The 57,671-nt window shown below is 58.5% G+C and carries 46 protein-coding genes (2 of these 46 only partly in view); 9 read left to right on the top strand and 37 right to left on the bottom strand.

Features of this window, described 5'->3' with window-relative positions; genetic code table 11:
* The 7 genes from glmS to Q1A74_RS15480 form a co-directional block, all read right to left on the bottom strand.
* Window positions 1-1,393, bottom strand: the 5' portion of a protein-coding gene (gene glmS, locus Q1A74_RS15510) for a glutamine--fructose-6-phosphate transaminase (isomerizing) (RefSeq protein WP_299598218.1). 437 nt of this gene lie to the left of the window's left edge; the window shows 1,393 of its 1,830 coding nt (coding positions 1-1,393); its start codon is at window positions 1,391-1,393; its stop codon lies off the left edge, out of view.
* 209 nt (window positions 1,394-1,602) lie between these two features.
* Window positions 1,603-2,364 carry a DeoR/GlpR family DNA-binding transcription regulator gene (locus Q1A74_RS15505; RefSeq protein ID WP_299598215.1) on the bottom strand — a complete coding sequence of 254 codons (762 nt, stop codon included), beginning with the start codon at window positions 2,362-2,364 and terminating at the stop codon, window positions 1,603-1,605.
* A 79-nt stretch (window positions 2,365-2,443) separates the two neighbouring features.
* On the bottom strand, window positions 2,444-3,637 hold the full coding sequence (locus Q1A74_RS15500; RefSeq protein WP_299598212.1) for a dihydrolipoamide acetyltransferase family protein: 1,194 nt from the start codon (window positions 3,635-3,637) through the stop codon (window positions 2,444-2,446).
* Window positions 3,634-4,671, bottom strand: a complete 1,038-nt coding sequence (locus Q1A74_RS15495; RefSeq protein WP_299598209.1) for an alpha-ketoacid dehydrogenase subunit beta — start codon at window positions 4,669-4,671, stop codon at window positions 3,634-3,636. The genes Q1A74_RS15500 and Q1A74_RS15495 overlap by 4 nt, the downstream gene beginning before the upstream one ends.
* Before the next feature lie 4 nt (window positions 4,672-4,675).
* The gene (gene pdhA, locus Q1A74_RS15490; RefSeq protein ID WP_299598206.1) at window positions 4,676-5,779 is read right to left on the bottom strand and encodes a pyruvate dehydrogenase (acetyl-transferring) E1 component subunit alpha; all 1,104 of its coding nucleotides are present in this window, start codon (window positions 5,777-5,779) and stop codon (window positions 4,676-4,678) included.
* A 416-nt stretch (window positions 5,780-6,195) separates the two neighbouring features.
* Entirely contained in the window at window positions 6,196-7,557 is a 1,362-nt protein-coding gene (glmU, locus tag Q1A74_RS15485) for a bifunctional UDP-N-acetylglucosamine diphosphorylase/glucosamine-1-phosphate N-acetyltransferase GlmU (protein ID WP_299598203.1), read from the bottom strand.
* 97 nt (window positions 7,558-7,654) lie between these two features.
* Window positions 7,655-8,452: a formate/nitrite transporter family protein gene (locus Q1A74_RS15480; RefSeq protein WP_299598200.1), complete on the bottom strand. Its 798-nt coding sequence runs from the start codon at window positions 8,450-8,452 to the stop codon at window positions 7,655-7,657.
* Between the two features lie 278 nt (window positions 8,453-8,730).
* On the opposite strand from Q1A74_RS15480, the gene Q1A74_RS15475 reads away from it, so the two are divergent.
* Window positions 8,731-12,057: an amidohydrolase family protein gene (locus Q1A74_RS15475; RefSeq protein WP_299598197.1), complete on the top strand. Its 3,327-nt coding sequence runs from the start codon at window positions 8,731-8,733 to the stop codon at window positions 12,055-12,057.
* Window positions 12,058-12,112: 55 nt separating this feature from the next.
* On the opposite strand, the gene Q1A74_RS15470 is transcribed toward Q1A74_RS15475, so the two are convergent.
* The 16 genes from Q1A74_RS15470 to mnmG all read right to left on the bottom strand — a co-directional run bounded on the left by Q1A74_RS15470 (window position 12,113) and on the right by mnmG (window position 26,956).
* A complete protein-coding gene (locus Q1A74_RS15470) occupies window positions 12,113-13,579 on the bottom strand; it encodes a hypothetical protein (RefSeq protein ID WP_299598194.1) in 1,467 nt (488 codons plus the stop codon).
* Between the two features lie 35 nt (window positions 13,580-13,614).
* The gene (locus tag Q1A74_RS15465; RefSeq protein WP_299598191.1) at window positions 13,615-14,649 is read right to left on the bottom strand and encodes a patatin-like phospholipase family protein; all 1,035 of its coding nucleotides are present in this window, start codon (window positions 14,647-14,649) and stop codon (window positions 13,615-13,617) included.
* Complete coding sequence (locus Q1A74_RS15460; RefSeq protein WP_299598188.1) at window positions 14,646-14,786, bottom strand: hypothetical protein; 141 nt, start codon at window positions 14,784-14,786, stop codon at window positions 14,646-14,648. Before Q1A74_RS15460 ends, Q1A74_RS15465 begins: the two co-directional genes overlap by 4 nt.
* Before the next feature lie 40 nt (window positions 14,787-14,826).
* Window positions 14,827-15,246 (bottom strand): F0F1 ATP synthase subunit epsilon, encoded by a 420-nt coding sequence (locus tag Q1A74_RS15455; protein WP_299598186.1) that lies wholly within the window; start codon window positions 15,244-15,246, stop codon window positions 14,827-14,829.
* Window positions 15,247-15,314: 68 nt separating this feature from the next.
* Entirely contained in the window at window positions 15,315-16,709 is a 1,395-nt protein-coding gene (gene atpD / locus Q1A74_RS15450) for a F0F1 ATP synthase subunit beta (protein WP_299598183.1), read from the bottom strand.
* A 47-nt stretch (window positions 16,710-16,756) separates the two neighbouring features.
* Complete coding sequence (atpG, locus tag Q1A74_RS15445) at window positions 16,757-17,617, bottom strand: F0F1 ATP synthase subunit gamma (protein ID WP_299598180.1); 861 nt, start codon at window positions 17,615-17,617, stop codon at window positions 16,757-16,759.
* Between the two features lie 90 nt (window positions 17,618-17,707).
* Window positions 17,708-19,252, bottom strand: a complete 1,545-nt coding sequence (atpA, locus tag Q1A74_RS15440; protein ID WP_299598177.1) for a F0F1 ATP synthase subunit alpha — start codon at window positions 19,250-19,252, stop codon at window positions 17,708-17,710.
* Between the two features lie 53 nt (window positions 19,253-19,305).
* Window positions 19,306-19,839 (bottom strand): F0F1 ATP synthase subunit delta, encoded by a 534-nt coding sequence (locus Q1A74_RS15435; protein WP_299598175.1) that lies wholly within the window; start codon window positions 19,837-19,839, stop codon window positions 19,306-19,308.
* 11 nt (window positions 19,840-19,850) lie between these two features.
* A complete protein-coding gene (locus Q1A74_RS15430; protein WP_299598172.1) occupies window positions 19,851-20,321 on the bottom strand; it encodes a F0F1 ATP synthase subunit B in 471 nt (156 codons plus the stop codon).
* A gap of 55 nt (window positions 20,322-20,376) precedes the next feature.
* A complete protein-coding gene (atpE, locus tag Q1A74_RS15425) occupies window positions 20,377-20,625 on the bottom strand; it encodes a F0F1 ATP synthase subunit C (protein ID WP_010131056.1) in 249 nt (82 codons plus the stop codon).
* Between the two features lie 101 nt (window positions 20,626-20,726).
* Window positions 20,727-21,668, bottom strand: coding sequence for a F0F1 ATP synthase subunit A (gene atpB, locus Q1A74_RS15420; protein WP_299598169.1), 942 nt, complete (start codon window positions 21,666-21,668; stop codon window positions 20,727-20,729).
* A 119-nt stretch (window positions 21,669-21,787) separates the two neighbouring features.
* On the bottom strand, window positions 21,788-22,201 hold the full coding sequence (locus Q1A74_RS15415; RefSeq protein ID WP_299598166.1) for an ATP synthase subunit I: 414 nt from the start codon (window positions 22,199-22,201) through the stop codon (window positions 21,788-21,790).
* Window positions 22,202-22,458: 257 nt separating this feature from the next.
* Window positions 22,459-23,367, bottom strand: coding sequence for a ParB/RepB/Spo0J family partition protein (locus tag Q1A74_RS15410; protein ID WP_299598164.1), 909 nt, complete (start codon window positions 23,365-23,367; stop codon window positions 22,459-22,461).
* 18 nt (window positions 23,368-23,385) lie between these two features.
* Complete coding sequence (locus Q1A74_RS15405; RefSeq protein WP_299598161.1) at window positions 23,386-24,207, bottom strand: ParA family protein; 822 nt, start codon at window positions 24,205-24,207, stop codon at window positions 23,386-23,388.
* A gap of 210 nt (window positions 24,208-24,417) precedes the next feature.
* On the bottom strand, window positions 24,418-25,062 hold the full coding sequence (gene rsmG, locus Q1A74_RS15400; RefSeq protein WP_299598158.1) for a 16S rRNA (guanine(527)-N(7))-methyltransferase RsmG: 645 nt from the start codon (window positions 25,060-25,062) through the stop codon (window positions 24,418-24,420).
* A 4-nt stretch (window positions 25,063-25,066) separates the two neighbouring features.
* Window positions 25,067-26,956, bottom strand: a complete 1,890-nt coding sequence (mnmG, locus tag Q1A74_RS15395) for a tRNA uridine-5-carboxymethylaminomethyl(34) synthesis enzyme MnmG (RefSeq protein WP_299598156.1) — start codon at window positions 26,954-26,956, stop codon at window positions 25,067-25,069.
* Between the two features lie 800 nt (window positions 26,957-27,756).
* Between mnmG and Q1A74_RS15390 the strand changes: the two genes are divergently transcribed.
* The gene (locus Q1A74_RS15390; protein WP_299598153.1) at window positions 27,757-28,932 is read left to right on the top strand and encodes an MFS transporter; all 1,176 of its coding nucleotides are present in this window, start codon (window positions 27,757-27,759) and stop codon (window positions 28,930-28,932) included.
* A 58-nt stretch (window positions 28,933-28,990) separates the two neighbouring features.
* Here Q1A74_RS15390 and mnmE read toward each other — a convergent pair whose 3' ends face one another.
* The 5 genes from mnmE to rpmH form a co-directional block, all read right to left on the bottom strand.
* Entirely contained in the window at window positions 28,991-30,364 is a 1,374-nt protein-coding gene (gene mnmE / locus Q1A74_RS15385) for a tRNA uridine-5-carboxymethylaminomethyl(34) synthesis GTPase MnmE (protein ID WP_299598149.1), read from the bottom strand.
* 83 nt (window positions 30,365-30,447) lie between these two features.
* Window positions 30,448-32,130, bottom strand: coding sequence for a membrane protein insertase YidC (yidC, locus tag Q1A74_RS15380; RefSeq protein WP_299598146.1), 1,683 nt, complete (start codon window positions 32,128-32,130; stop codon window positions 30,448-30,450).
* 13 nt (window positions 32,131-32,143) lie between these two features.
* On the bottom strand, window positions 32,144-32,407 hold the full coding sequence (gene yidD, locus Q1A74_RS15375; protein ID WP_299598143.1) for a membrane protein insertion efficiency factor YidD: 264 nt from the start codon (window positions 32,405-32,407) through the stop codon (window positions 32,144-32,146).
* Complete coding sequence (gene rnpA, locus Q1A74_RS15370) at window positions 32,404-32,886, bottom strand: ribonuclease P protein component (RefSeq protein WP_299598140.1); 483 nt, start codon at window positions 32,884-32,886, stop codon at window positions 32,404-32,406. The genes yidD and rnpA overlap by 4 nt, the downstream gene beginning before the upstream one ends.
* A gap of 44 nt (window positions 32,887-32,930) precedes the next feature.
* Window positions 32,931-33,065, bottom strand: a complete 135-nt coding sequence (rpmH, locus tag Q1A74_RS15365; protein WP_066959759.1) for a 50S ribosomal protein L34 — start codon at window positions 33,063-33,065, stop codon at window positions 32,931-32,933.
* A gap of 632 nt (window positions 33,066-33,697) precedes the next feature.
* Here rpmH and dnaA point away from each other — a divergent pair.
* The 4 genes from dnaA (at window position 33,698) to gyrB (ending at window position 40,397) form a co-directional block, all read left to right on the top strand.
* Window positions 33,698-35,407 carry a chromosomal replication initiator protein DnaA gene (dnaA, locus tag Q1A74_RS15360; protein WP_299598133.1) on the top strand — a complete coding sequence of 570 codons (1,710 nt, stop codon included), beginning with the start codon at window positions 33,698-33,700 and terminating at the stop codon, window positions 35,405-35,407.
* A 102-nt stretch (window positions 35,408-35,509) separates the two neighbouring features.
* Window positions 35,510-36,619 (top strand): DNA polymerase III subunit beta, encoded by a 1,110-nt coding sequence (dnaN, locus tag Q1A74_RS15355; RefSeq protein WP_299598130.1) that lies wholly within the window; start codon window positions 35,510-35,512, stop codon window positions 36,617-36,619.
* 146 nt (window positions 36,620-36,765) lie between these two features.
* The gene (recF, locus tag Q1A74_RS15350) at window positions 36,766-37,872 is read left to right on the top strand and encodes a DNA replication/repair protein RecF (protein ID WP_299598127.1); all 1,107 of its coding nucleotides are present in this window, start codon (window positions 36,766-36,768) and stop codon (window positions 37,870-37,872) included.
* Window positions 37,873-37,976: 104 nt separating this feature from the next.
* A complete protein-coding gene (gyrB, locus tag Q1A74_RS15345) occupies window positions 37,977-40,397 on the top strand; it encodes a DNA topoisomerase (ATP-hydrolyzing) subunit B (protein ID WP_299598124.1) in 2,421 nt (806 codons plus the stop codon).
* A gap of 127 nt (window positions 40,398-40,524) precedes the next feature.
* Here gyrB and Q1A74_RS15340 read toward each other — a convergent pair whose 3' ends face one another.
* Entirely contained in the window at window positions 40,525-40,992 is a 468-nt protein-coding gene (locus tag Q1A74_RS15340) for a GNAT family N-acetyltransferase (RefSeq protein ID WP_299598122.1), read from the bottom strand.
* 254 nt (window positions 40,993-41,246) lie between these two features.
* Between Q1A74_RS15340 and Q1A74_RS15335 the strand changes: the two genes are divergently transcribed.
* A complete protein-coding gene (locus tag Q1A74_RS15335; protein WP_299598120.1) occupies window positions 41,247-43,430 on the top strand; it encodes a TonB-dependent receptor in 2,184 nt (727 codons plus the stop codon).
* Between the two features lie 46 nt (window positions 43,431-43,476).
* Here the strand turns inward: Q1A74_RS15335 and Q1A74_RS15330 are convergent, their stop codons facing one another.
* From Q1A74_RS15330 to glyQ, 5 genes are all read right to left on the bottom strand, one after another.
* A complete protein-coding gene (locus Q1A74_RS15330; RefSeq protein WP_299598117.1) occupies window positions 43,477-44,655 on the bottom strand; it encodes a class I SAM-dependent rRNA methyltransferase in 1,179 nt (392 codons plus the stop codon).
* Window positions 44,656-44,855: 200 nt separating this feature from the next.
* Window positions 44,856-47,783: a S8 family serine peptidase gene (locus Q1A74_RS15325; RefSeq protein WP_299598114.1), complete on the bottom strand. Its 2,928-nt coding sequence runs from the start codon at window positions 47,781-47,783 to the stop codon at window positions 44,856-44,858.
* A gap of 518 nt (window positions 47,784-48,301) precedes the next feature.
* Window positions 48,302-48,850: a D-glycero-beta-D-manno-heptose 1,7-bisphosphate 7-phosphatase gene (gene gmhB, locus Q1A74_RS15320; protein WP_299598111.1), complete on the bottom strand. Its 549-nt coding sequence runs from the start codon at window positions 48,848-48,850 to the stop codon at window positions 48,302-48,304.
* 13 nt (window positions 48,851-48,863) lie between these two features.
* Window positions 48,864-50,945, bottom strand: coding sequence for a glycine--tRNA ligase subunit beta (gene glyS, locus Q1A74_RS15315; protein ID WP_299598108.1), 2,082 nt, complete (start codon window positions 50,943-50,945; stop codon window positions 48,864-48,866).
* Complete coding sequence (gene glyQ / locus Q1A74_RS15310) at window positions 50,945-51,946, bottom strand: glycine--tRNA ligase subunit alpha (protein ID WP_299598105.1); 1,002 nt, start codon at window positions 51,944-51,946, stop codon at window positions 50,945-50,947. Before glyQ ends, glyS begins: the two co-directional genes overlap by 1 nt.
* A 206-nt stretch (window positions 51,947-52,152) precedes the next feature.
* Here glyQ and Q1A74_RS15305 point away from each other — a divergent pair, with 206 nt between their 5' ends.
* Complete coding sequence (locus tag Q1A74_RS15305; protein WP_299598102.1) at window positions 52,153-53,046, top strand: lysophospholipid acyltransferase family protein; 894 nt, start codon at window positions 52,153-52,155, stop codon at window positions 53,044-53,046.
* Window positions 53,047-53,166: 120 nt separating this feature from the next.
* On the top strand, window positions 53,167-53,808 hold the full coding sequence (locus tag Q1A74_RS15300; protein WP_299598099.1) for a CDP-alcohol phosphatidyltransferase family protein: 642 nt from the start codon (window positions 53,167-53,169) through the stop codon (window positions 53,806-53,808).
* 5 nt (window positions 53,809-53,813) lie between these two features.
* Here Q1A74_RS15300 and Q1A74_RS15295 read toward each other — a convergent pair whose 3' ends face one another.
* From Q1A74_RS15295 to rsmB, 3 genes are all read right to left on the bottom strand, one after another.
* Complete coding sequence (locus Q1A74_RS15295; RefSeq protein ID WP_299598096.1) at window positions 53,814-55,265, bottom strand: TrkH family potassium uptake protein; 1,452 nt, start codon at window positions 55,263-55,265, stop codon at window positions 53,814-53,816.
* 17 nt (window positions 55,266-55,282) lie between these two features.
* Entirely contained in the window at window positions 55,283-56,668 is a 1,386-nt protein-coding gene (gene trkA / locus Q1A74_RS15290) for a Trk system potassium transporter TrkA (RefSeq protein WP_299598093.1), read from the bottom strand.
* Between the two features lie 150 nt (window positions 56,669-56,818).
* Window positions 56,819-57,671, bottom strand: partial view of a 16S rRNA (cytosine(967)-C(5))-methyltransferase RsmB gene (gene rsmB, locus Q1A74_RS15285; RefSeq protein ID WP_299598091.1) — the 3' portion only. 509 nt of this gene lie beyond the right edge of the window; the window shows 853 of its 1,362 coding nt (coding positions 510-1,362); its start codon lies beyond the right edge, outside the window; the stop codon is at window positions 56,819-56,821.

Below are 57,671 nucleotides of genomic sequence, written 5' to 3'. Positions count from 1 at the left end.
TCTCTGCGAAGGCTTCACTGGTGGCTTTTACCAGGGCGTCGAGGCCGGTGAATTTTTCCATCAGTTTGGGTAACTGGTGCAGGGCGTCGATGAGTTCCGCTTCGCGCTCGCCGCTCATGCCGTTGGCTTTGGCCAGCGCGATACAGAATATCTGCAGGGCGACCAGCTGGGTGGTGAAGGCTTTGGTGGAGGCGACGCCGATTTCCGGGCCGGCTTCGGTCATCAGGTGCAGTTCAGACTCGCGCACCAGGGAGCTGTTGGGCACGTTGCAGATGGTCATGGAGGCGAGGTAGCCGAGCTCTTTGGCCTGGCGCAATGCGGCGAGGGTGTCAGCGGTTTCGCCGGATTGAGAGATGGTGACAAACAGGGTGCCCGGGCGCACAGCGGTTTTTCGGTAGCGGATTTCGCTGGCGACTTCGACGGAGCAGGGCACGCCGGCCCAGTCTTCGATCCAGTAGCGGGCGACGAGGCCGGCGTGATAGCTGGTACCGCAGGCGACGATCTGTACCTGTTTTACCTTGGGCAGGATTTCGTTGGCAGCGGTGCCGAGGGCTTGGGACAGCACCGAGTGTTCGCCGATGCGGCCGGCCATGGTGGCTTCGACTACTTTGGGTTGCTCGAAGATTTCCTTCTGCATGTAGTGGCGGTAGCGGCCTTTGTCGGCGGCGTCGTGACCGCCCTGCAGTTTGTTGACCGGGCGGCTGACTTCTTCGCCGGTTTTATCCCAGATGGCGATACCGTCGCGGGTGACTTCGGCAATGTCACCTTCCTCTAAAAAGATGAAACGGTCGGTGACCTGTTGCAGGGCCATGGGGTCGGAGGCGATGAAGTTTTCTTCGATGCCGACGCCGATGACCAGGGGGCTGCCGAGGCGTGCACAGACCAGCCGCTCGGGTTCGGTGGAGCAGACAACGCCGAGGGCGTAGGCGCCGTGGAGTTTTTCGGTGGCGGCGGAGACCGCTTGCAGCAAATCGCGGTTTTCTTTGGCGAGGTCGTGGATCAGGTGGACGACGACTTCGGTGTCGGTTTCGGACTGGAATTCGTAGCCTTTTTCGATCAGCTCATCGCGCAGTGCCTGGTAGTTTTCGATGATGCCGTTGTGCACCAGGGCGAAGTTGCCGGAGGCGTGCGGGTGGGAGTTTTTGTCCGACGGGACGCCGTGGGTGGCCCAGCGGGTGTGGGCGATGCCGAGCTGGCCGGCGGTGGGGCTGTCGTCGAGGGCGGATTCGAGATCGGCAACTTTGCCCTGGGTTTTGCGCAGCTGCAGTTTGCCGTCGCCATTGACGAGGCATACACCGGCGGAGTCATAGCCGCGGTATTCCAGTCGGCGCAGGCCTTCAAGCAGGATTTCGGTTACGTTTCTTTGGCCCAGGGCGCCTACGATTCCACACATTTTTCTTACCTCGGTATTTTGGTCTTGTGCCACTTTTCAGGTTTAGTGGCGGTGCCGCTACCGGGTACACCTTTGTGAGACACGCCGTGAACCCATCCATGGGGGCTCGTCTGCGGCCGTCCTGGCCGCAGACGGTCTCACAAAGGTGTACCCGGTATCGACACCTGCTCGTCATGGTTCAGGGTGTTTGTTGCACTCTGTTTCGTTCTTTAATTCACTTCTGCGCAGATAACGCGCAGGCCTCTGCTTTCCAGTTGCGCGCAAACTTTGTCTTCGATGCAGCTATCGGTCACCAAGGTGCCGAATTTTTCCCAGCTCAATTCAAGATTCGGAATTCTTCTGCCCACCTTGCTCGATTCCGCCATTACTACCACTTCGCGGGCGACGTCGGCCATGACGCGAGACAGACCGATCTGCTCATTGAAGGTGCAGGTGCCGCGCTCGAGGTCGATGCCGTCGGCGCCGATAAACGCCTGGTCGAAGTCGTAGCCGCGCAGGACCTGTTCGGCGACCTGACCCTGGAAGGCTTCGAAGTGAGGGTCCCAGGTGCCACCGGTCATCAGCAGCGTGGGTTCGTTTTCCAGTTCCCGCAGCTGGTTGGCAACGTGCAGGGAGTTGGTCATGACGACGAGGCCGCGCTTGTGGTTGAGCTCGGGGATGAGGCCGGTGGTGGTGCGGCCGTAGTCGATGACGATGCGGTTGTGGTCGCGGATGAGTTCGGCGGCGGCGCGGCCGATGGCGCGCTTAGTCTGGGACAGGGGGTCTTCGGCCACCAGTTCCCGGGGCAGGGGGATGGCGCCGCCGTGGCGGCGCAGCAGCAGGCCGTTTTCTTCCATGGCTGCCAGATCCTTTCGGATCGTAACTTCGGAAGTTTCGAACTGGCGCGCCAGTTCTTCGACACTGGCTTCGCCGACTTCGTTGATCTGGCTAAGGATCAGGTGGCGGCGCTGTTGTGTATTACGTTTGGACATGGACGCTTGGACATGCTGCAATAACTTTCGATTCGTAAGTTAAGCATAGCAAACCGAAACATAAGATCACACCCAAGAATCAGGCCAGATGTTCTTTCAGGGCTTTGAGGAAGCGGGCCAGTTCACCGCCGGTGACGGCGCGGTGGTCGGCGGTAATGGACAGGGGCAGCAGTTTGCGCACCCGCGCTTTACCTTTGTGGGGCAATACGGCCTTGTGGGCGCGGCCGGCGCCGACGATACACACCAGCGGTGGCACCACCACCGGGGTGGCGAAGCGGCCGGCGAGGCTGCCGAAATTGGAAAGATGAATGGTGGCACCCTGCAGGTCTTTCTGCGGGATGACGCCCTCGCTGGTCTGTTGTTTGAAGCGGGCGATAGTTTCCAGCAGCGCTTCCTCGGACTGGGCGCCGACGTCTTGCAGCACCGGCACGAACAGGCCTTTGGGGGCGTCCACGGCCAGGCCCACGTTTACCGGGGTTTTCGGTTCCAGCACTTCGTTGTCGAAATGGGCGTTGATGTTAGGTTCCTCGGCGGCGGCCCGAGCGATGGCCTTGAGCAGACGCAGGGTGGCGGAGGTGCCTTTGGGCCAGTCCGAGATATCCACCTCGTCAAACAGGGTCATGGGGCAGACCTGATCGCGGGCGCGGTTCATGGCGGCCGCCATGGCGCGGCGCGCGGGGTTCGCTTCAACCGAATGGGACGCCGATGATTCGCTTTTTTGTTGTTTTTGCTGAATTTCAGTGCTTTTAGCGGGTTTATCGGTCCACCTTGGGATAGCTTCGCCACGGGCAGCGGCGCGCACCTCCGCTTCGGTAAAGCGTGCGCCGGACGGGTGCAGACTTTGCAAGTCGACATCCAGGTGGCGGGCAAGGGCCCGGACGGCGGGTGTGGCATTGCGGGGGCGATTGGTCACCGGGCGCTGCTCTACGGCCAGGGCCTCGCTACCCTGTTCGATCTTGCCGACCACGGTGCCGGAATCCGCACTGGATGCTGCGCGCTCCGTTTGTTTCGGTTCGGGCATCGGCTCGCTGTGGGCATCATCGCCGACAAACCCGATTAACGGCTGCCCGGTTTGCAGGGTCTCGCCCTCATCTGCGAAACACTTTTCCACCGTGCCGGTGAAAGGCGAGGGCACTTCCACCAGGGCTTTCGCGGTTTCCACGGTGACGATCACCTGATCGGCATTAACACTATCTCCCTCATCGATATGCCATTCGCGAATCACCGCGTCCGGCAATCCTTCACCCAGATCCGGCAGTTTGAAGACCTTCACCGTCCGCCCTCCCGTTCCGGTTTGCGGGAATAGTCCAGCGCAGCATGGGCGCCGGCGAGTATCCGCTCGACATCCGGCAAATAGGTATTTTCCAGCTGGTAGTAGGGCATCACTGTGTCGTAACCGGTGACCCGCTGCACCGGGGCATCGAGCAGGTCGAAGGCATACTCCTGAATCTGTGCGGCAATTTCCGCACCCAAGCCACCGAAGCGCGCGGCCTCGTGTACCACGACGCAGCGGCGTGTTTTCTCCAGGGAGTCGATCACGCTGTGGATATCCAGCGGCTTGAGCGTGGCGGGGTCAATGACCTCCGCCTCGATGCCTTGCCGGGACAGCTGTTCGGCGGCGGCGAGGGTTTCTTTTACGCTGGCACCCCAGGCGATCAGTGTCAGGTCACTGCCTTCGCGCAGCACAAACGCGCTGTCCAGGGGTAGCGCTTCGCCATTGTCCGGTACCGGCTGCTTGGCGGCGCGATAGATGCGTTTGGGCTCGAGGAACAATACCGGATCGGGGTCGCGGATGGCGGCCAGCAGCAGTCCATAGGCACGGGCCGGGGAAGACGGAACTACCACGCGCAGCCCGGGAATATGCGCGAACATCGCCTCAGTGCTTTCACTATGGTGTTCCGGGGCGTGAATACCGCCACCATAGGGGGCGCGGTAGACGATAGGGCAACCGAGGCGACCGCGGGTACGATTGCGCATACGCGCGGCGTGGCTGAGGATGTGGTCGAGGCCGGGATAGATAAACCCCATAAACTGGAACTCCGCTACCGGGCGAAGCCCCTGGGTGGCCATGCCCACGGCAATACCCGCGATCATGGTTTCTGCCAACGGCGTGTCCAGCACCCGGTCAGTGCCGAAACGTTGCTGTAACCCGTCCGTTGCCCGAAATACGCCGCCATTCGCACCTATATCCTGCCCAAATACCACCACTTCCGGATTGTTTTCCAGCTCGTAGCTGAGGGCCTGGGTCACCGCTTCCACCAGGGTGATCGGCTGGGTTTCCGCCGCTTTTTGCTTGTCATCTGCCATCTATTTATCCGCCTCCACCCTGTTCGTCCCGCAACTGGTCGTACTGCTCGTAAAATGCCGCCGGCAGCTGCGCGTAGAGGTGATCGAAGATGGCGGTGGCGGGTTCCGGTGCGCGGGACTCCCAGTTGTTCAATGCGGCCTCCATGGTCTGTGCCAATTCCCGGTCCAGATCCTGTTGCTTGGCATCGCTCCACAAGCCCTGTTCGCGCAGGTAGACGTCCAGCCGTTGGATCGGCTCCCACTGCCAGGCCTGCTGCAGATCTTCGGCACTTCGGTAGCGGCTGGCATCGTCGGCGGTGGTGTGGTCGCACAGGCGATAGCTGATGGCCTCGATCAGTGCGGGGCCCTCGCCGCGCCGCGCCCGGGCCATGGCATCGCGCACCGCCCAGGCCACCGCGACGATATCGTTTCCATCGACCTGCAGCGCAGGAATACCGGCGGCGATGGCTTTCTGGGCAATGGTCTGGGTGGCGGTCTGCGCACTTCTTGGCACGGAGATAGCCCATTGGTTGTTGTTCACCACAAATACCATGGGCAGTTTCCACACGCCGGCGAGATTCATGGCTTCGTAAAAGTCACCCTTGGATGTGGCGCCTTCACCAGAGCTGGCGACACTGACCTGCAGCGGTTGATTACTCTGTTGGTGACGGTACTTGAGCGCGAAGGCAACCCCGGCGGCGTGCAGCATCTGGGTAGCGATGGGGACGCAGATGGGCAAATCTTTGGGGGCACGCTGGAAGTTCTGCCCGCGCTCGTCGCCGCCCCAGATGGCGAGAATTTCTTCAATTTCGACACCGCGCTCGAGCAGGGCGCCGGTTTCCCGGTAGTAGGGGCAGTAGACGTCTTCGGCCATAAGGGCGTTGCCGGTGGCGATGCCGATGGCTTCCTGACCGAGGGTAGAGGGGTAGGTACCGAGGCGGCCGGTGCGCTGCAGTTTGACCGCGCGATCGTCCACCAGCCGGGCCAGTTGCATCTGACGATGGCAGTGGCTGAGCCAGTCCGGGGTGGCGAAGTCGGGCAGGGGCTGGGTGGCCTGACCCTGTTTGTCCAGATACTGGAGGTAGGCGATATCGAAGGAAGCCTGGAGCTGCAGGCGGGGTTTGTGCATCGGCTGGGTTCCTTGGATTCCGATGCTTTTAGTGTAGTTGGGGGTTCTTTTGCTGACGGGAGGTTATGGGGTTCGTTTTATTTTCGTTCTGTGGCGGTGGACTGCTGGGGTGGGGGTTTCAGGACCGCTGTGAACCCATCCCTGGGCGCTGCGGCGCAAACATCCTGTTTGCGACGCTCCTGAAACCCCCACCCCAGCATTCCACCTTCGCATCACAAAACCTACTTCGATCAAACGTCGCTAACGAAGTAAACGAGTCAAATGCGAAGGCAAAGTGCCGGGTGTCAGTTTTCGAAAGCGTCGGCGACAGGGACGTCGCCGACGCAGCGTACATGGATGTATTCACAGCGGTTTCGAAAACTGACACCCGGTGCTTTGCCGCCACTGAAAGTAGGAAAAGTGAATACCACCGGTGGTTAGGATTTCTTGGTAGGCCGCTGCCAGCCACTGATATTGCGCTGCTTACCGCGGGCCACGGCCAGTTCGTCAGCGCTCACTTCGCGGGTGATGGTTGAGCCCGCGCCAATGGTGGCACCGGCGCCGATTTCTACCGGGGCGACCAGCGCGGAGTTGGAGCCGATAAAGGCGCCGTCGCCGATCACGGTTTTGGATTTATTCACGCCGTCGTAGTTACAGGTGATGGTGCCAGCGCCAATGTTCACGCCTTCGCCCACTTCCGCATCACCGATATAGGACAGGTGGTTTACCTTGCTGCCGAGGCCGATCCTGGCCTTTTTGGTTTCGACGAAATTTCCCACCTTGGCACCGTTGGCCAGCTCCGTACCCGGTCGCAGACGCGCAAACGGACCGATAGTGCAGGCTTCGCCGACGGTGGCGTCTTCGATAATCGAGTTGGCTTCCACCACGGTACCCGCCGCCAGCTGGCAGTTTTTCAGCAGGCAGTTGGGGCCGATCTGGACCCGGTCGCCGAGGGTGACGTTGCCGTCAAACACACAGTTGATATCGATAGTGACATCATTACCGCAGGTAAGGGCGCCGCGCACGTCGGTGCGGGACGGGTCCAGCAGGGTGACACCGGCGGCCATCAGGGCTTCGGCCTGGTCACGCTGCAGGGCGCGCTCCAGTTCCGCCTGTTGCGCGCGGCTGTTTACGCCGGCGACTTCATAGGGATCGTCGGCAATCACGCCGGTAACGGCAATCTTCTCGCTGACTGAACGCGCGATCACATCAGTGAGGTAATACTCGCCCTGGGCGTTGTCGTTGGAGAGTTCCGGAAGCCACTGGGCCAGCAGTTTGCCCGGGGCGGCGAGAATGCCGGAATTGATTTCGGTGATCTTCAGCGTCTCGGCATCGGCGTCTTTCTGTTCGACGATGGACTGTACCTGTTGATTACCATCGCGCACGATACGGCCGTAGCCGGAGGGGTCGTCCATGATCACGGACAGCAGGGCAGGGCCAATTTCCGAGGCTTTCAGCAGGTCCTGCAGGGTGGCGGTTTTTACCAACGGCACATCGCCGTACAGCACCAGCACCGTGGCGCCTTCACGGAAATTGGGGATGGCCTGGGCCACTGCGTGGCCGGTACCCAGCTGCTCGGTCTGCTCCACAAACTGCACGCCGCTATCGGCAAAGCGCTCGCGCACCAGCTCCGCACCGTGGCCGACTACCACGGTGATCGCCACATCCCCCAGCCGCTTGGCACTGTCGATCACCCGTCCCAACATCGGCACGCCGCCGATAGGGTGCAAAACTTTGGGCAGATCGGAGCGCATGCGGGTGCCTTTGCCGGCGGCGAGGATAACGACATCGATGGTCATGGGAATACCTGGTGAGCTGACAGTTCTTTTGATCGGGGGGCGGATTGTCCCGAGTTGCACTGCTTATCGCAACCCGCAAGGGGTCTGGCCTGTCAGCTCAATGGCTATGGCGGATGGAGCTGTATTTAACCCGCCCGACAAATATTGAGCCGCCGATGATATTGCCCGCGGTGGCAATGGCGAGGAACTGCAGTACATCCAAGAGCCCGACGGTGGTGTTCTTCGCAAACCAGGCACAGAACATCCCCACGGCGCCGGCAATACAGTGCGGCAGGCCACCGAGGCCGATCACAAAGGTGATGATCGCGACCACGGTAATACGGCTGATGGTTTCGGCGGACGAGGTCACCATCCACGCCAACTGGCCCATCAGCCACCCGGCGAAAATGGCGCCCAGGAACTGCCCACCGATACCATCAGCGAGCATTTTCTCTCCGTAGTAGGCGAATACATTTTCGTCGAAACGATCGGTCATGCCCACGAACTGCACGAACAGCGCGCTGAATACCATGGCGCCGAGCATGTTGCCGGCATAGATGAGCCCCCATACCCGCAGCAACTGTGCAAAGGACTTTCGACCATCCAGCACCGGCAGGATCGCCAGGGTGGTGTGCTCGGTAAACAGGTCGGAGCGGCCAATAATCACCAGCAGAAACCCCACCGGATAGCTGAGCGCCACCAGAAAGTACATCAGCTGGTGAGAGATACTGCTGCTGAAATGGCTGTAGAAGGCGGCGATCAGGAATACGCTGAAGCCGATTTCCAACCCCGCGGCCACAGACGACAGCAACAGCGAACGGTTATTGCGGTTGTACTCTCTCAGGCTCTCATCCATCTGCTCCGAGAGGATCTGGCGATCACTCTTGGGCTTGTCGTGTTCCTTGCTGTGACTCATTGAGGGCTCCGCCGCTGGCAACTTGTGCCGAAAGGGCACCAATTCTTCCAGTCTAGCCAGAGCCTGCGGCGGTGCCTTGCCACGCCGATGCACCCGTCCACAGACAATAATCCGGTGATCACTGTATATCCCGAGTTTTCTCCCGTTCGGCGCAGTTTTATTGCCAATCGGCCATATTTCGGTAATTTGAGTGGCAGCTTTTGATCGGCACCGCTCTACCCGGGCGGCGACCGACATTTACCTCCACTCCAGTAACTCCAATTACCCCGGGAGCCCACATGATAAAAACGAGAATGCGCAAACTTGCGCGCCTGATCGGCGGCGCCAGCCTTGCACTGAGCCTGCCCCTGGCCGCTGCGGCAGAAGAGGCCAAAAAAGAGGCGGACAAATGGGAGGTGAACAAGCCGCCGTTCGAATTCAAATCCATCCCCCTGGACACCCGCGAAACCACCTGGAGTAACCTGGACATCAGCCCGGACGGCGGGACCATCGTCTTCGATATGCTGGGTGACATCTATGAAATGTCGGTCAACGGCGGCGAAGCCAAGGCGATCACCAGCGAAATTGCGTGGAATATCCAGCCGCGCTTCAGCCCCGACGGCAAGTCCATCGTGTTCGTCAGCGACCGCGACGGCGCCGACAATATCTGGATCATGGACCGCAACGGCGGCAACCTGCGCCAGCTCACCACCGAGAAAGAAAACCTGGTACACGCCCCCAGTTTCAGCCCCGACGGCCAGCACCTGGTGGCGCGCAAAGGTTTCATGAGTGGTCGCAGTATCCCCGCCGGGGAAATCTGGATGTACCACCACGGCGGCGGTGAAGGGCGCCAGATCAAGGCGCGCATCGGCGGCGACATCGCGCAGAAGAATATTTCCGATGCGGTTTTCTCCCCGGATGGCCGCTACATCTATTACGCCATCGACACCACCCCGGGCACCGTGTGGGAGTACAACAAAAACTCCACCCAACAGATCTTCGCCATCAACCGCTACGACCTGCAGGACGGCAAAGAAGAAACCTTTGTTTCCGGGCCTGGCGGCTCCATCGCCCCGATGCCGTCTCCGGACGGTGAAAAACTCGCGTTTATCCGCCGCCAGGACGACCAGACCTCTCTGTTTGTGAAAGACCTGGACAGCGGCCTGGAGAAACCGATTTTCAGCGGTCTGGAGCGCGACCTGCAGGAGACCTTTGGTTCCCACGGCAATTATGTGCACTACGACTGGATGCCCGATGGCGAGTCCCTGATCGTCTGGACTGGCGGTAAATTCCTGCGTATCAATGCCGACGGCAGCAGCCTGGAAGACGGCGCGCGGGAAATCGTCGCGCATATCAAAACCGAAAAGCAGGTTGCCGATGCGGTGCGCTTCCCGGTGGATGTAGCTCCTGAACAGTTCGACGTGAAGATGATCCGCTGGGCGCAAAAGTCTCCGGACGGCAAACAGATCGCCTTCCAGGCCCTGGGTAAAATCTACGTTCAGGACGTGAATAGCGGTGAACGTCGTCGATTGACCCGTCAGGATGAATACTTTGAGTTCTATCCCAGCTGGTCCCGCGACGGCAAGCAGATCACCTATGTAACCTGGGACGATGAGAAACTCGGGCAGGTACGCGTGGTATCGGCGCGCAATGGCCGGGGCAAGACCATCACCCGCGAACCAGGCTTGTATGTAGAGCCGAGCTTTTCCCCAGACGGCGAACAAGTCGCCTTCCGCCGCTTTACCGGTGGTTACCTGCTGTCTCCTGAATACTCCCTTGAGCCCGGTATCTATCTGGCGGACGCCGATGGTGACTGGCAACGCCGCATCGCCAAGTCCGGCTACGAGCCGCACTTTGGTGCAGACGGTGAGCGTATCTATTTCTCTGAGTACATCTACGGCGACGGTGGCAAGCGAGTATTCAAGAGCGTGGACACCAACGGCAAGGACGAGCGCGAGCACTTGCACGGTGCCGAGATCACCTCCTTCCGCTTGTCTCCGGATGGTCGCTGGGTAGCCTTCACTCAAGACTTCAAAGCCTTCGCTGCGCCGTTCATGCACACCGGCAAATCCGAATCCATCGGCCCCAACGCCACTGCCGTGAAAGTCACCCAGGTGTCCAAGCGCGCCGGCGAACACCTGCACTGGTCCGGCGACAGCCAGACCCTGGGCTGGGCCCACGGCCCGAAGCTGTATGAGCGCGAATTGAAAGATGCGTTTGATTTTGTTGCCGGCGCCCCGGAACAACTGCCGGAGCCTGTCAGCGAGGGCATCGACCTCAGCTTCAAACAGCAATTCAACAATAGCGACAAACTGGTGGCGCTCACCGGCGGCACCGTGGTGACCATGCGCGATGCGGAATTGGCGCAGGAAGTGATCGAAAATGGTGTGGTGGTATTTCGCGGCAATCGTATCGTTGCCGTCGGTAGCCAAGGCGAGGTGGAAATCCCCGCAGGCGCCCAGCGCATCGACGTAACCGGCAAGACCGTGCTGCCGGGTCTGGTAGATGCCCACGCCCACGGCGCCCAGGGCCGTGAGGAGATCATCCCGCAGCAGAACTGGAACCTCTATTCCAGCCTGGCGTTCGGCGTGACCACGATCCACGACCCGTCCAATGACAGCAGCGAGATCTTCTCCGCGGCGGAAATGCAGAAGGCCGGCATCATCAATGGCCCGCGCATCTTCTCCACCGGCACCATCCTGTACGGCGCCAAGGGCCCCGGCTACAAGGCGAAGATCAACAGCCTGGACGACGCGGAGTTCCATGTGGGCCGCCTGAAAGAAATGGGCGCTATCTCGGTAAAAAGCTACAACCAGCCCCGCCGCGAACAGCGCCAACAGGTACTGGAAGCCGGCCGCAAGCACGGCATCATGGTGGTGCCCGAGGGTGGCGGTAAGTACCAGCACAATATGAATATGATTGTGGATGGACACACCGGAGTTGAACACTCACTGCCGATCGCAAATATCTATTCCGACGTGGAGCAACTGTGGGGCCAGACCAGCGTGGGTTATACACCGACGTTTGTTGTGGCCTACGGCGGCCTGTCCGGTGAGACATACTGGTACGACCGCACCGAGGTGTGGAACCACGAGCGTCTGACCCGCTTTACACCGGACTTTATCGTCAATCCGCGCTCCATCCGTCGCCCCACCGCGCCGGACCATCACTACAACCACGTGAATGTGGCTCACCATGCGAAACAGTTGCGCGAGAAGGGGGTGACGGTACACATCGGTGCCCACGGGCAGCGCGAAGGGCTGGGTGCCCACTGGGAGCTGTGGATGATGGGGCAGGGCGGTTTTACCCCATGGGAAGCCTTCCGCGCCGGCACCATCGATGGCGCCCGCTATCTGGGTATGGATAACGACATCGGCAGCCTGGAGCCGGGCAAGCTGGCGGACATCATTGTGGTGGACGGCAACCCGCTGGAAGACCTGCGACTGTCGGAGAAAGTGAAGTACACCGTGATCAACGGCAAGGTGTTTGACGCGGCCACCATGAACGAGGTGGAAGGGGATGAACGTCTGGCCTTCTTCCACGAGCGTCTGCCGGTCAGCGCTATGCCGACACCGACAGCGGAAGCGATTCAGGAGAAACAGCAGCGGCACCACTGGGTGCACTGATTTTTCTGATCGGTTTTTCGAACAAAAAGCCCGCCGCTAAAACGGCGGGCTTTTTTTATTTTCGCCCCTCAAGCAATACCTCCGCACGCGCGCGAAGAGCTTCCGAATGGCTCCACGCCACCACCCGCTCCAGATATTCGCGAGCCAGTGCATCCTCCCCCAGGTGCGCGAGATAAAAACCCACAGTGGCATTCAGGTTTAAATGGTTGGGTTCCTGGTGGTAGGCGCTCCGCATGATCTGCAGCGCTTCTTCACTTTTGCCTTTCAATTGATAGGCGGTCCATAAACTTCGGTAGCCGGGCAGGTAATCGGGGCCGGTCTGCACGGCGATTTTTCCGTACTTTACCGCCGCTTCATAGAAATCATCATCCCACTCTCGGGTGAGCGTCAGGGCCTGCAAACGCAGCAGATAGTAGCGGGCGAGATTGGCGGCGGTAAGGTGGCTGATCTGGCCGTACTCACCGATTTCCTCAACCACTTTTTTACCCAGTTTGTAATTCTCTTTCTCCGCTTCAATCACGGCCATCGCGGTCAGGTTTTCCTGCCAGCCGAGGCCTTGCTGCTCACTGCGTTTCAGGTACGCCATCGCAAGATCAGGCTTATCGAAATCCATCGCCTCACTGGCGAGCAGGAACAGATGTTCGTTTTCGCTGAGTTCGCGACGGGGAATGGAGTAGGTGTATTCGGGAATATCTAGTTTATATCGGTGAATATCGTCGCGCATATAAGCGCGCATTTCTCGCTGGATTTCTTCGATCGTTTTCCCGAAATGCTCTTCAAATACCTCGAACGGGTTTTCGCCCGCGGCCACCGATTTCAGATAGTTTGTGGTGGCAGCACGGTAGTCCGGGTGCCCGGCATGGTGCCCAAATTGCAGGTAGTGGGTAAGCAACCAGGCGCTGGCATAGTAATTGTTCCAGTAGCGGTTGTTGTCTTCGCCACTCTGCGAAACAAGCGCGGGCGGGCTCAGTAGTTGCTCGATGGTAAGCGGCTCATCTTCGGCCCAGGCGCTCAATCGCCACTCGGGCAGGCCACCGACAAGCACCGATTTTTTACCCAGTTCGGCGCTGGCGAGCAGTTCGGCAAAGCCCTCGGAGTACCAGCGCGGGTAGGTCATACCGCTGCGCTCGCGCATCAGGTGGTGGACGTATTCGTGGAAGATCAGCGCGGAGCCGGTAATACCGTGGTCGCCATCGCGGGAGAAGATAATTGGGCCTTCCCAGGTTTCGCGATACAGCCCGGCGATCTTGCGGTCGCCGGTAAATTTTTCGAACTCTCGGGAATTGCGGAAATGAAAAACCCGCAACTTTTTGTTTTCCGGGATTTCTTCCTGGCCGGTGAAGGACAGGGCAGTGCGGCGAAAGCGTTCCAGATCGCGCATCAATGCATTGACGCGGCGCTCGGGGACATCGGTGTACACAGTGAAGTTTTCCGACTGGTATTCATACCACTCGGCAGCGGCACTACTGATGCTCCCGAGCATCAACCATGCGGTAAGCAATATCAGCCATGTACGGAGCATACTGGAACCTCTATCGCCATCAGCCAAACCCTTCGTTATTTCTGTGCCACCATATCTTCGATCCAGGTGCGCAGACGGCGGGTTTCCTTTTCGCCAAGCTCGATGGCTTCTGCTGCACGGGCGTATTCATTGCCGCCGATATCGCCCACCTTGGGGAGAATCAGCACATCCGGGGGGGCGCCCATCATGCGGACGCGCTTGTGGCGGCGCTCCAGAATTTCCATGGCCTGACGCATGGTGTCGAACATGCCGGGGGGAGTGGCGCGCGCTTCACGATTTTTGCGCAGGTGATTCAGGTGTTCACGGCCCTGTTCCATCAGTCGGGAAAAACCGGCAGCGACGCCATTCTCTGCGGCTTTGTCCGTCGCTTCAGGTTCGGCATCGTGGTCCTCGATTTGCTCCTTTTCGGCTGCCAGTATTGGCTGGTCCACCGGCGAAGACTTTTCGCTGATAACGCTGCGCACCTCGCCGTGCTCGCGATCGAGTAAAGGGGGAGCATCTTCGGTCACATCTACGGCAATGACGGTGGTAGCACCCATGGCGCGGCACACATCCACCGGTACCGGATTGACCACGGCGCCATCCACCAGCCAGCGGCCGGAGAGCGATTTCGGCGAGAGCAGGCCGGGAATCGAGCAGGAGGCGCTGACCGCATCCTGCAGGTTTCCTTGTTGCAGCCAGATTTCCTGGCCGCTGTGCAGGTCGGTGGCAACAGCGGTGAAGGGCAATGGCAGATCCTCGATGTTTTCGTACTCGAAGCCGTCAAAGAATTCTCGAAACGGTTTGATGCCACCGATCACACCGCCGCTCAGGGACCAGTTGATATCCAGTAGCGAGAACACCTTCCAGTTGTCCAGCAGGCGCACCCACTCCTCGAGCCTGTCGAGTTTTCCTGCCGCATAGGCGGCGCCGACGAAGGCGCCCATGGAAGTGCCGACGATGACGTCCGGGCGTACGCCCATTTCGTCCAGCGCTTTCAACACACCAATGTGCGCAAAGCCCTTGGCAGCGCCGCTGCCGAGCGCCAGGCCAATGCGGGGTTTTCCGTTGGTGCCGATCTGCCTGTTCATAGTTTGCCGTACTGCATCAAGGTTTGTACCAATAATGGGCCGTTGCGATGAAAATTTAAATCGCGGGCACAAAAAAAGCAGCCGAAGCTGCTTTTTTTGGTTCGCCGGGCAGATTTTTGCTCCTGCAAAATCTGCATTTCCGCCATCCATGGCGGTCACCGGCTCCTACAAAGTAGGTTACTTGCCAGCGGCTCTGCGAATCGCCTGCATGGTGCGCAGACGGGCTTCGGCTTCGGCAAGTTGTGCGGAGATACGGGCGTAGTCGATATCTGCCGGGGCACTGCGCAGGGCGTGTTCCGCCTCTTCGCGGGCCTTCTTGGCGGCATCTTCGTCGATCTCGCGCTCGGCGAGGTCGGCAAGGATGGTCACCATATTCGGCTGGATTTCGGCGTAGCCGCCGCTCAGGAACAGCACCTCTTCATCACCATTGTCTTTGATGATGCGTACCGGGCCGGGTTTGAGCGCGGTGAGCAGCTGCGCGTGACCGTAGGAGACTCCAATCTCCCCTTCGACGCCGCTGACAATCACCATCTTCACCAGACCCGAGAAGAGGGATTCCTCTGCGCTAACAATGTCGCAATGTACTGTCATAGCCATAAGGCTACCTCATTCTCAGCTGTTTGCCTCGTAGCGCCCGAAATTTTCAGGCGCTACACGCGTGCCTTTTACTTGTTGGCTTTCTCGACCGCTTCGTCGATGGTGCCGACCATGTAGAAGGCCTGCTCCGGCAGCTGGTCATAGTCGCCATTCAGAATACCCTGGAAACCGCGGATGGTTTCTTTCAGGGAAACGTATTTGCCCGGTGCACCGGTAAATACTTCGGCAACGTGGAACGGCTGAGACAGGAAACGTTCGATCTTACGCGCGCGGGCTACGATCTGCTTGTCTTCTTCAGACAGCTCGTCCATACCCAGAATCGCGATGATGTCCTTCAGTTCCTTGTAGCGCTGCAGTACAGACTGCACGCCGCGAGCACAGTCGTAATGCTCCTGACCGATCACCAGCGGATCCAGCTGACGGGAGGTGGAGTCCAGCGGATCAACGGCCGGGTAGATACCCTTGGACGCGATATCACGGCTCAGTACAACAGTGGAGTCCAGGTGCGCGAAGGTGGTCGCGGGAGACGGGTCGGTCAAGTCATCCGCCGGTACGTATACCGCCTGGATAGAAGTGATGGAGCCGGTCTTGGTGGAGGTAATACGCTCCTGCAGAACGCCCATCTCTTCCGCCAGGGTCGGCTGGTAACCTACCGCAGACGGCATACGGCCGAGCAGTGCGGATACTTCGGTACCGGCCAGGGTGTAACGGTAGATGTTGTCGACGAACAACAGTACGTCACGACCTTCGTCACGGAATTTCTCGGCCATGGTCAGGCCGGTCAGTGCTACACGCAGACGGTTGCCGGGCGGCTCATTCATCTGGCCGTAAACCATCGCCACTTTCGACTTGGCGAACTCTTCAACGTTTACAACGCCGGCTTCCTGCATCTCGTGGTAGAAGTCGTTACCTTCACGAGTACGCTCACCCACACCCGCGAACACGGACAGACCACTGTGCTCGGTAGCGATGTTGTTGATGAGCTCCATCATGTTTACGGTTTTACCAACACCGGCACCACCGAACAGGCCCACTTTACCACCCTTGGCGAACGGACATACCAGGTCGATAACCTTGATGCCGGTCTCCAGCAGGTCGGTGGAGTTTGCCTGCTCTTCATAGGTCGGAGCGGCACGGTGAATAGAGGCGCGCTCTTTCTCACCGATAGGGCCACACTCGTCGATGGGGTTGCCCAGAACATCCATGATGCGACCCAGGGTCTCGGTGCCAACCGGTACAGAAACCGGCGCGCCGGTGTTCTTTACTGGCAGACCGCGGGAGATACCCTCGGAAGAACCCATTGCGATGGCACGCACAATGCCGTCGCCCAGCTGCTGCTGCACTTCCATGGTGAGGTTCTTGTCCTCAACCACCAGTGCATCGTATACATTCGGTACGGCGTCGCGCGGGAATTCCACGTCGATGACCGCGCCGATAACTTGCACAATTTGCCCGTTACTCATTTCCCGATCCTCAAAGTTCAAATCTTTCTGCGGGTTGCTGACAGTTGTCAGACCGCCGCGGCGCCGCCACAAATCTCAGACAGCTCTTGGGTAATTGCTGCCTGGCGCGCCTTGTTGTAAACCAGCTGCAGTGCGTCGATCAGCTCACCGGCGTTGTCGGTGGCGCTCTTCATCGCAATCATACGTGCCGCTTGTTCACAGGCCTTGTTTTCAACTACCGCTTGATACACCTGGGATTCGATGTAACGGGTCAGCAGACCGTCGAGTAGCTCGACCGGCTCTGGCTCGTACAGATAATCCCACTCGTGCTGCAGTTGCTCGTCTTCGTCTTTTTTCAACGGAAGCAGCTGCTCAACCTTCGGCTTCTGGGTCATGGTGTTCACAAATTCGTTGGACACCAGGAACAGACGATCGATGTCGCCATCGGCGAAACGATCGAGCATCACTTTGACCGAGCCGATCAGTTGCTTGGCCTGAGGCTGGTCGCCCAGGTCGCGCACTGCAGCAACGACGTTGCCGCCGACGTTATTGAAAAAGCTGGCCGCCTTGTTGCCGACTGCACAGATATCCACGCCCACGCCCTGTTGATCCCAGGACTGCATATCGCGGATAGCCGCCTTGAACACGTTGATGTTCAGGCCACCGCAGAGACCGCGATCGGTGGATACCAGAATGTAACCCACACGCTTGGCTTCGCGCTCCTGCATGTAGGTGTGCTGATATTCCGCCGAGGCGTTGGCGACGTGGCCAATCACCGCGCGAATGCGGCTTGCGTAAGGGCGCCCCAGTGCCATGCGATCTTGAGCTTTACGCATCTTGCTCGCCGCAACCATTTCCATGGCTGAAGTGATCTTCTGCGTGCTCTTGATGCTGGCAATTTTTGTGCGTACTTCTTTTCCGCCTGCCATAGTCAGTTACCTTTTTGCCGGAAGTTAACTTGTAGGAGCGAGCCTGCTCGCGAACGTTTCGCCTGCAAGCAGGCTCCTACAGCGGGTTACTTACCAGCTACCGGTAGCAACGAACTTCTCGACCGCGGCCTTAAAGGCGCTGTCGATTTCGTCGTTGTAATTACCGGTGCTGTTTACTTGCGCCATCAGCTCTGCGTGTTCGCTATTCATGTAAGCGAGCAGGGCGGATTCGAAGTCCAGCACTTTGTTAACTTCTACGTCGTTCAGGTAACCCTTGTCGGCGGCGTAAACGGAAACAGCCATATCCGCGATAGACAGCGGAGAGTACTGCTTCTGCTTCATCAGCTCGGTTACGCGCTCACCGTGGTCCAGCTGGGCTTTGGTGGCTTCGTCCAGATCGGAAGCGAACTGGGAGAAAGCCGCAAGCTCGCGATACTGGGCCAAAGCGGTACGGATACCACCAGACAGTTTCTTGATGATCTTGGTCTGGGCGGAACCACCAACACGGGATACGGAGATACCCGGGTTGATCGCCGGACGCACACCGGAGTTGAACAGGTCGGTTTCCAGGAAGATCTGACCATCGGTAATGGAGATTACGTTGGTCGGTACGAACGCAGAAACGTCACCCGCCTGAGTCTCAATGATCGGCAGTGCGGTCAGAGAGCCGGTCTTGCCTTTCACTTCACCGTTGGTGAACTGTTCTACGTACTCGGCGTTTACACGCGCGGCGCGCTCCAGCAGACGGGAGTGCAAGTAGAAAACGTCACCCGGGTAAGCTTCACGGCCCGGGGGACGCTTCAGCAGCAGGGAGATCTGACGGTAGGCCCAGGCCTGCTTGGTCAGGTCATCGTAAATGATCAGGGCGTCTTCACCGCGATCGCGGAAGTACTCGCCCATGGTGCAGCCGACGTAAGGTGCCAGGAACTGCATGGCAGCCGGGTCAGCAGCGCCAGCGGCAACCACAATGGTGTGGTCCATTGCACCGTGCTCTTCCAGCTTGCGTACAACGTTGGCAATAGAGGACTGCTTCTGGCCTACGGCAACGTAGATACACTTAATGCCGGTGCCTTTCTGGTTGATGATCGCATCGATCGCAACCGCAGTCTTACCAATCTGGCGGTCGCCGATGATCAGCTCACGCTGGCCACGACCGATCGGGATCATGGTGTCGACCGCTTTCAGACCGGTCTGTACCGGCTGATCAACGGACTGACGGGCGATTACGCCGGGGGCGACTTTCTCAACCGCGTCGGTCAGCTTGTTGTTCAGCGGACCTTTACCGTCGATCGGGTTACCCAGTGCGTCTACCACGCGACCCAGCAGCTCCGGACCAACCGGGGCTTCCAGGATGCGGCCGGTACAACGGCACTTCTGGCCTTCGGCCAGGGACTTGTAGTCACCGAGAACGATGGCACCAACGGAATCGCGCTCCAGGTTCAGCGCCATACCGTAGACGCCGCCCTCGAATTCGATCATCTCACCGTACATCACGTCGGCCAGGCCGTGGATGCGGATGATACCGTCGGATACGGAAACAATGGTGCCCTCGTTCTGGGCTTCGGTGCTCACATCGAGATTGTCGATGCGGCTCTTGATAATTTCACTGATCTCAGAGGGATTCAGTTGCTGCATGCTCTGTTCCTCGAATTCCCTTCCACCACGGTCGCAGTAGAGGGGTCGATAATTTAGGAGTTCATCGCCTCGGCGAGTTTGGCCAGCCGACCGCGCACGGTACCGTCGATCACCGTGTCGCCGGCGCGAATGATCGCGCCGCCCAGCAGGTTTTCATCCACCGCGCTGTGCAGGTGCACCTCGCGGGAGAACTTCTTGCTGAGAGCCTGGGTGAGACGCTGGGACTGTTCGTCGCTGAGCGGGCGGGCAGAAAGAACTTCCACTTCGAGAGTGGCTTCTGCCTGGGCCTTCAGGTCTTCGAACAGTTCGGAAATTTCCGGCAACAGTGGCAGGCGGTGATTTTCCGCCAGCAGTCTGATGAAGTTCTGTTGGCCTCCATCAAAGTCGCCACACACTGTCAGAAATTTATCCGCGCGCACTTCACTGGTCAGCTGCGGGTTATCCAGCAGCTCGCCAACTTTTTCGTTCTGACTGACCGCCGCTGCGGTTGCCAACGCCACACTCCAACCGGAAAGGTCGGAGGCTTGCTGGGCGTGGGCAAAGGCCGCTTTTGCGTAGGGCCGGGCCAGAGTGCTGAGTTCCGCCATGGGTTCCTCGCTTACAGCTCGGCTGCCAGTTTCTCGATCATGTCATCGTGCGCTTTTGCGTCGATGTTGACCGAGAGAATTTTCTCGGCGCCGGCAACAGACAGGGTAGCGATACGCGAGCGAAGCTGTTCTTTCGCACGGTTTACTTCCTGTTCGATTTCCGCCTGTGCGGCAGCTTTCAGGCGATCGCCTTCACTGCGCGCGGCTTCTTTGGCTTCATCAACGATCTGGTTGGCGCGCTTGTTGGCGCCATCGATGATTTCAGCAGCTTGAGCCTTGGCTTCTTTCAGTTGCTCGACAGCTTTACGTTGTGCCAGTTCGAGATCTTTTCCCGCGCGCTCGGCTTCTTGCAGACCGGTAGCAATTTTTTGCTCACGCTCTTGCATAACACCCAGCAGGGCCGGCCAGACATACTTCCAGCAGAACCATACAAACGCGAAAAAGGTGATCGATTGGCCGATCAGAGTCAGGTTGATATTCACACCGACACCTCTTGCTCTTTCAAAAATGGGTTAAAGGGCAATTGGAACGATGGGATTAACCAGCCAGACCAGGAGCAACCGCGAAAATCAGGTACATAGCGATACCAACACCGATCATCGGTACGGCGTCGAGCAGACCAGCCATCAGGAACATTTTGCCCTGCAGAGCCGGAGCCTGTTCAGGCTGACGCGCAGAACCTTCCAGCAGTTTGCCACCCAGGGTGCCGAAACCGATTGCAGTACCCAGTGCGCCCAGACCGATCAGCAGTGCAGCAGCTACGTAAACCAGACCTAATGCTTCCATTGTTTTCTCCAAAAGTAAGTTAAGAGTTGTTGAAGTTGAAAGTGAATGAAAAAAGTTAATTAACGAACGAAATCTATCTACCGCGAGGCACAAGCACGACCTTACTGGTCGTGCGCATGCTCATCTTCCCGGTCGTGCGCCATGGCCATGTACACGGTGGTCAGCACCATGAATACAAAGGCCTGCAGGGTAATTACCAGGATGTGGAAAATGGCCCAGCCCATCTGCAGCAGACCGGCACCGATAAAGCCCAGAGCGCCAACACCAAACACAATGGCAATCAGGATAAAAATCATTTCCCCGGCGTAGAGGTTACCGAACAGACGCAGGCCGAGAGACACGGGCTTGGCGATCAGGGAAACCGCTTCCAACAGGAAGTTGAACGGGATCAGGAAAATATCGATGTACCACTTGCCGGAATGGAAGGGGTGCAGGGTCAGCTCCTTCAAAAAGCCGACCAGACCTTTCTGTTTCACGCTGAAGAAGATCATCAGCGCAAACACGGCGAAGGCCATACCCAGAGTGGCATTCAGGTCAGTGGTCGGGACCACCTTGAAGTAAACGTGGTGCGGATCAGCACCGGTCAGAGCAGAAGTGCCGTGGGCAAATGCCAGCGGCAGCCAGTCAACCGGGATCAGATCCATCAGGTTCATCAGGAACACCCACACGAAGATGGTGAGCGCCATGGGGGCGACCATACTGTTGCGGTGAGGGAAGGTGTCTTTCACGGTTTTGTCGATAAAGTCGACAATCACCTCGACAAAGCTCTGGAAGCCGGACGGGACACCGGCAGTCGCTTTCTTCGCGGCGCGCGCGAACAGTAGACAGAAGATCACACCAAGTCCGATGGACCAACCCAGGGTATCCAGGTGCACGGCCCAGAAGCCCATATCGGCGGCTTCCTGACTACTGTGCGCAATCGTCCAGGTGGAGTCAGACAATACGGTTCCATCGGCACGGGTGTAACCCGCGGGAAGTTTACCGTACGCAAGATTTTGCAGGTGGTGCTGGATATAACCCGTCGCGGTTTGTTCGGCAGCCATAGTTCCTCAACACGTTTTAAGATAAAAAATCTGTTTCGCGGAACCTCTCCTCTGCGCGGCCGTCTATTTTTCGGCTCACTCAATCAGCGCAGATCCAATCGGAGGCTCCCCGGCCTCTGCTACTTCGTTGTATGCAGTCGGGCCACGAGAATCCAGTGCAAAATCACGCACAAGCCGTAGCTGATAAACAGCGCCGCGGGGTTCAGCGTTTTGACGCTGGCAAACACCACCGCGAACCCCACCAGGGTCATCACGAACTTGCCGGTTTCGGCGCGGTAGAAGCTTCCTACCACGCGCTGGCTTGCGCGCGCACCGCGGACTTTGCCGCGGTTCGGTCCCAAAAGCTCAAAGGCGCGCAGGCCGAAATACAGATTGGGCAGCACACTCAGAGTGCCGCCGAGCAGGGCGGAGAGCGCAATTACACGTCCCAGCGTGAATTCGAGCGCCAGCGCAGCCAGCACAACAACAGCCAGCTGGATCAGCGAAATCTTTACTACTGGGGGATTACGCATAGGCGGGAACAGGCCGGCCAAAGTTTCTTCTCCGCCCAATTTTTGGGCGTGCGAATTATGTCTGAACCAGCCTGCCGGTTCAACTGGCAAATCTCGTCAGTTGCTATGGCGTTCGCGCTCTTTCACTACACGATAGCGTGATAGTGAGCACTCACATCTACCTGCCTGATGACCTCATTCAGAAACAAAAACGCGCCAAAACAGCGCACTGTTTTGGCGCGAATTTTACAGAAACGTTGCAATAGTAACGGTTTCAGAGGGGGTGGGGCGGCTCCAGCTCAATCTTCGCTGTAGCCCATATGAGCGAGAATGCCGTCCAGCTCATCCAGGCTGGTGTACTTGAGCACCAGTTTGCCGGCGCCCTTGTCACCGTGGTCAATCGTGACAGGCACGCCAATTTTTTCGGCCAACCGGTCGCTCAGGCGGCGGATATTCGGATCCAACCCCGGTTTTTTCGGCTTGGGCTTGCCCGCCTGCTCCTGAATCTTGCGCACCAGGGCTTCGGTCTGACGCACGGTGAGACCGCGATCGACGACCTGGCGGGCGGTCTCGCGCTGACCGTCACCGGAAAGACCGAGCAACGCCTTGGCGTGACCGGTTTCGATATCGCCGCGCTCGAGGAAGGTGCGAACCTCATCGGTCAGACTGAGCAGGCGCAGCAGGTTGGTTACCGCGGTACGGGATTTACCCACCGCCTCCGCCACCTGTTGCTGGGTCAGCTCGAATTCGTCCTGCAGGCGCTTGAGAGCGTTGGCCTCTTCGACCGGATTCAGGTCTTCCCGCTGGATGTTTTCAATCAGCGCCATGGCGATGGCGGCTTCATCGGTCACATCGCGGATCAGTGCCGGGACCTTTTCCAACTCAGCCAGCTGGGCGGCACGCCAGCGGCGCTCACCGGCGATGATTTCGTATTTGCGCTCACCGATGGGCCGCACCACGATGGGCTGCATGATCCCCTGGGCGCGAATGGAGTCGGCCAGTTCCTGCAGGGATTCCTGTGGGAAGTCGCGGCGGGGCTGGTAACGGCCGCGCTGCAAAAATTCGATGGGCAGCTCTTTGAGCTCGCCGTCGACACGCTCGACGATATCGCCGTTGCGCTCACCGGTGGCCACGGCGATGGCGTCGCTGGCGTTGTTGCTGATCAGATGGGAAAGCCCTTTCCCGAGGCCTTTACGTTTCCCGGCCATAGGTGTACTACCTCAGTATTAAACCGCTTCCGCTACTGGGCGGGGGCCACTGTTTGGATTGCTGTTGTTCTGGTTGGCCGCGGCGTGGCGGCGGGTGATTTCACCGGCGAGGGCCAGGTAGGCGATGGCGCCCTTGGAGCTGCGGTCGTACTCCAGTGCCGGCTGGCCAAAGCTGGGGGCTTCCGCCAAGCGCACATTGCGAGGGATGCAGGTGCGGTACAGGCGGTCGCCAAAGTATTCATTGAGCTGATCGGACACATCGCTGGTAAGGCTGTTGCGCGGGTCGTACATGGTACGCAGGATGCCTTCGATCTTGAGGTTCGGATTGGCCGCCTGCTGCACCTGGGTGATGGTGTCGATCAGGGAGGACAAACCTTCCAGTGCGTAGTACTCACACTGCATCGGGATCAATACGCCGCCAGCGGCACACAGAGCGTTGACCGTGAGCATGTTCAGAGACGGCGGGCAGTCGATGATGATGTAGTCGTAATCTTCGCTGATATCGGCCAGCGCCAGGCGCAGACGGGATTCGCGGCCGTCCATTTCCAGCAGTTCCACTTCGGCGGCGGACAGGTCGATATTCGCCGGCATCAGGTCGAAACCGCTGGCCGTGGGCACGATGGCCTTGCGCGGCGGCAGCAGACTGGCCAGTACGTCGTAACTGGACAACTGCAACTCGCTCTTGTCTACACCGCTGCCCATGGTGGCATTGCCCTGAGGGTCCAGGTCGATCAGAAGCACCCGCTTCTTGTTGGCCACGAGGGACGCGGAGAGGTTGACGCAGGTGGTGGTCTTGCCGACTCCACCTTTCTGGTTGGCTACCGCAAAAATCTTGCTCAAGGTTCTGGTCCTGTTGTTCCCGGTGGCGCATTTTCCTGTGGCCTGCCGGGCTCGCCGCTAGGCCGGTTTCTCCGGGAGGCGCGGCAGCAAAAGCGCACTCGCGAAGCATTGGCCCGGTGCGCTGGTGGCGAATTTCAATTCAGTATCTGGTGGCGCCAGATGGTGCTTTCGCGGTGACCATCTCGGCTCGCTGGCCGGCAGACTGGCGGTTTACACCGCGCGAGTGAGGACGATCAGATGGCGCTCTGCGTCACAGCCCGGCACTCGCAGGGCGTGCAGTTGTTCGACCTTAATGCCTTTTGGCAATGCACTCAACTCATCTTCCGGAATCTTGCCTTTCATCGCATAGAATCGGCCACCCGGAGCTAGCAAGTGCTCACTTCCAGAAACCATGTCGGCAAGGGACGCAAACGCCCTGGACACGACCCCGGCATAGCGGGTGTCCGGCTGATAGGCCTCCACCCGCTGATTGACCACGTTGATATTCGCAAGCTTCAGCTGGCTGGCCACCTGAAACTGGAAGCGGGACTTTTTGCCATTGCTGTCCAGCAGGCTGATGGGGCGCTCGGGGTGGATGATGGCCAGCGGGATGCCCGGCAGTCCACCACCAGACCCCACATCGATCAGCGGCGAGCGGTCTTCATCACTGGTGCCGCACAGGTTTACCACGCTCAGGCTGTCGATGATATGACGCTCGAGCATCTCCGCCGGGTCGCGCACCGCAGAGAGGTTGTACGCGCTGTTCCAACGGGCAAACAGGTCGAGGTACGCCAACAGCTTGTCTTGCTGTTCGTCAGTGAGGTTCAGATCCAGCTGCTCAGCGGCCTTCTGCAGGCGGGGGCGGAATTGCTCCATCGGCTCAAACCGCCTTTTTGCGGCTCAGCAGGCCGCGCTTTTTCAACTGAATCAGCAGTAGGGACACCGCCGCCGGTGTGACACCGGGTACACGGCCGGCCCGAGCCAGGGTATCCGGGCGGGCGTCGCTCAACTTCTGGATCACTTCGTTGGACAGTCCGGAGACCGCGGCATAATCGAAGTCTACCGGCAGAGGGGTGTCTTCGTAGGCCTGCAGGCGTTCAATTTCGTCGCGCTGACGGTCGATATAACCGGCGTACTTGGCTGAAATCTCTACCTGTTCGGCAACCCACTCATCGCGCACCGGTTCTCCGCTGAGGCCGGCGATATCAACGTACTCCAGCTCCGGACGCTTGAGCAGGTCCTGCAGGCTGTACTCTCGCGCCAGCGGCTGCGGCAGCTTCTGCTCCACGGTTTTCGCCGCCTCCGTCCCAGGCTGTACCCAGGTTTCTTTCAATCGCTGTTGTTCGCGCTCGATGGATTCGCGCTTTTCGCAGAAGGCCGCCCAGCGGTGGTCATCTACCAGCCCCAGCTCTCGGCCGGCCTCGGTCAGGCGCAGGTCCGCATTGTCTTCCCGCAACAGCAGGCGGTATTCCGCGCGGCTGGTGAACATGCGGTAGGGCTCTTTGGTGCCGCTGGTGATCAGGTCGTCCACCAGCACGCCCAGATAGGCCTGGTCGCGGCGCGGAGCCCAGGGGTCTTTGTCCTGGGCCGACAGGGCGGCGTTGGCCCCAGCCAGCAGCCCCTGTGCGGCAGCCTCTTCGTAGCCGGTGGTGCCGTTGATCTGGCCGGCGAAAAACAGCCCGCCGATAAATTTGGTTTCCAGCGACGGCAGCAGATCCCGCGGGTCGAAAAAATCGTATTCGATGGCGTAGCCCGGACGGGTGATATGTGCGTTTTCAAACCCCTTGATCGATCGCACCAGGTTCATCTGCACATCGAACGGCAGGCTGGTGGAGATCCCATTGGGGTAGAGCTCGTTGGTGGTCAGACCTTCCGGCTCGATAAAAATCTGGTGGCTGTTTTTGTCCGCAAAGCGGTGCACCTTGTCCTCGATCGACGGGCAATAGCGCGGGCCAATACCCTCGATAACCCCGGAGTACATGGGCGAGCGGTCGAGGCCGCCGCGGATGATGTCGTGGGTCTGCTCGTTGGTATGGGTGATCCAGCAGCACACCTGTTGTGGGTGCTGCTCGCGGCTGCCGAGATAGGACATCACCGGCAGTGGCTGATCACCCCACTGCTCCTCCAACCCGGAGAAATCCACCGAGCGCGCGTCGATGCGCGGCGGGGTACCGGTTTTCAGGCGCTCCACCCGGAATGGCAGTGCACGCAGACGCTCGGCGAGGGCGATCGACGGGGGGTCGCCAGCGCGACCACCGGAGTGGTTATCCATGCCGATATGGATGCGACCGCCGAGGAAGGTGCCGGCAGTAATCACGACAGTCTTGCCGAGGAAGCGCAGCCCGGCGTTGGTCACGACACCGGTAACCCGCTCGTTCTCGACGATCAGGTCATCGGCGGCTTGCTGGAAGATATCCAGATTGGGCTGATTCTCCAGGATATTGCGGATGGCCGCCTTGTACAGGGCCCGGTCCGCCTGGGCGCGAGTTGCGCGCACGGCAGGCCCCTTGCGCGCGTTCAGCACACGAAACTGGATGCCACCGAGATCGGTGGCGGTAGCCATGGCACCACCCAACGCATCGACTTCTTTGACCAGATGGCTCTTGCCGATGCCGCCAATGGCCGGATTGCAGGACATCTGCCCCAGGGTTTCGATGTTGTGGGTCAGCAACAGCGTGCGGCTCCCCATACGCGCTGCGGCGAGACACGCTTCGGTACCGGCGTGTCCGCCGCCGATCACGATCACATCATATTGCGTTGGGTAATCCATAGGGTTGCGCTCAGGGGCCGTTGGCGTGTTGTGGTGGTGAAGCCGAAAGTGCTGCGGTTGGTCGTGGCAAACCGCAGCGGGGAAAATTCGGCCGCACATTATAGGGCCCAAGAGCTGTGCAAAAAAGCGGCATTTGAAAAATCATTTTTCGCTGCTTTTTAACGACATGATTAAAGTTATACATATTGTACGTATATGTATGTGTTTATATTTATAGTAATTATTAGAGGGGGTGGTTTTTATGTATAGGTGCATAAATCCCTTATAAAACAGTAACTTACGGCAATGATAAGTACCCCTTCAACCCCTGCTTTTACGAGGGTATAAGCGCGGTACACCGCTGTGGACAGACGGGATAACTTTGGCTGTTTCATCGCGACTCCCGACTTGTCCCCGTTTCCGTACCGGTTTTGATGACCATTTCCCCATAGGTTTGTCCACATGCGCCGCAACAACAGGAGCGTTCGCTCTAAATTGTGAATAAACCTGTGGGTTGGCGGGATAAATTGCTGTGCACCAGTGTTGGATAGGTGGTCCATCTGGATAACCTTGTGGATTATTGTGGGCAACTCTTGTGGTCTGGGTGGGGGCGGGCTGTGTTTCGTTCGCGTTAGATGGATGTGGGCTGGCGGAAACGGAGCCAGAAAGTCCTATGGCAGGCCGGGTTGCGGCTCGATAAATTTATCGAGCCAACATAGAATGCCGCGCATCAACCTGTCTTTCCTGCCTACTTCTTGTTCTCTCGGTCTGTTTTCCGGGAGGATCGCCGGAAGAATCTTTTGTCCGGGAGCCTTTTTTCTGTGGTATCGAACAGTCAATCTCAGCCGGTAAACCCCTGGGTGCTTTACGGTGGTTTGGTGCTGATGGCGGCCTGTCTGCGCGCGCCGGTTACCGGGGTCGGGCCTCTTATCGGGACCTTGCAGCTGGAGCTGGGCCTGAGCGCGTCCACGGCGGGACTTCTTACAACCTTGCCACTGCTGATGTTCAGTGCAGGTTCTCTGTGTGCGGCTGCCATGGCGCGCCGCTGGGGGCTGCGGGCAACCATTTTTGGCGCTTTGCTGGCGATTGCGGCCGGTATCCTGCTGCGCTCGGCGGGATCGGTGGTGGCATTGTTTGCCGGCACCGCCGTCATCGGCGCCGGTATTGCTCTGGGTAATGTGCTGTTGCCCAGCCTGGTGAAATCGGACTTTCCCCAGAACGTGTCCCGAGCGACCAGCCTCAGTGGTATTTCTATGGGCACCGTGGGGGCGCTCGCGTCCGTTTGCGTGGTACCCCTGGCGATGTGGTTGGGGTGGCAGCTGGGTTTGGCGGCCATCGTCTTGGTGCCGCTGGCCGCTATCGGTGTCTGGTCGTTGCGGGCTGCGCCCCGGGGTGCGGCGAACACGGCGGAGCGGACCGGTGGCGCTCTCTGGCGATCTCCGCTGGCGTGGCAGATTACTCTTTATATGGGGTTCAATTCCCTGATGTTCTATTCCATGGCCAGCTGGTTGCCGGCGATTCTTGCCGATGCGGGCTTTTCGCCGGTTGCGGCGGGAACCTTACACGGGGAGATGCAGTTGGCATCGGCGCTGCCGGGGCTGTTTCTGGGGCCGGTGATCGCCCGTTTTAGCGATCAGAAGCTGATGGCAGTACTGATGGCGCTATTGATGACCGGTGCGCTGTTGGGATTGCTGGTCCACCCGGAGTGGGCGGCACTGTGGGTGGCGGTGTTTGGTTTTGGCTCCAGCGGCTGCTTTTTGCTGGCCATCATGTTTATGGCGTTTCGCACCCACAGTAGCGGGCAGGCGGCGAGCCTTTCGGGGATGGCGCAGTTTCTCGGATATTTGCTGGCGGCATCCGGCCCCACACTGGCCGGTGGTCTGCAGGAGCGCTGGGGGAGTTGGCAGGCGCCGCTGTTGGCGGGGATCGCGGTAACACTGCTGATGGCGATCTGCGGCGCCTTGGCCGGGCGCGACCGCAAGATGGCCATCGGGTAGGCGGGATCGGGCGGCGTCGGTCAACAGCTCGGCCTCACGCCAGAATCGGTTTGTACGGTTATTTGCCGATACAGAAGCTGCCAAAAATCTTGCCAAGTAGCTCATCGGCGGTCATGGCACCGGTGATCTCCCCCAGTGCCTGCTGGGCCTGTCGCAGATCCTCCGCCAGCAGTTCACCGGCGCCACTCGCATTCAGCTGTGCCTGACCTTCCACGATAAACGCGCGCGCTCGCGCCAGTGCATCCAGGTGGCGGCGCCGAGCACTGAAAGTCCCTTCGTTTCCAGCCTGATACCCCATGCACTGTTTCAGGTGCTGCTGCAGTGTTTCGATACCGGCACCGGTCACCGCGCTGATCGCCACAATCGGCACGCCATCACTGTGTGCCTGTAATCCGGCGGTGTAGTCCGTGAGGTCGATCTTGTTGACCACCAATGTGAGCTTTTCTGGATCCGGCAGCTGGCGGGTAAAGTCCGGCCACGCCTGCTCCGGGTCGAGGCTGGTGAGCTCGGCGGCATCGACGACCAGCAGTACGCGGTCGGCACTGCGTATCTCACTCCAGGCGCGCTGCATCCCGATCTGCTCCACCTGATCCGGGGAGTCTCTGAGCCCCGCAGTGTCGGCAATGTGCAGGGGCATACCGTCGATATGAATATGTTCCCGTAGCACGTCCCGGGTGGTGCCAGCGATGTCAGTGACAATCGCAGTATCTTTTCCCGCCAGTGCATTCAGCAGGCTGGACTTGCCGGCATTGGGTTTTCCGGCGATGGCCACCTGCATGCCCTCGCGCATGATGGTTCCCTGGCGTGCCTGGGCCTCCACCGCGTCCAGTTGAGTGAGGAGGGCATCAACATCCGCCGCTACTTTGCCGTCGGCAAGAAAATCGATTTCTTCTTCTGGAAAATCGATCGATGCTTCGACATAGATACGTAAATGTATAAGTTTCGTGGACAACTCTTCGATTTTTTCGGAAAAAACACCCTGCAGTGAGCGCAGTGCATTCTGTGCGGCTTGTGCACTTCCGGCATCGATAAGGTCCGCAATCGCTTCTGCTTGCGCCAGATCCATCTTGTCATTCAGGAATGCGCGCTCGGAAAACTCTCCCGGTCGCGCCTGGTGAGCCCCCAGTTCCAGCAGCGCAGACAACAGCGTATCCAGGATCACCGGGCCGCCGTGGCCCTGTAGCTCCACCACGTCTTCGCCGGTAAACGAGTTGGGGCCGGGGAAAAACAACGCCAGCCCCTGGTCCAGCAATTTCTCTTTGTGGGTGAAATCGCAATAGTGGGCAAAGCGCGGTTTGAGTGGCTTGCCGCTGAGGCGCTCACCAATCTCCCGGGCCTTTGGGCCGGACAGGCGGATAACGCCGATGCCGCCGCGACCGGGTGGCGTGGCGACAGCAACAATGGTGTCTTTGCTCGGGCTTTGCTGGGACATGCTTTGAGTTTATCCAAAAGTCAGATAAAGGAAGGGCCGCGTAGTGCGGCCCTTGGGTTTGCAGGTGTTAAACAACCTTAAAGCTACTTGCTCGCAGCCTCGACCTGTTTGTTGATAAACCAGGTCTGGGCGATGGAGATCAGGTTGTTCGCAATCCAGTAGAGTACCAGGCCGGCCGGGAACCACAGGAAGAAGAAGGTCATCATGATTGGCATCAGCTGCATGATCTTCGCCTGAGTTGGATCGGTGGGCTGTGGCTGCAGCTTCTGCATTAACCACATGGAGGCACCCATGATCACCGGCAGAATAAAGTAGGGATCTTTTACCGAAAGGTCGTGGATCCACAGAATCCACGGCGCGTGGCGTAATTCCACGGTCTCCATCAGCATCCAGTAGAGGCCGATAAACACCGGCATCTGCAACAGGATAGGCAGACAGCCCCCCACCGGATTGATTTTCTCCCGGCGGTACAGCTTCATGGTTTCTTCCGCCAGCTTCTGACGGTTGTCTTTGTACTGCTCCTGCAGCTTCTTCATCTGCGGGGCGAATTTGCGCATGCGCGCCATGGACTTCAGGCCCGCGGCAGACAGTGGGTACAGTAGCGCTTTGATGAATACGGTCAGCAGGATGATCGACCAGCCCCAGTTGTCCACCAGGTGTTCGTGGATCCAGTTCAATACCCGGAACATGGGCTTCGCCAGCCACCACAGCCAGCCGTAATCTACCGTCAGGTCGAGGTAGGGGGAGATTTTCTCCAGGCTGAACACGTCTTTGGGGCCCGCGTAAAATTGCGCTTCAACAGTGCCCTGCTGGCCCGGCTCGATACGCAGTTGTGGACTGGTAAAGCCCATGCTGTACAGGCCGTTGCCGATGGGCTGCAGGTTGAACGTATTGCGCTCCTGCTGATTGGGTACCCAGGCACTCAGGAAATAGTGCTGCACCATCGCAACCCAGCCACCTTCGATCGTCTCGCTGGTGGGCTTTTTGGCGATATCCTCGAAATCCTGTTTGAAGTAATTCTCTTCACTGGTGTGCAGGGCTGCGCCGAGGAACGGGGCCATGCCCAGGCCCACGTCGACCGGTGGCTCCAGGCTGTCGCGTACTATCTCGCCACAGATGCCGGCGAGCAGCGGTTTACTGCGACCGTTGTCCACCAGGTAGGATACTTTGACCAGGTAGTTGCCGCGGGTGAAAGTGAAGCGCTTGGTAAAGCCGATGTCGTTCTGGCTCTGCTTCAGGTCGACGGTCAGCGTGTCGCTTCCTTCCTGCAGGGCGTATTCACTGGCGTCGCTGGAGAATGCCGGGCGACCGGCGGAGCAGTTGCCCTGGCCACCCACGAGGCCGCTCTTGGCGACATAGGTGTGGCTGCGAGTGCGGTTGAGCAGAATCAGCGGGCGATCCGGGGTGTCGATTTTCTCGTAAAACTCGCGCAGTGCGACCTTGACGATGTCACCGCCGTTGGGGTCGATCAGCACGCTCAGGGTGTCGGTTTTTACACTGATCAGTTTCGGCTGGCTGGTGGCTCCAACCTCGGGAATGGCACCTTCGGGAAGTTCATTGCCATTCTGACTCCCACTGTGGCTGCCGTTGCTGCTCGCCTGGGTGTCGCTGCTCGGCAGCGTTTCCGAGTCTGCGGACTGGCTGTGCACCACGGTTTTCTGATCGAGGGCGGGGGTGTGCTGCTCTTCGAAAGCATTCCACTGGTAAACCAGGGCCAGTAGGACCGCGGCGATGCCGCCGACCAGCGTGTAGCGTTGCCAATCCATTATGTCGATAGCCTTATTGCGGTGGCGGAGTCTCGTCGACCGCCGGAGTTTTTAATTGTGCGCGAACGGGGGGAACGTGATCCAGACCGCCGGGATGCCAAGGATGGCATTTTATAAGGCGGCGCAGGGTTAAATAACCCCCTTTCCAGAATCCGTGGGTTTTTAATGCATCTTCTGCATAACGGGAGCAGGTGGGGTAGAAACGGCATTGGTTGCCTACCCAGGGGCTGGCGATCAAACGGTACAGATGGATCAGCTTGATCGCGAGCCAGGTCACGGGGTCCCCCCCGGCGCTTTCGCTGCTCCCGGTTTGCTTTCGTTACCACTTCTTTTTTTTCCGCGGCGCGGATTGCGTGGCCGCTCTGATCCACGATCGTCCGCTTGCGGGTTGCGCGCCCGCTGATCCAGTTTCCGCCACAGCTTGTTGAAAATCTTGGTCAGTGCGGCATTGTCCAGATCGCCGGCGCCCCCGCGGGCAAGCACCAGCGCGTCCAGCGGAAACAGCTCGTGTTGTCGCAGGCGAAAGGTTTCCCGGGCAATGCGCTTTATGCGATTGCGGTCGGTGGCGTTGCGGACGTGTTTTTTGGCAATGACGAGACCGAGCCTGGGGTGTTCCAGCTCGTTCGGGCGGGCGAGGATCAGGAATTGGGGCTGCGCGGCGCGAACCGGCGCAGAATCAAAAACGGCGCGATACTGCGCCGCTTTGAGCAGCCGCAGCGGCTTTGCGAATGCGAAGTCGCTGCGTGGGCACTGCATAATAATTCAGTGGCAAATATAAGGTTGCTCGCAATGCGGCAATCTTAGGCGCACAGAACCTTACGGCCCTTGGCGCGGCGACGAGCCAGAATTTTACGACCGTTTTTGGTGGCCATACGGGCACGGAAGCCGTGGTTGCGCTTGCGCTTCAAGTTGCTGGGCTGAAATGTACGTTTCATGGTGTTACTACCTGGAGTTATGTCCGGGAGTTATGTCCTGGAGCTTGCCTGATTCGGTACCGCTTGCGGCAATAGCCCGTTGCGGCTTGCCCATTTGGGCTGATTTCGGAGCGGGCTATGCGCTGCGAAGGCGGCGGATTGTATAGAAAGAAACCAGCCAAAGCAACGATATCGTGCGCTTCTCCGCCCGGGAACCCGGTATTTTTTGTGGGGGCAGGCTGTTGTCATCCCGCCGGCCTGCCACCTTCCTTTATTAGGTGCGGGAGGGGTGGTGGGTTGGCGTAACCGCGCACTACTGCGGTGGGAGCGGGCGCCATTTTCTCAAGCCATTGTATTGTCAGGAGTAATCGCGAAAGTGCACCGGTTTACCCCAAGGTATCCACAGGTCTCTGTGGATAACTGGGGTTTCTCAGTGCGCTTCCCTCGATTAATTTCTGCACAAGTGTTTGATATTACAAGGCTTTCCTTTCAGAAAGTTGTCCCCAATTCAGGGTTATTTGTGGATAACCCCCAGTGCAACGGATATACTAGCCGCCTTCTTTTGGGGTGTAGTCCGGGGCCTTTGGGGCAGCAGCTTGCTGGCAGGCTTACTCGGGCGCAGTCGCACCTCGATCCGTCTTTTAGGGGGTTCCTTGTCTGATTCCGTTTGGAAGCAGTGCGCCGCTTGTTTGCAGGATGAGCTGCCGCCGCAGCAGTTCAGTACCTGGATTCGGCCGCTGCGCGTCAGTGACGACAGTTCCGAAGGGGAACTGCGTCTGGTGGCGCCCAATCGCTTTATTCTCAACTGGGTAAGCGACAAGTTTCTCGATCGTATTCGCGAGTTGGTGCAACAGTTTGCCGGTCGTTCACTGCCGGTGGAAGTGGTGGCGCTGGATCGCCGCACCTCCCGCTTCCGCCGCAGTTTCGGTGGTACTGAACCCGCGCCGCAGTCGGTGGGGTATCAGCGTCATTCGTCAGCCGGCTCTGCTCAGCCCGGTTCCGGTGGTGGGTTTGGTGGCCCTGGGGACTATCCCGGTGCCAGCTCCAGGTCTCCGGTGCCTGCGGCGCACAGTGCCGGCGGCAGTTCCCATTCCAATACCAATGCCGGGGTGATGCCGGGCGGTAGCTTTGGCGACGGGGGTGGCGTTCATTCTCGCTCCTCCAACACGTCTCACGCTCGTGTACCACAGGATGTACAGCATCTCGCGGCAGAAGAGGCGGGTGTTGATGCCCTGACGCCCGCGGAGAGGCTTCCTGCCGACTTGCACTCTTCGGCTCCCCCGGTGCCAAACAACGGCGCTGGCGGGCAGCGCAAGGTTGAAGTGGAGGGCGCAATCAAGCACGGCAGTGCCCTTAATCGCGGTTTCACTTTTGCGTCGTTCGTTGAGGGTAAGTCAAACCAGTTGGGGCTGGCTGCGGCTCAACAGATCTCCGACAACCCCGGCGGCGCATACAACCCACTCTTTATATACGGCGGTGTTGGTCTGGGTAAGACTCACCTTATGCACGCCGTAGGTAACGCCCTGGTAGATCGCAACCCCAACGCGAAAGTGGTGTATCTGCACTCTGAGCGGTTTGTGGCGGACATGGTGAAAGCCCTGCAGCTGAACGCGATCAGCGATTTCAAGCGCTACTACCGCTCCGTGGACGCGCTTCTGATTGATGATATCCAGTTCTTTGCCGGTAAGGAGCGCTCCCAGGAGGAGTTCTTCCACACCTTCAATGCGCTGTTGGAAGGCGGCCAGCAGATCATTCTCACTTGCGATCGCTATCCCAAGGAAATCGACGGTCTCGAAGAGCGCCTCAAATCCCGTTTTGGTTGGGGGCTGACCGTGGCGGTAGAACCCCCGGAGCTCGAAACCCGCGTGGCGATTTTGATGAAAAAAGCGGAGCAGGTGGGTGTGGACCTTCCCCACGATTCCGCATTTTTTATCGCCCAGCGCATTCGCTCCAATGTGCGGGAGCTCGAAGGGGCGCTGCGTAGGGTGATTGCCAACGCGCAGTTCACCGGCCGCGCCATTGACGATATTCTGGTGCGCGAGGCACTGAAAGATCTGCTGGCGCTACAGGATCGGCTGGTGAGTGTGGATAATATCCAGCGGGTGGTTGCGGAGTATTACAAGATCAAGGTGGCGGACCTGCTTTCCAAGCGCCGCAGCCGTTCCGTAGCGCGTCCGCGCCAGGTGGCTATGTCTCTGGCCAAGGAGCTGACCAATCACAGTCTGCCGGAGATTGGCGACGCGTTCGGCGGCCGGGATCACACAACGGTGCTCCACGCCTGCCGCAAGATCCGCGAGCTGCAGGAGTCCGATGGGGATATTCGCGAGGATGTGCGTCTGCTCACCCGCTCCCTGACTACGTGATCATTAATAAGAGTTTGATAACTAACGAATTTTTGCGCGAACGGTGTGTTTTGTTTGCGCTGGAAGAACCAGAAAGACCTAACTGAGATCAAGGCGATAACTATGAAATTCAGCGTAAGCCGCGATGCCCTGGTAAAACCGCTGCAGCTGGTAGCGGGCGTGGTAGAAAAGCGTCAGACCCTGCCGGTGTTGGCGAACGTGCTACTGCAGCTACAGGGGCAGGAGCTGTCCCTGACTGGTACCGATCTCGAGGTTGAGATTATCGGCCGCCTGCAACTGGATCAGCCCGCAGAAATGGAGGGGGAAGTTACGGTTCCCGCTCGCAAGTTGCTGGATATCTGCCGCTCGCTGCCCGATGGATCGGAATTGAAGTTTGAGCGAGATGGCGAGCGCCTGATTTTGCGCAGTGGTCGCAGCCGGTTCCAGCTGTCCACGCTGCCTGCCAGTGATTTCCCGAACCAGGAGGAGACCAGCGCGCAGAGCCGTTTTACGATTTCTCAGCGGGAAATTCGCCGTCTGATCGAGGCCACAGGCTTCGCCATGGCGCAGCAGGATGTGCGGTATTACCTGAACGGGCTGTTGTTGGAGTGTCGCCCGCAGCAGCTGCGCGCGGTGGCGACTGACGGGCACCGTCTTGCGCTGTGCGATCGCGACGCACCAGGGCTTAATGTAGAGTCGCCGATTCAGGCTATTGTGCCGCGCAAGGGCGTTCTCGAGCTGGGTCGCCTGCTGGAAGATACCGATGCGAGCGCCGAGGTGGTGCTCGGCAACAACCATATTCGCGTAAATAGTGGGCCTTTTACCTTCACTTCCAAGCTGGTTGACGGCAAGTTCCCGGATTACGAGCGTGTTCTGCCGCGCGGTACCGGCAATGAAATTTTTGCGGACCGGGTTGCGCTGCGCCAGGCGTTCCAGCGGGCGGCCATTCTTTCCAATGAAAAATATCGCGGTGTGCGCCTGCAGCTTTCCGAGGGCATGTTGCAGATTGTGGCAAACAACCCGGAACAGGAAGAGGCGGAAGAGCAGCTGGCGGTGGATTACCACGGCGATCCGCTCGAGATCGGGTTCAACGTGGGTTATCTGCTCGACGTGACTGCCGCGATTCACAGTGACCAGATTCGTGTGGGCCTTGGTGATGCCAACAGTAGTGCACTGTTGCAGCAGCCTGAGGAGGGCGACGCGGTGTATGTCATTATGCCGATGCGTCTTTGATGGCTCGCCTGTTTGTGGGGATTGGCAACGGGATTTCGTATCTTGATTTGCTACGTTAACGGCCTGTTTGGCCTCGTTGAGACCGCTACCTCGGAAGGGTGGCGGTCTTTTCGTATGGGGTATGCGGTTTTTGCCGGTGGATCTCTATGGCTGTGACCAGGCTGGCCCTCGCCAGTTTTCGCAATATATCGAGCGCGGACCTTCAGTTGGCGCCGGCAGTGAATTTATTCTGCGGTGCGAATGGCAGTGGTAAAACCTCATTGCTGGAGGCGGTACACATGCTGGGTACCGGGCGATCCTTCCGCTCTCGGCAAAGCCAGACCGTGATTCAGTATGAACAGGAAGCGCTGACTGCGTTCGCGCGGCTTGAGGGCGGCAACACGCTCGGGGTGGAGAAGCGCCGTGACGGTCAGGGGCGTATTCGTATCAACCAGTCGCCCGCTGAAAGTAGCTCTCAACTGGCATCCTGCTTGCCACTGCAGGTGATTAACAGCGAAAGCTTTGCTGCGCTGGATGGCGGACCTGGTATCAGGCGACAGCTGCTGGACTGGACCGTGTTCCACGTGGAACATTCCTACAGCACGCACTGGAAGGCCTATCAAGGTGCATTGAAGCAGCGCAATGCACTGCTCCGTCGTGGTAAAATCGACCCTAATTTACTGTTGCCGTGGGATCAGCAGTTGGCAGCCAGCGGCCAGATAGTCGATACGCTTCGTAGGAAGGTATTTGAGCGGCTATACGGTCTTTTCAAGGCTCGGTTGCAAGAGTTACCTGAGGCGGTATTTGGTGCGCTCGATATCCACTATCGCAGCGGTTGGAAAAAGGAATCTAGTCTTGCTGAAGCCCTTCAGACAGCGCTGGAAGCCGATGTCGCACAGGGCTTTACCCGTGTTGGCCCGCATAGAGCGGATATACGGTTCGTGATACACGGGCAGCCTGCCCACGCGGTTTTATCACGTGGGCAGCAGAAAATGGCGGTATGTGCGTTACGTACCGCGATGGCGGCGGCGGTGGCTGAAGCACAGCGGCAGCGTCCCATCTTTCTGGTAGACGATCTTCCGTCTGAGCTGGACGAGGGTAACCAGGAGCAGTTTGCGCGCTGGGTCAGCGATTGTGCCAGTCAGGTACTGGTTACTGGTATAGATCATCAGATGACGGCTCGTCCGTGGTTACAGCTACCACATCCGTGGAGTGAGCCAAGATTGTTCCACGTGGAACATGGCACTGTGAGCCCAGTGGCTATTGAGCAATAGCCGCCGAGGCCTGACAACCAGCCAGGCGCTGGGCGTAGTGCCGGAAAGAATTCAAAACTCAGAGAATAAGGCCAGGCGACAGTCGGCGTTAATGGAGCAACAGAATGTCGGAAGAGAATAACTACGATTCCAGTAGCATCAAGGTACTAAAAGGCCTGGATGCGGTGCGCAAGCGCCCGGGGATGTATATCGGCGATACGGACGACGGCACTGGCCTCCACCATATGGTGTTCGAGGTAGTAGATAACTCTATTGACGAAGCGCTCGCCGGTCACTGCGACGAAATTCGCGTGTCCATCCACCCGGATGAGTCCATCAGTGTTTCGGATAACGGCCGCGGTATTCCTACCGAAATACACTCGGAAGAGGGCGTGTCTGCTGCCGAGGTGATCATGACCGTGCTCCACGCCGGCGGTAAATTCGATGACAACACTTACAAGGTATCCGGCGGCCTCCACGGCGTGGGCGTATCCGTGGTAAATGCTCTGTCAGAAGAGCTTAAACTCACCATTCGCCGCGGTGGCAAGATCCACGAACAGGTTTATCGCCACGGTGTGCCCGACGCGCCACTGACTGTTGTGGGAGACTCCGAAACCACCGGTACCGCAGTCCACTTCAAGCCCTCCGCAGACACTTTCACCAATATTGAATTCCACTTTGAGCAGCTGGCCAAGCGTCTGCGCGAACTGTCGTTCCTTAATTCCGGTGTGCGTATCGTGCTGCGGGACGAGCGCAGTGGCAAAGAGGAAATCTATGAATACGAGGGTGGTCTGCGCGCTTTTGTCGAGTTCCTGAACCAGAACAAGACGCCGATTAACAAGGTTCTGCACTTCCAGAACCAGCGGGAAGACGGTATTGCCGTGGAAGTAGCCCTGCAGTGGAATGACTCCTTCCAGGAGAATATCTACTGCTACACCAACAATATCCCCCAGCGCGACGGTGGTACCCATCTGGCCGGTTTCCGCGCTGCCCTGACCCGGGGGCTGAACAACTACATTGAGAAAGAAGGGGTCGGCAAAAAAGACAAGGTCAGCACCACCGGTGACGACGCCCGCGAAGGCCTGACCGCGATAATTTCGGTGAAAGTGCCGGACCCGAAATTCTCCTCCCAGACCAAAGACAAGCTGGTTTCCTCGGAAGTGAAACCTGCCGTTGAGCAGGAGATGGGTATCTCGTTCAACGACTACCTGCTGGAGAACCCACAGGAAGCCAAAGCCGTTGTGGGCAAGATGATCGACGCCGCACGCGCTCGTGAAGCGGCGCGCAAGGCCCGGGAAATGACCCGTCGTAAGGGTGCCCTGGATATCGCGGGCCTGCCCGGCAAACTGGCGGACTGCCAGCAGAAAGACCCGGCGCTTTCCGAAATTTACCTGGTGGAGGGTGACTCCGCCGGCGGCTCAGCCAAACAGGGGCGGGATCGCCGCACCCAGGCGATCCTGCCGCTGAAGGGTAAGATTCTGAACGTAGAAAAGGCCCGTTTTGACAAGATGCTGTCCAGCGCAGAAGTGGGCACCCTGATTACCGCACTGGGCTGCGGTATCGGCAAGAGCGAGTTCAACCCGGACAAGCTGCGCTATCACTCCATCATCATCATGACGGATGCGGACGTGGATGGTGCGCACATTCGCACCCTGCTGTTGACCTTCTTCTTCCGCCAGATGCCGGAGCTCATCGAGCGCGGCCATATCTTTATCGCCCAGCCGCCGCTGTACAAGATCGGCAAGGGCAAGCAGGAGCAGTACCTGAAGGACGAAGCGGCACTGACCCAGTTCCTGACCAATGCTGCTCTGGAAAGCGCCACACTGTACGTAAACCCCGAGGCACCAGGGTTGTCGGGTACTGCACTGGAGTCTCTGGTGAAAGAGTACCGCGCGGTGATGGCCACCATCGACCGTCTGTCGCGCCTGTACCCGGAAGAAGTCCTGCAGAGCATGGTGTACCTGCCAAGCGTCAAACCGGAAGACCTGCAATCTGAAGAAGCTTTGACCAAATGGACGACCAAGCTTCAGGATCTGCTCGAGCAGCAGGGAGAGGGCGGCGGCCGTCGCCACCGGGTTTCCATTACCGAAGATACCGAGCGCAACCTGTATCTGCCGACCATTGATATTGTGGCCCACGGTGTCAGCAGCCGTTATACCGTCAGCCACGAGTTCTTCGAGTCCGCCGAATATCGCTCCATCTGCCAGCTGGGTGAGAAGATGCAGGACCTGCTGGAAGAGGGCGCGTACATTCAGCGCGGTGAGAAACAGCAGCCGGTGAACAGTTTCCCGGAAGCGCTGAGCTGGCTGATGAACGAGAGCCGTCGCGGCTACAGCATCCAACGCTATAAAGGTCTGGGTGAGATGAACCCGGAGCAGCTGTGGGATACCACCATGAATCCGGAGTCCCGCCGAATGTTGCAGGTAACAGTGGAAGACGCCATTGCCGCAGACCAGATCTTTACCACCCTGATGGGAGACCAGGTGGAGCCCCGCCGGGAGTTTATCGAAAGCAATGCGCTGTCGGTCGAAAATCTCGACGTTTGATTTGGCAATAACATTGCACTAGAAACAGCCCGGGACGCGACGCGTCCCGGGCTTTTTTACAGGTGCGATCGAATACAGATTTTTACGTCTATTTCTTCCTGGCCAATATTAATCTTGCAGCCAGCAATCAGGCTACCCGGCAGTTCATTACAATCTCATCCTGATTCGCTGCCTGATTGAAGGTGCGTTCGCTCTCCGAAAACCCGTGCTGCTGCAGGAAATAGCGCCCGCGCAGGTTCTCTTCCAGTACACAGGTCTCAAGCTGGATACGGCCGAATTTAGCCTGCTCCATTAGCTCGCTACCCACACCGCGACCCTGCTCCCCAGGGGAAACGAAAATCGTCTCCACCCGCAAATTGTCGCTGATGGTCACCAGTCCCTCCGCAAAGTCACTGCCCGGCCGCGTATAGACCCAGTGGTTCTCACCTGAGGGATTTGCCCCACGGGCACGGAGCTGTGCCGTGAGCTGACGGCGGAGGTCCTTGGCCTGTCCCATCCAGAATCGTACCGGCAAGCTGGGATGGCTGCTGCAGGCCAGGTGCAGCCAGAGTTGAGAAAGGCGTTCAATGTCGGATTCCTGAAGCGGTCTCAGCATAGTTCTAGGCTCCGAATGACAACGGATGTAACGGCCCATAGTAGGCTCGGCCGATGTCATCTCAAACCGTACCGCGAGAAGACCAAGACAGACACTGGTGAGGCTAGTTGCCGCAGAAATCAAAACCTCTCGATAATTATTTCTTGTACATACGTACAACTAAAAGTCCAGTCATTTACTGACAAAGAACGCTAAATAAAATACAATCGTTCTCATTACAAATATTAATTATAGGATTGGACTAAGGAGAGCCAATGGCCCGTTTTCACCTCACTCCACTTTCCCTGGCGTTGATCGCCGGCCTGAGCGGCAACGCCGTCGCCGCCGACAAAGCAGAGTCACTGGAGACCATCTCGGTGCTGGGTAATAGCGAGGAAATCCGCAAATTGCCGGGTTCTGCACATCTGGTCAGTGCTGAAGATCTGGAGAAGTTTGAGTTTGTCGACATCAACCGGATGATGCGCGCGGTCCCCGGTGTGTATCTGCGTGAAGAGGATGGTTACGGGCTGCGTCCCAACATCGGTATTCGCGGTGCAGACGGCGGCCGTTCAGGCAAGATATCTTTGATGGAGGACGGTGTACTGGTTGCCCCGGCACCTTATTCCGCGCCGGAAGCCTACTATTTCCCCACCGCCGGCCGCCTGAACAGTATCGAAGTGCTGAAAGGCCCGGCGACCCTGAAATACGGCCCGTTTACGGTCGGCGGTGCAGTGAACATGATCAGTACCCCGATCCCGGAAACTACCGCTGGTAGCGTACAGCTCGAGGCCGGTCAGTACGGCGAAAACCGCCTGCACACCTACTATGGCGACAGCACCGAAACGATGGGCTGGTTGGTGGAAACGCACCAACAGCAAGCGGACGGCTTCCGTGATATCGACCGCGCCGGCAGTGCAGATATTGCCAAGGAAGACTATCTGGTAAAGGGACGAGTGAACTCTCCGGAAGGCACCAAGTACCCACAGCAGCTGGATATCAAACTGCAGTACTCCGAAGAAGAATCCGGTATGAGCTACCTCGGGCTCACCGATGCTGATTTCGCGGCAGACCCGAACCGTCGATACGGCATCAGCGCGCTGGATGAAATGGAGAATCGCCACAGCACCGTTCAGTTGAACCACAGCATTGCGCTGAGTGACAGTTTTAGCCTGAACACACAGGCCTACTACAACAAGTTCAAACGCGACTGGTTCAAGGTAAGTCTCGGTGGGCTGATTGCCGATGCCAACGACGGTGATGCGAATGCCCAGGGTATCCTCGACGGCACCGTGGACCATGACTTTGGTATCAAGCACAACGATCGCAACTATGTCTCGCGCGGCGTGCAAGTAAGCGCTAACTGGCAATTTCAGACCGGCACCATCGATCACGATCTGGAATTCGGTGTGCGCAGCCACTACGACGAAATCGACCGCTTCCAGCCGGTAGAGAACTACAGCCAGATCGACGGCGAACTGGTGTTTCAGGGCATCAGTGATCCCGGTTCCAGTGACAACCGCATTGGCGAAGCCGATGCCACATCCCTGTTTGTATACGACCAGATCCAGTTCTCCGACGCCCTGGCACTGACCGCCACCCTGCGTTACGAGGATATGGAAACCCGTCAGCAGCGCTACAACGATGTAGATCGTACCGAAAAAGGCAGCAATCGCGGCAACTCGCTGAGTGAGTGGCTGCCCGGTCTGGGCGCCACCTATACGATCAGTGAATCAATTACCCTGCTCGCCGGTGTGCACCGCGGCTTTGCGCCTCCCGGCAGCGGATCTTCCGATGGCGAAGCCGGCGATCTTTCCACCAACTACGAAGGTGGTGTGCGCTTCGACAACGGCGACCTGCAACTGGAACTGATTGGCTTCTACAGCGACTACGAAAGCACCGTGCAGAACTGCTCCGTTGCTGTTCCCTGTGCCAATGGTGACGACAGTGGCAGCTACGCACTGGGAGAATCTGAAATTCAGGGGTTGGAAGCAACGCTTGCCGGCCAGTGGGCACTGGCCAACGGCTGGCTGATTCCATTGCAGGCAAGCTACACCTACACGGATGCGGAAATCAGTAAAGACAGCCTCGAGTTTGTCAGTTCCGGCGGCGTGGATGGCCTGGCGAAAGGCGACAATTTTGCCTATTTGCCTGAGAGCGTCTTTGCGGTAACCACTGGAATTGACAGTGGCGCCGAGTGGCGCGTCAATCTCACTGCCGCCTATCAGGACGACATGTGTGTGGATAACAGTTGCAACCGCGGTGCCCCCGATCTGTTCAGCCGTACCGACTCCCTGTGGGTAATGGATGCCGCCGCCCACTACGATTTCAGCGGCGATCTCGCTGGCTATCTGAAAGTGGATAATCTTCTGGACGAGCAGGCCATTATCAACCGCGCGCCGGACGGCGCCCGAGCCAATCGACCGCGCACGGCGTCTGTGGGCGTGACTTACCGCTTCTAAGAAGCACATAAAAAACCCGGCAATTTGCCGGGTTTTTTATGCCGGTTTACGCACTGAGGTGCACAAAGTGCGCCTTCAAATAACGGGTTTCCGGTATCGCCGGGTGAATAGGGTGATCCGCACCCTGGCCGCCACTGCCGATGATGCTGATGGGTTTTTCCAGGTGCCGACCCGCACCGCGCAAGATCTCCAGCAGAGTATCTGATTCCAGGTGCATGGAGCAGGAAGCACTTACTAACAGGCCGTTTTTCTCTAACAGGCGCAATGCCAGTTCGTTGATATGGCGGTAGGCTGACTCGCCAGATTTCTGGTCTTTGCGCCGTTTGATAAACGCCGGTGGGTCCAGCACGATGGCGTCGTACCGGTGTCCCTCAGCGATCAATTCTTTCATCGCATCGACCGCCTTGCCCTGAATAGTAACCAGGTCACTCTGACGGTTATTCAGTGCGGCATTCTCCTCGCACCAGTCCAGCGCTTGTGCGGAGGCATCCACGCAGGTCACCTCACTGGCTCCGTGAGCGAGTGCTTGCACACCCCAGCCGCCGGCATAGGAGAACAGATCCAGCACCTTGTGACCTTTGACCCATTGATTCAGGCGTGCGCGATTGTCCCGGTGATCGTAGAACCAACCGGTTTTCTGTCCCTCGTAAACCGGCGCCAGCAGTGCCACGCCGTTCTCTTGAAAGGGCGCCATCTGCGGAACCTCACCGTGGGCGACTTCGCACACTTCTGGAAGTTCTTCCACCTTGCGGCCCTGGTGGTCGTTGCGCAGCAGAACACCGGCGGGTTGTACCAGTGCGATCAGCGTATCGACGATTTCCTGTACCAGGTTTTCCATGCCCCAGCTGCTGATCTGTACCACCAGATAGTCGCCGAAACGATCTACCACCAGACCGGGCAGCCCATCCGAATCGCCATACACCATCCGGTAACTGGGGTGGGGAAAGTAGCGCTCGCGCAGTGCCAGTGCCGATTCCAGCCTGCGCTTCAGCATCTTGGTGGTGAATGGACTCTTGCGCGATACCAGGCGGGCGCAAATAAGCTGGTTGGGATTGGTCAGCGCGTAGCCCAGGCTTTTCCCTTTGCTGTCGAGAATTTCGCACTGGCTACCGGGCTCGATACCTTTGAGCGGACTGCGGCCGGTATCCACCTCGTTGCTGTAAATCCACAGGTGGCCGAGCTTGAGGCGCCGCTCGGCGCGGGGGTTCAGGATGAGTTGTTGCACGGTCCGGCTCCAGATTGACTGAGGTATTGCTGAGAATGTATTTCGGGGCGCCATTGTTGGTATCTGATGCGTGGAATACAAGCAAAAACAGAATGTGTGAAACCATCGATCCACCAACCAGTTAACCATAGCGAATACGGCAACAAAAAAGCCCGGTAGCGAAACGCCACCGGGCTTAGCGAACTCAATATTTGCGGAGATTAACGCGTATTGATAGACACTTCCGTGGTGCCAATTACACCCGAGTCACTCTCGTGCTGCACGATGCCGAGCGCGCGAGTGCCGCCACTCAGCCCCATCCATTCGAGATGCAAGACTCCATCACCGCCAACGGTGGCATTGGCGGGGCCATCCAGTTGTGTGTTGCCACTGTCACCCTGGAGGTTGAAGTTAAACAGGGTGTAGGGGGTCGGTCCGGGTGCCGATGCGTAGTCCACAACGAACACCGCATAGAGGCCGGGTGCCGGGTTCACCATATCCACCTGCTCCGCAGACGTCGGTGTGCCGCTGGACCCGACTAATGGGAAACCTGCCACATCCGGTCCGAGCACCTGCAGGTCCAGATCGTCGGAGCCGTCCCCAGCGCCCACGTCCGCATCGAAAAGTGCGACGCGACTGAAGCTGGTTCCCTCGGGCACCTCAAAAAAGATGAGGTCGTCGGCACCATCTTCAACGGCACCACCGAAAGGCAATCCCTCCGCTACACCATTGATGGATGCGCTGTAGTTACCGTCATAGCCAAACGCGAGTGGAATCTCCAGGCTGCCCGCAGTGCCTGCTGCGCTCATGGAAGACGCAACAGAAATCGCTACCGGTTTCACCGCGATGGGGCTGCGTACTTTGCGGAAGCCCTGAGACCAGCTCAGTGCACCAAATGCCCACTGATCCGTGGCCGCTTCCGAAGTTGCGGTAAAGGTTACCTGGTAGCTTGCCGACTCGCCTTCTTTCAAGCGCAGAATACGCGGCGACACCTGAACGTCGATTCCCGCCGGCGCTTCCACTTGGGCCCAGTACCAGCGAGTACCTTTCTCTACGCTGGTCACGCGGCGGGTAATCGTCTGACTGCCTACCAGTTCGGCGATCCCGATGGATGGTAGGTTCAGGTCCGACGAATCGGTGGAATAGCCCAGACCTTCCAGGGCGTCACAGTCCGATGCAGGCAACAGCGTCGGCTGCAGTTCTGCACCGCACAGGAAGGCAAAGTAATCCAGCAGGCCAGCGTCATAGACCAGACCGGGGAAGAAGGCATTGGCCGGTTGAACCATGCCAGCGCCGATATCAAACGGGTCCGCCGCTTCATCACCAAAGGACTTCTTCATATCCTGACGCGCGGTGGTCATCAGCGCTGAGCGTGCCATGGCTGGTGTCCAGTCCGGGTGCACCTGCTTCAGCAATGCCATCACTCCGGCAATGTGCGGGCTGGACATGGAGGTGCCACTCAGGGCGCCAAAGGTCTCGCCGCTGCCCACTGGGGAAATGCCGGCAATAATCCCGACCCCAGGTGCAGTGATATCGGGCTTGATGATGTCTGGTGCACCAGCGTTGGCGCCGCGGGAAGAAAAACCGGCGGTGCGATTGTCGCGAGGAACCTGAATATCCGGGCTCAGACTGCCGGCTGTATCGCTCGCCGCTGCCAGTGCCGCGCCATCCGGGTGACGGATCATGATCCCGGGGATGGTAGTGTCCGGTGCTGACATAGTGATCGGGTCGATGCGATCCGGCGCCGTGCCGTCATTGAACACCACGATCGCGCGGGCACCGGCGGCAGCCGCCTGGTTGTACTTGTCGCTAAACGCACAGGCACCGCGAATCACCAGCGCAATTTTCCCTTCCATGGCAGCGGCGTTGGTGAGTGGCGTACATCCGTCGAGGGGTTCGGCATTCACCACGTCCGACGCAATCGCGCCGGTATCAGAAAGCTGCACCGGGCCAGAGCCTTGCAGGCCTTCCAGAATACCGGCGAGTTCGGACGGTGCCGACACTTCAAGACCGGTACCAAAACTCTGGTTGTCTTCGGCGGCACCGACGGCAGTAATCCAGGGTACACCGGATGGTGTGCCGATCGTTTCACTGCCCGGGCCGGAGTTGCCCGCAGACGTTGCGACAAAGACACCGGCGTCGGCGGCAAACAGGAAGGCAATATCATCCGGACCGTTGAACAGGGTGCTGGCACCGCCTACGGAGAAGTTGATCACATCCACACCGTCGGCAACGGCTTGATCGATGGCCGCCATGGAGTCCGATGAGAAACAGCCGCTGTCGTCGGGGTTGGGTGCATCCCAACACACCTTGTACACGGCAACACGCGCGCGCGGTGCAACACCACTCAGGGTGCCGGTGGCTTCGCCGTTCATCATGCCTTCAACACCGTAGTTCCCCGCCGCCGTGGTGGCGGTATGGGTGCCGTGGCCGTCTGCATCCCGCGCAGAAAGGAATTCATAGTCGGCCAGCGTGTTCACGGAAAGAAAGCCGTCGGAAAACGCCTGCGCCTTGACGAGTTTGTTGTTGCAGTCAAACGGGAGGTCGGCGGCATTGAATTCGGTATTGCCAAATTCACAGCCAGTGCCGGTAAAACTTTCCGGCACCTCGTCGTAAATAATCCGACGGCCGCGATGACCGCGCTTCGGCGTGCGAGTATTTTCGAGGCTCGGGTGCTCTGGATAAATACCGGAGTCAATCACGCCGATCACCACATCTTCACCGGTGGCTCCCAGCAGCCAGGGTCCGGGCGTTCTGTCGAGCCCGAGGTAGCTGTAAGTCGAATTGGTCTGGGGCTTCATCAGCTGATCCTCCCAAACACCGAGCACATCTTTGCGATCGCGCAGCAACTCCGCCTGCTTGGCGGTCATCTGCGCGGCGAAACCGTTGAACGCTACCTGATAATCGTGCACCTTGCGCGCTCCGGGGATCGCGTCCAGCGCCTGCTGTCGGCGCTCGGAGAGAAATGCACGGTAGTTTTTTATCGCACCGCTGGAAAAATCCAGTCTGGTGTTGCGCGATGGTTTGGTGGCTGCGAGGCCCTGAATATTTCCCTCGTAGGCGATCAAGGGTTTGTCTGCCAGCTGAACGATGTAGGTTTTCTTCTTTTTTTCGGCCGGCGCAGGTAGTGAACTCTCGCTATCTGCCAATGCGGATATGGAAGTAGTGCATAGAAGAGTGGAAAGTATTGCCGAGAGTGTGGCACCGAAAATAGCGCCAACAGGTTTTCCCCCCAGACGTCTCGCGCGAGACCTGGATGTACGCAAAAAACTCATAGAGTTGCCCCGTAAAAAATAGACCGGCACCCGGTTTGCTTTTGGCAAATGGTGGCCAGTGGTTCCGTAAGATAGGCGGAAAAGATCGAGACGGAGCGAACCGGAAGAGCATTCTGCTGGTGGTAACCAGTACAGCGAAGCCCGAGTAATAAGGTCGTTCCGTAACCTCTGATCCTCTCTTTCCTTCAAGAAAGGAGCGTGGCGCGTTGTTGTTTTTCTTCCGTGAAGAACGCGGCACAGGATCCCTCTATATGGTTTCTACGGAAACCAACTCGGTGAGGCAATACGCTGGCGTGAATCGGATTATTTAGTGAGAAAAAAGTCGGGGAATTCACAATACTGTCGCAAAACTAATCGCGAATCCCGAGAAAAGACTGGTACGTCTGTACGGTTTATTGCAAAGCGAAATCCGCAAAGCCCGACAGATCGTCAAATACTGCAGTAGATATTAATTGGGGATCGGGGTTTTCTATCAATGACAGCAGGGTCTGTCCACCACATCCGGTTTTCACTAATACCGGCTTGCAACCTTTGGCGACAGCACACTGAAGGTCGCTGATACGGTCGCCCACAAAGTAACAATCGTGCAGGCTGGTATCGAATTCCGCTTCGATCACATCCAGCAGGCCGGCTTTTGGTTTGCGGCACCGGCACTCGTCTTCTTTGCGGTGCGGGCAGTAGAAAACTCCGGCCACCTCGCCGCCGGCGTCTTCCACCAGTGCGCGCAGTTTTGCGTGCATGGCTTCGAGATCGTCGAGGTCAAAGTGGCCGTGAGCGAGCCCGCATTGATTGGTGGCGACCACCAGCTGATGGCCGGCCTGGCTGAGGCGAGCCATGGCATCGATGCTGCCGGAAATGGGTATCCACTCGTCGGCGTTTTTTACATGATCGTCGCGGTGCTCGTTGATCACACCATCGCGGTCGAGAACGATAATAGCCATGGCGAATGCCCAGTTACTTGGCTGGCGCCAGCATAGAAATGTCAGCGGCTTCCAGGAACAGGGCACGCAACTGCGCCAGTAACGCCAGGCGATTGTTGCGCAGCTGCTCGTCGTCCGCCATCACCATCACACTGTCGAAGAAGTTGTCCACGGTTTCGCGCAGGCCGGAAAGACCGGCGAGGCCCTCTTCAAAGCGGGCTTCCGCGTACAGCGGAGCCACCGCTTCTTCGGCATCGCGAATGGCCAGATACAGGGCTTTTTCCGCATCTTCCTGCAGCAGGGATTGGTCTACCTCGCTCGGTGCCGGGCCATCCAGTTTTGCCAGAATATTGGATACGCGTTTGTTGGCGGCGGCCAACGCTTCTGCTTCCGGCAGTTGGCTGAAGCTGTGCACGGCCTTTACGCGATTGTCGATATCCAGCGGACGGGACAGTTTGCGCGCGGATACCGCGAGGAATACTTCTGCCTTGATACCGGCATCCTCAAAGCGCGCACGGAAACGCTCGATCATATACGCAAGCGTCTGTTCCACCACGGTGTCATGCTCCGCCAGTGCGGTGCGCGGATAGCCGTCGCGCGCCAGCGTCAGCAGTTCGCGCAGGTCCAGATCAATATTTTTCTCGACCAGCAGTCGCAGTACCCCGAGGCTGGCGCGGCGCAGTGCAAAAGGATCGCGGGAGCCACTGGGTGGCTGGCCAATACCGAAAATACCCACCAGCGTATCAATGCGATCCGCCAGTGCGATGATGGTGCCCGTTTCGCTTACCGGCAGTTCATCGCCGGCAAATTTCGGCATGTATTGCTCGTACATGGCCTTGGCCACGTCCAGTGGTTCACCGTCATTTTCCGCATAGTAGTAACCGGCAATGCCCTGTAGGTCCGCAAACTCGAATACCATTTCGGTAACCAGATCGGATTTACACAGTTGCGCAGCGCGTTGTGCCAGCGCGGTATCGCCGTCGATTTTTTCGGCGATCGCGGCGGCCAATTTGGCGAGACGTTCGGTCTTGTCGTACACGGTGCCCAGCTTTTGCTGAAACACGATGGACTTGAGTTTTTCCCGTCGCGCTTCGAGACTGGTTTTTTTATCGGTATCGAAAAAGAAGGCCGCATCGGACAGGCGCGGGCGAATCACCCGCTCGTTGCCTTCAATGACCTGTTTTGCGTCGGTACTTTCAATGTTCGAAACGGTGATGAAGAAGGGCATTAACTTGCCGTCTTCGTCTACCACGTGGAAATATTTCTGGTGCTCTTTCATGGAAGAGATCAGGGCTTCCGCGGGCACATCCAGGAAGCGCTTCTCAAAGCGGCCGGTCAGCGCCACTGGCCACTCCACCAGTGCGGTCACCTCGTTCAGAAGATCGTCGTCGATCACAGCTTCGCCGTTAACATTATTGGCTTCGGCCTGTACCTGTTCACGAATCATCTCGCGACGCTCGGCAAAATCCACGACTACGTATCCGGGATCCAGCAGCTTCTGAGCGTAGTCTTTGGCGGAGGCTACGGGCAATTCGCGATTGCAGTGGAAACGGTGGCCGCGGGTAGTGTTGCCGGATTGCAGGCCGAGGACTTCGGCTTCGACTACATCGGTACCCAACAGCATCAGCAACCAGTGCACCGGACGTACAAACTCTTCTTTGCGCGCGCCCCAGCGCATACGTTTTGGGATTGGCAGCTGTGCCAGTGATGCGGCGACAATATCGCCCAGCAGGTTTTTGGTCGCTTCACCTTTCTGCTCACTCACAAATGCGAGGCGCTCACCCTTGTCGGTTTGTACGCGTGCCAGTTCATCAACACTGACACCGGCGCCGCGGGCAAAACCCTGGGCAGCTTTGGTGGGGTTGCCGTCTTTATCAAAAGCCGCAGCCACTGCAGGGCCGTGCTTTTCAATCTGCTTATCCTGTTGTTGTTCAGCCAGATCACTGACCGCAACCGCAAGGCGGCGGGGGCTCGCGTAGGCCTTGACGGCGCCATAGGCGAGCTCGGCGTCTTTCAGCCCCTGTTCGATCCCGTCGGCGAAGGCCTGCATCAGTGTGTGCAGGGCTTTGGGGGGCAGCTCTTCGGTGCCCAGCTCAACCAGAAAATCCTGAGCCATTACTTCTTCTCCTTCTTCGCTTTGCCCTTGGCTTCGGCTTTTTCTGCCTGAGCCATTACCTCATTGCGGATTTTCTCGTCGGCCATCGGGAAGCCGAGGGATTTGCGTGCATCGAAATACGCCTGTGCCACCGCACGTGCCAGGGTGCGCACACGCAGGATGAAGCGCTGGCGCTCCGTCACGGAAATGGCGTGGCGTGCGTCCAGCAGGTTGAAGGCGTGGGATGCCTTCATAACCTGCTCGTAGGCGGGCAGCGGCAGGCCCAGCTCGATCAGGCGCTGGCTGTCGCGTTCGCAGTGATCGAAGGTGGCAAACAGGAATTCCACATCGGCGTGTTCAAAGTTGTAGTGGGACATTTCCACTTCGTTCTGGTGGAACACATCGCCGTAGGTCACCGGGGTGCCGTCGGCGTTGCGGGTCCACACCAGGTCGTAGATAGATTCCACACCCTGCAGGTACATGGCGATGCGCTCGATACCGTAGGTGATCTCACCGGTGACCGGGTAGCATTCGATTCCGCCCACCTGCTGGAAGTAGGTGAACTGAGTCACTTCCATGCCGTTCAGCCACACTTCCCAGCCGAGGCCCCAGGCACCCAGGGTGGGGGATTCCCAGTTGTCTTCCACAAAGCGGATATCGTGCACCGCCGGGTCGATGCCCAGGGCGCGCAGGCTGTCCAGGTACAGTTCCTGGATATTGCTCGGGGAAGGCTTCATTACTACCTGGTATTGGTAGTAGTGCTGCAGCCGGTTGGGGTTTTCACCGTAGCGGCCGTCGGTGGGGCGGCGGCAGGGCTGCACATAGGCGGCGTTCCAGGTTTCCGGGCCGATGGCGCGCAGGAAGGTGGCGGGGTGAAAAGTACCGGCGCCCACTTCCATATCCAGAGGCTGTAGAATGACGCACCCTTGGCGCGCCCAGTATTCCTGCAGGGTAAAAATCAGTCCCTGGAAGGTGCTCAGGTCCTGCGCGGGGCTAGATCCGCTGGTTTTTTGCTCGGACACCACAATCTCCGGTTTCAGCTGGGTGAAAATACAAGGGGCGCAATTATAGCGGCAGCGGGTTGCGCGCTAAACAGCGCGCGCGGTATTGAGGGTAAATTGATGGCCATAAAACGGCCATACTGCTAAGAAATTGAAGCTCGCGGCGATTTGTGCCGATTTGGATTGGTTTCCGATGAGCTTTCGGGGCATGGGGCCCACACAGAAGGATGTATCGTTTGGATATAAAAGGGCAATTTTCGGTGGCGGCGCTGAAGCTGATCGGCAGCCTGCCACTGGGCTGGTCGCGACGTCTGGGGAAGCTGGCGGGTTATGGCACAGTCGCCACCCGGGGCGACAGCCTGCGTATCAGCAGAATCAACCTGGCGCGCTGTTTTCCGGAAATGTCGGAAAAAGAGCGGGAAAAGCTGGCCAGAACCAGCGTGGTGAATACCGTGGCCACCGGATTTGAAATGGCAACTCTGTGGCGCAAGCCCTGGAATCATGCGGAAGACCAGATTACCCGCATACGCAACCAGCAGTTGCTCACCGACGGCGTGGAAGCCGGCCGTGGCGTGCTCGTACTGGTACCGCATATCGGCAACTGGGAGATTTTTGGCCAGTACCTGGCGACGGTAGGGCCGACCACCAGCCTGTACGCGCCGCCCAAAATCGAAGCCCTGGACCCATTGATCCGCGATGGTCGGGAAAGCACCGGCGCAACGCTGGTGCCCACCAACGTGCGCGGCGTCCGCGCATTGCTTAAAGCGCTGAAGGGCGGGGGTATCGTCGGTGTCTTGCCGGACCAGGAGCCGGATCTTTCTGGCGGTGATTTTGCGCCGTTTTTCGGACATCCCACGCTCACCATGACCCTGGCGTACAACCTGATTCAGCGCACCGGCTGCAAGGTGGTATTCGGTTTTGGCAAGCGCGTTGCTGACGGGTTCGAGCTGGTCCTGCTGCCTGCAGAGCAGGCGATCTATAGCGACGAGGTCAAGGTGTCTCTGGCGGCACTCAACCGCGGCGTCGAATCCTGCATTGCCGAGGCGCCCGAACAGTATCAGTGGGAATACAAGCGCTTCCGCCGGATTCCCGAGGGGAAAAGCGGGATCTACCGCAAATAGCTCCACCGATTTGTGCGGCACCCACTCTGCCGGGAGGTGATGGTCTATGTTTGTAAGAGTTCGCATCGCGCGTGCTCTAAGCCTTTAAAAAAACTAGCCGCCAACACCACGACCAGCATCATGACCAGTAAAAAAGGGTCCAGCACTACGGATGCGAGCCCGGTACCACCTTCCCGCTGGCGCCACCTGCCCAATGTGCTCTCAATCTCGAGAGTCGTATTGATTCTGCCGATTATTTGGCTGTCATTGGCCCAACAACACCTGTGGGCACTGGTGGTATTTGGTGTGGCGGTGGTCAGTGATCTGCTCGATGGCTTTCTGGCGCGGCGATACAACTGGCAGTCCCATTTGGGTTCCTTGCTGGACCCGATCGCGGATCGAGTTTTTGTACTCTGCCTGATTCCGTTGCTGTGGTATTTCAGTGCGATCGGAACGGCGTATACCATTCTTGTGGTAGTCCGCTACGCGATTCAGTTGAGTATTTTGCCCGTGTTACTACTGTGGCTGAAAAAACCCTTCAGGGTTGCACCGGACTGGGTCACGAGATTCGCTGCGATGCTGGTATTCTTGGTGTTGGGGTTGGGGTTTGCCGACCTGGTGGTGATCGAGTACTTCGATAAAAGTACGGCAGCCGATAAAGTTTTTCAGCGCACATTGCATGCACTGACGTTTCTCGGCTGTCTGTTTGAATTGGTCATTCTCTACAGGTTCGTTCCCCGTTACTGGCAAGTGCTTCGCGACAAACACGATACGTTTGAATAACCGGATCAGTGTCGCCAGAAAGCCGGGGTGAGTAGCACCAGCAAGGTAAAAATTTCCAGGCGTCCCATCAGCATTGCAAGAATCAGAAAGCTCTTTGCCACTTCATTGACTTCGCCATAGTGCGCCGCCGCATCTCCCAGTGCCGGGCCGATATTGCTCAGGCAGGAGGCCACAGTGGAAAACGAGGTTACAAAATCTTCTCCGGTCGCCATTACTACAATGGTGAGCACAAAGAACGACAGAATATAAATCGCGAAAAATCCCCACACTGCATCGGTAACCCGGGTCGGAACAATTTTCCGGTTGACCTTGATTGGCACCACCGCATTGGGGTGTACCAGGCGGTTCAATTCCCGCAACCCGGATTTCACAATCAGCATTACCCGCACGGCCTTGATGCCACCCGATGTGGAGCCTGCACAGGCGCCCATGATGCCGAGCAGCAGCAGAATGTAGGGCAGGAAGGCCGGCCAAATGGCGAAGGTCTCTGAGCCGAAGCCTGCGGTGGTGCCGATGGAAACCACCTGGAAAATCCCGTGCAGGATACTACCGCGCATATCAAAGGTACCGGACATATACAGGTAGCCGATGATGATTGCGCTGGCGCCGATGGTGACCATTACATAAAAGCGGAATTCGGAGTCTTTCCAGTAGTGCCGCACGGAGCGGTTGCTGAGCGCCACAAAATGCAGCCCGAAGTTGATCGCTGCAGTGAGCATGAAAATGATCGCGATCGCCATGATCGCGTTGTTGTGGGCATAAAATCCCATGCTCGCATCGTGGGTGGAGAAGCCGCCGTTGGCCACGGTGGAAAACGCGTGGCCCACCGCATCAAATACCGTCATACCCGCCCACCAGTAGCCGATGCCACAAAGAATAGTGAGCACGATATAAATCACGAAAAGTGCGCGTGCAGTTTCCGCAATACGCGGGGTCAGCTTGGTATCTTTTACCGGCCCGGGCATTTCCGCCTTGTACAACTGCATCCCCCCGATACCCAGCATGGGAAGAATCGCCAGTGCGATAACAATTACACCGATACCGCCAAACCACTGCAGCTGCTGGCGGTAGTAGAGAATCGCGGGGGGCAGGGTGTCGAGGCCGGTAATGGTGGTGGCACCGGTAGTGGTGAGGCCGGAGATGGATTCAAAAATGGAATCCACCACGCTCAAGTCCGGCTGCGGGCTGATGATAAAAGGCAGCGCACCGAAACTGCCGAGAATCAGCCAGAACAGGGAAGTCACCACAAAGCCGTCGCGGGTGCGTAAATCCTGTTTCAGGTCGTGTACCGGCAGCCACATAAACAGACCGGTCAGCAGGGTGATGGCGAAGGCCACAGTAAATGCGATATGGGTGCCGTCTTCGTACCACAGGGAGACACCAATGGGCGGCAGCAGGGTCAGGCTGAACACCGTCAACAGAATGCCGAATACCCGCGCTATGACCGCAAATCGCATTTATCCAGTTCCCGCGGTCAGAAAAAGCTGAAGCCGACCTGGAACAATTGCTCCACGTGTCGGGTATGGCGGCGGTCGACGAGGAACACGATCACGTGATCGTCGGACTCAACAATGATGTTGTCATGGGCGATCAGCACCTGACTTTCACCCTCACGTTCGCGCACGATGGCGCCGATACTGGCACCTTCGGGCAGGTCGATGTCTTCAATTTTGCGCCCGACGACTTTCGAGGTGCGTTTGTCGCCGTGGGCGATCACCTCGATGGCCTCGGCAGCGCCGCGGCGCAGCTGGTGCACATTCACCATATCGCCGCGCCGCACGTGGGTGAGCAGGCTGCCGATGGTGTTCTGCTGCGGTGAGATGGCGATATCAATTTCGCCGCCTTGAACAAGGTCCACATAGGCGCGGTTGTTGATCAGCGTCATCACCTTGCGGGTGCCCAATCGCTTGGCCAGCAGGGACGACATGATGTTGGCTTCGTCGTCGTTGGTTAACGCGAGGAATACATCGGTATCTTCGATGTTTTCTTCCAGCAGCAGATCCTGGTCAGAGGCGCTGCCGTGCAACACGATACTGTTGCTGAGCTCTTCGGATAAAAAGATACAGCGGTCGTGATCTTGTTCGATGATTTTTACCGAGTAACGGTTTTCGAGTTTGTGCGCGAGGCGTAAACCGATATTGCCGCCGCCGGCGATGGTTATGCGTTTATAACCCTGCTCCAGCCGGCGCAGTTCGCTCATTACGGCGCGAATGTCCTGCTTGGCGGCAATAAAGAAGACTTCGTCGCCGGCCTCTATCACGGTGGAGCCCTGCGGAATAATGGGGCTGTTGCGGCGATAGATGGCGGCGACGCGGGTGTCGACCTTGGGCATGTGTTCGCGCAGGTAGCGCAACTGGTGGCCTACCAGTGGGCCACCTTGTACGGCGCGCACGGCGACAAGCTGGACGCGGCCGTCGGCGAAATCCAGCACCTGCAGGGCGCCGGGGTGTTCGATCAGCCGGGCGATGTATTCGGAGACGATCTGCTCGGGGCTGATGAGAACGTCGATGGGAATCGATTCAGTGGAGAAGAGTTCGGGGTATTGCAAATATGCAGAGGCGCGAACGCGGGCAATTTTGGTGGTGACCCGGAACAGGGAGTGGGCGATTTGACAGGCGGCCATGTTGGTTTCGTCATTGTTGGTGACGGCTACCAGTATGTCCGCGTCCTCGATGCCGGCTTCCTGCAGGATGTCCGGGTGCGAGGCGTGTCCCACAACCACACCGATATCGATGCGGTCGCGCAGTTCGCGCAGGGTTTTCTCGTCGCTGTCTACCAGAACGATATCGTTGCGTTCCGATGCCAGGCTTTCTGCCAGTGATCCACCGACCTGGCCGGCGCCGAGAATAATAATTTTCATATTAGATTTTTGAGCCTGTTCCGCAGTGCTCTTTTAAAGCTGGCGCGGTGGCGTCGGAGTACCGACTTCAGTTCTTACTTCTGTTCTTCGTAAGCTGTGAGCAAAGGCTCAGCCGCAGTGTGGATAAGCCTACGCGTGTCCACCAAAGCATCATGCTTTCGGGGCTTTCACAAGCATCGCGTAATAAAACCCGTCGCCCGCATGAATACCCGGTAGCAGCTGTATTCCGGCATCCTGCGGCAGCCCCCAGGGCTGCTCATTCAGCAATTGCGGCGTATTGTCCCTCGCATCCGGTGTCTCCGCAATGAAGCGCGCCACCTGAGCGCTGTTTTCTTCGGGGAGTATGGAACAGGTGGCGTAGAGCAGAGTGCCGCCGGGTTTCAACAGGCGCCACATTGCGCGCAGGATTTTGCCCTGCAGCTCGGCGAGTTCGGGAATATCTTCGGGCCGGCGCAGCAGTTTGATGTCCGGATTGCGGCGGATGACGCCGGTGGCGGAGCAGGGGGCATCGAGCAGGATGCGGTCGAAGGGTTCGCCATCCCACCAGTGCTCGGGCTCCGACGCATCCGCGCATATCAGCTGTGCACCGACGCCGAGGCGCTCGAGGTTTTCGATCACGCGGTCGAGACGCTCTTCTTCGATATCCAGGGCACTGAGGTCGAGATCCGGCTGAAGCTCCAGCAGGTGGCAGGTTTTACCACCGGGGGCAGCGCAGGCGTCGAGGATTTTTTCACCGGGTTGCGGGTCGAGCAGCCCGGCGGCCAGCTGTGCAGACTGGTCCTGGACGCTGATGAGGCCGTCTTCGAAACCGGGTAAGCGGGTGACGGCGACGGGGCTTTCGAGTACCAGGCCGGCTTCGGAAAATTCGCAGGGCTGTGCCGGGATACCAGCATCTTTAAGTTGCGCGAGATATTCGTCGCGGCTGTTGCGGGAAAGATTCACCCGCAGCGTCATAGGCGGGTTTTCGTTGTTGGCGGTGAATACCGTTTTCGCTTCAGTGCCC

The sequence above is a fragment of the uncultured Microbulbifer sp. genome (assembly GCF_947504145.1).
Taxonomy (GTDB): domain Bacteria; phylum Pseudomonadota; class Gammaproteobacteria; order Pseudomonadales; family Cellvibrionaceae; genus Microbulbifer.
This window is presented reverse-complemented; position numbering and strand designations above follow the sequence as displayed.

What these genes read in the sequence shown, in the direction of transcription:
- gmhB (WP_299598111.1), bottom strand. Translation starts at nt 48,850, where the DNA reads ATGGCTATTATCGTTCTCGACCGCGATGGTGTGATCAACGAGCACCGC.
- Q1A74_RS15465 (WP_299598191.1), bottom strand. Translation starts at nt 14,649, where the DNA reads ATGAACAGGCAGATCGGCACCAACGGAAAACCCCGCATTGGCCTGGCG.
- Q1A74_RS15470 (WP_299598194.1), bottom strand. Translation starts at nt 13,579, where the DNA reads ATGCTCCGTACATGGCTGATATTGCTTACCGCATGGTTGATGCTCGGG.
- mnmG (WP_299598156.1), bottom strand. Translation starts at nt 26,956, where the DNA reads ATGGATTACCCAACGCAATATGATGTGATCGTGATCGGCGGCGGACAC.
- dnaN (WP_299598130.1), top strand. Translation starts at nt 35,510, where the DNA reads ATGAAATTCAGCGTAAGCCGCGATGCCCTGGTAAAACCGCTGCAGCTG.
- rpmH (WP_066959759.1), bottom strand. Translation starts at nt 33,065, where the DNA reads ATGAAACGTACATTTCAGCCCAGCAACTTGAAGCGCAAGCGCAACCAC.
- mnmE (WP_299598149.1), bottom strand. Translation starts at nt 30,364, where the DNA reads ATGTCCCAGCAAAGCCCGAGCAAAGACACCATTGTTGCTGTCGCCACG.
- pdhA (WP_299598206.1), bottom strand. Translation starts at nt 5,779, where the DNA reads ATGCACAAACCCCGCCTGCAGCTCCAGGCTTCCTTCGATATCGCCTAC.
- Q1A74_RS15435 (WP_299598175.1), bottom strand. Translation starts at nt 19,839, where the DNA reads ATGGCGGAACTCAGCACTCTGGCCCGGCCCTACGCAAAAGCGGCCTTT.
- Q1A74_RS15480 (WP_299598200.1), bottom strand. Translation starts at nt 8,452, where the DNA reads ATGAGTCACAGCAAGGAACACGACAAGCCCAAGAGTGATCGCCAGATC.
- glmU (WP_299598203.1), bottom strand. Translation starts at nt 7,557, where the DNA reads ATGACCATCGATGTCGTTATCCTCGCCGCCGGCAAAGGCACCCGCATG.
- rnpA (WP_299598140.1), bottom strand. Translation starts at nt 32,886, where the DNA reads ATGCAGTGCCCACGCAGCGACTTCGCATTCGCAAAGCCGCTGCGGCTG.
- yidC (WP_299598146.1), bottom strand. Translation starts at nt 32,130, where the DNA reads ATGGATTGGCAACGCTACACGCTGGTCGGCGGCATCGCCGCGGTCCTA.
- Q1A74_RS15505 (WP_299598215.1), bottom strand. Translation starts at nt 2,364, where the DNA reads ATGTCCAAACGTAATACACAACAGCGCCGCCACCTGATCCTTAGCCAG.
- glyS (WP_299598108.1), bottom strand. Translation starts at nt 50,945, where the DNA reads ATGGCTCAGGATTTTCTGGTTGAGCTGGGCACCGAAGAGCTGCCCCCC.
- Q1A74_RS15455 (WP_299598186.1), bottom strand. Translation starts at nt 15,246, where the DNA reads ATGGCTATGACAGTACATTGCGACATTGTTAGCGCAGAGGAATCCCTC.
- atpE (WP_010131056.1), bottom strand. Translation starts at nt 20,625, where the DNA reads ATGGAAGCATTAGGTCTGGTTTACGTAGCTGCTGCACTGCTGATCGGT.
- Q1A74_RS15340 (WP_299598122.1), bottom strand. Translation starts at nt 40,992, where the DNA reads ATGCTGAGACCGCTTCAGGAATCCGACATTGAACGCCTTTCTCAACTC.
- Q1A74_RS15295 (WP_299598096.1), bottom strand. Translation starts at nt 55,265, where the DNA reads ATGCGATTTGCGGTCATAGCGCGGGTATTCGGCATTCTGTTGACGGTG.
- Q1A74_RS15335 (WP_299598120.1), top strand. Translation starts at nt 41,247, where the DNA reads ATGGCCCGTTTTCACCTCACTCCACTTTCCCTGGCGTTGATCGCCGGC.
- atpB (WP_299598169.1), bottom strand. Translation starts at nt 21,668, where the DNA reads ATGGCTGCCGAACAAACCGCGACGGGTTATATCCAGCACCACCTGCAA.
- recF (WP_299598127.1), top strand. Translation starts at nt 36,766, where the DNA reads ATGGCTGTGACCAGGCTGGCCCTCGCCAGTTTTCGCAATATATCGAGC.
- Q1A74_RS15305 (WP_299598102.1), top strand. Translation starts at nt 52,153, where the DNA reads ATGTATCGTTTGGATATAAAAGGGCAATTTTCGGTGGCGGCGCTGAAG.
- rsmG (WP_299598158.1), bottom strand. Translation starts at nt 25,062, where the DNA reads ATGGAGCAATTCCGCCCCCGCCTGCAGAAGGCCGCTGAGCAGCTGGAT.
- atpD (WP_299598183.1), bottom strand. Translation starts at nt 16,709, where the DNA reads ATGAGTAACGGGCAAATTGTGCAAGTTATCGGCGCGGTCATCGACGTG.
- gyrB (WP_299598124.1), top strand. Translation starts at nt 37,977, where the DNA reads ATGTCGGAAGAGAATAACTACGATTCCAGTAGCATCAAGGTACTAAAA.
- Q1A74_RS15460 (WP_299598188.1), bottom strand. Translation starts at nt 14,786, where the DNA reads ATGCAGATTTTGCAGGAGCAAAAATCTGCCCGGCGAACCAAAAAAAGC.
- atpG (WP_299598180.1), bottom strand. Translation starts at nt 17,617, where the DNA reads ATGGCAGGCGGAAAAGAAGTACGCACAAAAATTGCCAGCATCAAGAGC.
- Q1A74_RS15495 (WP_299598209.1), bottom strand. Translation starts at nt 4,671, where the DNA reads ATGGCAGATGACAAGCAAAAAGCGGCGGAAACCCAGCCGATCACCCTG.
- Q1A74_RS15300 (WP_299598099.1), top strand. Translation starts at nt 53,167, where the DNA reads ATGACCAGTAAAAAAGGGTCCAGCACTACGGATGCGAGCCCGGTACCA.
- atpA (WP_299598177.1), bottom strand. Translation starts at nt 19,252, where the DNA reads ATGCAGCAACTGAATCCCTCTGAGATCAGTGAAATTATCAAGAGCCGC.
- trkA (WP_299598093.1), bottom strand. Translation starts at nt 56,668, where the DNA reads ATGAAAATTATTATTCTCGGCGCCGGCCAGGTCGGTGGATCACTGGCA.
- Q1A74_RS15410 (WP_299598164.1), bottom strand. Translation starts at nt 23,367, where the DNA reads ATGGCCGGGAAACGTAAAGGCCTCGGGAAAGGGCTTTCCCATCTGATC.
- Q1A74_RS15475 (WP_299598197.1), top strand. Translation starts at nt 8,731, where the DNA reads ATGATAAAAACGAGAATGCGCAAACTTGCGCGCCTGATCGGCGGCGCC.